Below are 49,270 nucleotides of genomic sequence, written 5' to 3'. Positions count from 1 at the left end.
AAGGTGTTATGACCTAGATAACGTTTACTCATGTTTTGAGTGGTTTGGTTCACATAAACTACAGATTACTCCGTTTATTTATGCTCTCATTTTCTGACGGTCAGGGGAGAGAATTTAGAAGTTTTTTTTAATTTTTAATTGTTAATTTTTAATTGTCTAAAACCATCCTTCTTGTTCGAGGGTTTCGATTAATTGTAAACCGCGAGGATCTCCTACGCCTAGAAGTGAGGCTTTGGTATCTGCTCTCACTCCTAAGTCTTTATCTTCGGCAAAAGCTTGGATTAATGCGTCTATAGCTGTGGCATAGACGACGTTAGATGGTAGTTCTTTACAAAGCTGGCCAATTGTCCAAGCGGAGTTACTTCGCACAGCGGCGATGGGGTCTGTAACTAAGGCTTCAATTAGGGCGGGAATTGCGCCGACGATGGCTTCATAACCTACTTCTGTCATCTGTGCTAGGGCGCTGGCTGCCCAGAGACGGACGGCGGGAATATCGGTTCTCAGGGCATTAGTGAGGGGTGCTAAGGAACGGCGATCGCGGCAATTACCCAAAGCCCAAACTACACCTTTACGAACATAACCATTAAAATCGCGGTTAAGTTGCATAATCAACGGTTCTACGGCTTCCTTGGCGGGGTTGCGACCAATACCGTAAGCTGCACTGACTCGCACTAGGGGACAATTATCTGTTAAAAGATGGATGAGATAAGGTGTTGCCCGTTCATCTTGAATATCACAAAAAGCACGCGCTGCTAACATCCGTTGTTGAGGCTGGGGATTTTCTAAAAGTACCAGCATTAATTCGGGATCAGGTTTTTCCACTTCTGATTCATCAGCAAGTGGTTCTATTTTATCTAACGGGCTTCCTAGCTCCGCTTCGGTATCGAGTAGGCTGAGTTCGTATTCGTCGTACATAATTATTTCACTGTAACCCTATTCCCCGTTCCCTGTTCCCTGTTAAGAGTTCCCTAACTCAAGTGATTTTACCATCCAGAGGGATTGTTCTTGATAACCAAGTTGATGATAAAGATTTAATGCGGGTGTATTTGATTGAAATACTTGTAGTCCGATTTGGCGATCACCTTTTTGTGTAGCCCAATCTTCTATATAAGCCATCAATCCTTTACCAATGCCTCTGTGTCTATATTCTGGGATGACGTAGAGAAGAAAGATATGCGGATGGCGATCGCCACTAACCTGATCTATCGCATTCCCCACCCATAAACAAGCTACGGGTGATTGGTAATTGGTAATTGGTAATTGGTGAAGAATTTCCTCCCCTACCTCTCCTACCTCCCCTACCGCCCCCACCTCCCCTACCTCCCCTACCTCCCCCACCTCTTCATAAACCCACCATACAGGGGTATCACGACAGAAGTATTGCTCAACTGTATGTGCCAAGTGGGAAAAATCTTGATCAGGGAATTGTTCTTGGTAACTCCTTTGCATAAACTTAACCAAGAGGGCTTTATCGAGAGTAGAACCTTGGCGAAAAGAATAGCCTGGAAGTAAATTCACAATAGACCTATTCCCCAATTACTTAATTATCATCCCAATGGGGGCAGGGGCTGCCATATCGGAGGGTAAAAAGATGCGGGCGCTGACTGCTACTAAGGCAAAGGTAAATATCAAGATTGCCAGGATTGGGGCGATGTATTGACGAAGAATAGCCATGTTGTTGATTGTAAATAAATAAATAGCAGAAGTTATTGAATTGATTCTAGCAATTATTTGGGTTTAGCAAAGCATGGCTATGATTGCTGATCCTGGTCTAATTCATTTAAGACTTTTTCACAGTACCAATTTTCGGGCATTCCCGGAACGTTTTGTTTGGCTTGTTCAATTAGTCTTTCGGCCGCCGCTACGTCCCCAGATAATCTAGCGATCAGGCGATTTTTGAGGTAGTTACCAGTAACTTCTTCATCTGGTTGGTTGGGGATGGTGGGACTGATGACTTGCAGCGGTTCACGGCGCAGTTGCCAAAATAATACGTAATAAAGTGTCCCAAAAATTAGAATCAAGCTAATAGTTCCCAAGAGTGTGAGGAAATTAAAAGCCAGATTTTGTAAAACTAATTGTGAGAGGACATAGCCCAGTAATAGACCTGTGACTATCAGAACGAATGTACCGACCAGAATAACTACTTGTGTTCCCATATATCTTCTTCTTCTAGTCCTGGTCTAGTTGCTGCCAATACTTTGGGATTCCAAGGGGCAACAATAGGTAATAGTAGCAAACCAGGTAGCGCCGCCACAAGAGAAAGTAAGAAAAATGTCGGCCAACCTGTGGCTTTTGCCCAACTTCCTGCGGGTGCGGAAAGTACGTCTCGACTAATGGCCATGAGGCTGGAGAATAACGCAAACTGGGTGGTTGTGAATCGGTGGTTACAGAGACGCATTAAAAAGGCGACTGTAGCGACTGTGACTAATCCAGCCGAGAAGTTTTCGATGTTTACGGCTATGACTAATAGAGAATAATCTTTTTTATCAGCGATCGCTAGGGCATAATAACCTAAGTTACTCAATAATTGCAGCCCCCCAAATACCCACAAACTGCGATTTAAGTTAATTTTGGTCATAATCACACCCCCAGCTAATACGCCGACGGTGGTGGCAAGAAATCCCATCCCAGCTTGAATTGCGCCGATTTCGGTTTTGGTAAAGTCTATTTCTCGTAAAAATAAGTTGGCTGTGATGCCGACGAGGGAATCACCTAGTTTATAAAGTAATATAAAACCTAGTGTTAAACTCGCTTGTTTGATACCAAAGCGGTGAAAAAATTCTTTGAAAGGTAGGAAAATAGCTGTTTGTAAGTTTTCAGGTGGACTATCTTCGCTAACTTCATTTAGGAGGGAGTTTGGTAATAATACGGATGTCGTTATCCAAGCCACTAATAATCCTGCTAATAACCAATAAAATACAGGTTGGGGAATGAAGCCGACAAAAACGCCAGCTATTAACCCTGCTACTAGTAACGTGATCATGACTATAAAAATCACGTCTTTGCCAGAAATGGGGGCTAGTTGTGTTTTATTTTGTAGTTTGTGTTCTGCGGGCGACCACAAAGTAGTAAATATACTTCCCGCCATAATTACTGCCATAAGCAAATATACTACATTCCAAGGTAGATAATCTGCTAACACTAAGGCGAGGGAACTGGTAATAAATAGGGCGATCCGGTAGCCTAATACCCACACAGATGCCCCTGGTTGCGCCTCTAGGGGGTTTAAAATGTCGGTACGGTAGGCATCACCAGCGATATCCTGGGTGGCGCTGAGGAAGGTAATAATCAGGCAGTTGATGGCGAGGATTTGTAATACTTGTTCGCTTTGGGCTGGTTGTTGAAGGGCAAGGGCAGCGATCGCTAATACTAACCCAATTTGGGTCATAATTAACCAACCTCTTCTGCCACCTAATAATGGTGGTGTAAATCTATCTAATAGCGGCGACCAGAGAAATTTTAAGGAATAAGGTAAACTTAATAAACCAAATAAGGTGATTTTGGCAATATCAACTTTGGCATCTTGCATCCATAGTTGTAGGGTTCTACTGGTCAGGAATAGTGGTAAACCTGATGCAAAACCTAGTAATAATAAAGCACCCATTTTCTGGCTTTGGAAGGCCTGTCTGAGTGCTTGAATTTCTTTCATAAGATTATCTTGCCATGCTGGCACAAGAAGTGCGAAATCAGGATTTTACTTTGTTTGTGGCCTGTTCAATTAAATCTTCAATTTTCTTAATATTCTGATCTCCGGCTAAGTAACCAATACCTCGATGTAAATGTAAGCGAAATTGCGTAATCAGGGTTTCTCTATCTGTATCTAAGCCGTCGTTGTAGCATCTTTGTTTTAGTGCTAAAAGTAAAATATCGGACATTTCTCCCCCAAAAACCCGCCATGTCATTTCGACGTTGCTATCTTGGGGGATAGGTACGGGGGAAGGTGCAGCGGTTTCTGCTAGGGAACGACAAAACGCCCACCGACATAATATGTTCCATTGTTCTATTTTGGTGCTGCGTTTGAGTTTGAGGAGTTGTTCTTTGGCTGTTTGGGAGAGTTTGATTCTTTCTATTGGTGATTCCATTTTGGTAAAAAATATGAATTGAGTTTCGCGCAAAGGCGCTAAGGAGCAAAGACGCAAAGGAAGAAATTAAGAGGAGTTGGAGTTTACCAAAAATAACCGGCTTTGATTGTGGTTTCTCTTTTGTTGGAGTTATATTGGAGTAGGTATTCGCGGGCTATGGCTTCGGTTTCTTGCAGGTTTTGATATTCTTTTTTGCCGATTTCGGTGTCGGTGGAAAGGAGGATTACTTGATGGCTGGCTGAGGGAAAGTATCTTTCTACTAGGTTGTTGCGGTGGGAGGAGTCTAGTCTTCCTAATGGGGTGTCTATGGCGATAGGTAAGCGTCTTCCTGATACTTTGGCTAATCCCCACAAAAATGCGATCGCTAATAGTTGTTTTTCACCGGCGGAAAGCCGATGTTTGGGGACTTGTTTTCCGTTTAAATCATATAATGATAAGCCGAAGGTTTTGCTGTCTATAGCTATGCGATGTACTAGGTCTGATTTATGTAATAAATATAGAAAACAGTTTTTTACTTCTTCTTCTAATTTATTCAATTTTCTCAAAGTCAATCTTTCTCGAAATACTTTTAATGTTTGTTGAACTTTTAATGCAGAATCAATAATATGTTCACTATTTTGATATTTGATATTTTGTACAGTATATTCATTTAGTTCTTGTCTCAATTTTTTGGTTTCTGTATCTAATTCTATCAGGTTTTGAGTCATTATGTCTGACTGAGATTTAATTTTATTAAATTCAGTTTGTGCTGCTTTTACTGCTTTTTGTAGTTTTGTATATTCTTCGGGTGCAGCCGCAGTTTGTACTTGTCTTTCTAAGGTGAGGATTTCTTCTTCATAATTAGTTAATTCATCTAATTGCCTTTGGGCTATATTTTGGGAAATTTGTAACCGATAAGTTATATTGTCAAGTAAACTTAAACTTTCTTCATCTCCATTTAACCAATTATTTTCTGTGGATAAGTTATTTGTATATAAGTTATTGATATCTTTAGCTAAAAAAGATTGAATATTAGTAACTTTATTAGTTTCTAAATTTAATTGTTGTAGCCAATTCAATAATCTTTCATCTCTAGCAATTAAGACATCTTTCGCTAATTGAATTTGTTGAGTTTTCAGTTCTTTTTCTCCCTGTCTTTGCACTTGAGATAATAAAGGACTAATTAAGGCTAAAGGTAAAACATCAGCAGCTAGTTCACGCAAAGATTCACGGACATTATTCGCAACTTTAATTTTCTCTTCCTTTTGTTGTTCCAACTGACTACGTTCAGCAGCAATTTTACCACCTTCATTCACAAATCTATCTAAAGCCTCTTCATGAACTTTTTCTAATTCTGTAACTTCAATATTTAGATTTGCGAGTTTTATCTGATTGTTTTCGTATTCTTGTTGTTTTTCCTGAAGTCGGGTTTCTATTTCTGCTAATTTTTCTAAATCTTTTGTATCTGCAAATTCTCGTTTTTTGCGGTTTACTAATATTTCTAAATCAATTGCTAATTTATCGGCTAATTCTAACCCTAAAAGTCCGTTAATAGCATCTACAACTATCGGAGGTGGGATTTCCTGTTCTGCAAGTTCTTTAACTTGTTCACCGTCAAACAGAAATAAATTAGAAATCCCTATAGGTAAAATATTTTCTATATATTCATCCCAAATATTTACTAATGAATCAATTGGCCATGTTTCATCATCTCCTAATATTCCTAAATGGTCTTTTCCGTCTTTAGGATTTTTTTCCCAAGTCCGCACAACGCGATATTTTATTGGTCTATCTTCTTCAATATGTTCAAAAACTAATTCAATTCTGGTTTTTTCTGTGGGGGTACTTTTACTATTCACGCATTGGGTTAAAAAATCACTATAACTCAGATTTCCTCTTGTTGAACATTGGGCGCGTTGTCCATATAATGCGAGGCGAATGGCATCCATTAGGGTGGTTTTTCCGCCGCCGTTCATTCCTCCTAACAGGATAATTGGACGGGTGTTGTCTTCGTCAATTTGGGGGTTGAGGTTGATGATTTGTTTTCCAGCATAAGGACCGAAGTTTTGCAGGACTAATTCGAGGAAGATCATGATACAATTTTGGATTTTAGATTGATGTTGTTTTCTATCAGATGATTAGAAGGAGGTCAAAAATTTACTTTCTTCCCAGCATAAGAATATGGATTAAATGAACCACGAAGGCGCGAAGAACACGAAGGAAGAAGGAAGAAGGAAGAAGATAATTAATCTTTTACTGGGAAGGGAGTATTCTATTCATCTGGGTTCTTTTGTGCATATTTGAAGTTAGCCCAAGTTTGTGGTTTACTCTCTTGTTTTTCGGCGGTATCTCCTAAACTCAATTGTTTGAATTTTTCCCGAATTGTCGCAACATCACCTTCTAATGCTGCTTGTCGTAAATCCCGTTTTAAATGGGCATTTGCGATCGCTTTTTCTGGTGAACGGGAACTTGTATCAAAGCATTTTTCTAGGCTTTCGTAGATACCCACACGGCGAGTTTTTTTCTTAAATTGTCTTTCTGTATCTAATAGTCTAGCCATTAATTCTAGGTGCATTCCGTCACCTTCACAAATTTCTTCTAATACTCCCCATTCATCACTACCAAGTATGCTTTGATCTGCACCAGGACGAGGATCTTTAAATACTTCTCCTGTGACTTCTTCGTATATGCGGGGGACACTATCATCAAATTCGTGTTTTTCTTCTAACCATATTCGGCGAATCTCACTCAATTCTGCTTGAGAAATAAGGGTAATATCGCGCATATTTTCGGGCGCATTTTCACGCATTTCTTTTTGCGCTGTTAAGAGTTTTCTTAACCAATATTCTCGCCAATATTTTGTATATGGACCGGGTATAGGTTCAACAGATGTTTCACCTTCTATATTACGTTCAAATAATTGAACTTCTCCCCGTAACCGACGAAAATCTCTTTTTTCTCGGTCATTGACAATATCTAATTCTCGACGAAAATCAACTATGGGTTGTAACCATTCTTTTTCGTCATTATTTTGAATCATTGCATTCAAAGATTTATCACGTTCAACAAGCGTGCAAACCCAGCAACCAAAACGAGAACTACCACAGCTAGGAGTAGAAGTATCAACAACCAAAGGACATTCATTATCTGCTGTTGATTCTCTATACATAGTAAATAAATCTTTATTGCTATGTCCCCAAGGGTTTTCCCATTGCATTAAATATACCCAAACTTCATCAGTTCGCCAATCTTCAATAGGACTATAAACAAGTGAATTAGGTAAACTTGCATTAGGACTAAGACGTTCGCGCACTCGTCTTTCTTCATATTTTTTCATTGTAGCAGCGCGACGAGGACTTTCTGCTTTGCGAATACCTAAGATTACAATAGCTTCACCGCTACTTCTAACAACATCACGAATGAAGCGATTAGATGGATTGATTTTCAACCGTCCAGTACACCAACGAAACTTTTGACGGGGTGCAGGATACCCTTTACCAATTAAACCTACCCAGTATGTATCCGCAATCTCTGGTTCTAATACATGGGGTTGCATTGGCATTTGCTGCTGTTTAGCCGCTAATTCTATATGCTTATGAGAACTACGTACCCAAGCAGAGACATAGGGATTTTCTACCCCTGTATCTGTTGTAATTACATGAATTGGCTTAGTTCTTTTTTCCGCTGGAAGTCCAGAAATTGCGCTCCAAATAAGCTGTAAAGTAGCAGTGCTGTCTTTTCCACCTGAATAGCCTACTACCCAAGGTATCTCATCTAAACAATACAATTCTTGAATTTCTGTCGTCAAAGCTTGGATATACTCCACTAACTCTGGTACAGTACGATTCGGCTGATTTTTATTTTCTGGCTGTTGTGTTGTAGTCATTTTCCCTTACCTGTGGATACATGAACATAGAATCAATACTTCCCTTTGGGGGAATGGAATCATCTAGTATATAAATAAATCTAAGCTATGCGTGCAGCATATTTTTAAAAATCTCATCCCTAGTATCCATTTTTTCGGACAATAAAGCAAGATTTAGTCACCAAGTTTTCAAAAATTAACATGAATGATAATACAGATACACTAAATAATCAACTCGCTAACGAGTATTTAGAACGGGAAAATCAGGATAAACAGGTATTAGCTTTACTGCTAGATAGGTTTTTAGAGAAGAAAGACCAAATTCTTGTCCAAAAGACAGAAATGGGTGGTACTGAGGCTTATGTAGGTTCTGTGACATTGGAATGGTTCGCGGGACGGGTACATTTTGCGTCTGGTTTACCCCTGCTGCAAAAAAAGTACAACCCAGAGACAGAGAATATTGAAATTGATGCTGATAGTATTGATGACATTCAACAACGTCCTGTTGACTGGTCGCGTCAAGCACCGTTAGTACAGTATTTAGCTGCGCGAAAAAACCATAAATTTCCGGCTGTGTTGGTAGTAATTAATCAACCTTGGGTAGATAACCCCAAAGCAGCGGAGTGGGATAGTCAAGGACGGGCTAAAAAAGCGACTACTGATTTTATACCTTTAGATAAAGATAGTAAAGTCGGTTTACTGAATATTTCTGAAGAGAATGTGACAATTTATGCTTTAGATGGTCAACATAGATTAATGGGTGTACAGGGTTTAATGGAATTAATTAAATCTGGTAAACTCCAACGTTATAAAAAGGATAAAACTGCTGATGAAAGTTTTATTACTTTATCTGATTTGATTGAGAAATATCAAGTAGAACCTGCTTATTTACAAAATTTATCTAAAGAAAAAATTGGCATTGAATTTATTTGTGCGGTGAATACTGGGGAAACTCATACAGAAGCAAAACGACGGGTAAGATCAATTTTTGTTCATGTAAATTTGATGGCTGCACCTTTAACTAAAGGTCAGTTAGCACAATTAAATGAAGATGATGGTTTTGCTATTGTAGCACGAAAAATTGCGGTTACACATCCACTTTTAGAACAAAAACCAAATCGCAATCCCCGTGTTAATTGGAATAGTGCCACAGTAGCCGCTAATTCTACAGTTTTAACCACTTTGCAAGCCTTACAAGATATGTCTGAAAGATATTTGGGGCAAAAGTTCCCCCATTGGAAACCTTTGGAAAAAGGGTTAATTCCCATGCGTCCAGAAAATGAAGAAATTCAGGAAGGAATTGCAGATTTTAGACTACTTTTTGATCATTTAGCTAATCTTCCCAGTTATAAAATATTGGAACACGAAGATACAACTGTTTTGCGGCGCTTCCATTTTGAAAAAGACGGAGGTGAGGGAAATATGTTATTTCGTCCAGTTTCTCAAGTTGCTTTAGCGCAAGCTTTGGGAACTTTGGTGTTTAAAAAAGATTTTGCTTTGACGGATATTTTTAAGAAGTTGGAGAAATTTGACCGTCAAGGGGGTTTTAGTAGTATGGAATATCCTCACTCTTTATGGTATGGGGTTTTATATGACCCCAATAAAAAGCGGGTACAGGTAGTAGGAAAAGATTTAGCTGTGAAGTTATTTATTTATATGTTGGGAGGAATGACTGAAAAAATGGAAGTTACTGCTTTACGTAAAGCTTTAGCTAATGCTAGGACAATGGAAGACCAAACTATAGGTTTTGATGGAAAGTTGGTAAAACCCCAGGATGTAGGACTTCCAGTTATACTGAGTTAGACAAGTTAGCGAGTAATATCACTCTGTGGTTTTTACGGATGTTCAAATATAGCTGTGTTGTTTATTATGTTCATTAACACAGCTAATTATACAGGGTTTATATGTCTCAAATAAATGAAGCTAACACAAATAGCAATCTATCTGATATCAGAGCTAATTTTATTACTGTGATTGCACCGCTTCTTTCGGAACATTATCTAGAGTCATGCTATCCAGGATTAATTTTCTATCAGGGAAAGCGGAAAATGTTACAAATAAATGTACGCGCTAAAGATTTGCCGACTCTTCTCCAAGCTAAACCTTCTACTAAAAATGATCCTGATTCGGGTAAAAATCGTCCAGAGGTCAAGGGTCATGCTAAAGAAATAAAGGACTATGTTCTGGAACGCGCTCAAGTTAACAAACCCTGGGTTTTAGGGACAATTACAGCCAATGTTGATGAGAATGATATAAAAATACATGAACTAGGTAATGGGTTTTGTATAGTTGTGATTCCTAATGGAATTAAATTAGATATTACTGATGGACAACATCGTAAAACTGCAATTCATGAATTAATTTTTAGTAGTGAAAGTCACTTAATTGAGAATAATCAGTTTGCAATTACTCTAATTTTAGAGGGAGAACAACGTCAATGTCAAATTGACTTCAAAGATATGGCTAAAACCAAACAATTAGATAATTCATTATTGTTATCATTTGGTGAATTTGAAGGTAGAGTTGGTATTACTAAAAACCTAATACAACAAGTTAGAATGTTTGATGAAAAAACAAATAAAATCGGAAAAAATGCCCCTACTAAGCAAAAGTTGATTTACACAACTAATTTTTTAGCCCGGTTTGTAAGTTGTATTTTTGTGGATAATCCAAATGATGAGCTTAAAGGTTGTAATGCTGATACATTATCTGAACCTTTAATTGATTGCTTGAATAAATTTTTCGCAGAATGTAAAGATACAAGAGAAATTTCTGAAACGCACATTGATAAGCTTACAGTTCATCAAGTAGGTGCATTTAAGGAGTCTTGTTTATTAGGGTTAAGTGTTGGTATCGAAGTATTGGGAAGATTGCTATACACCACTTATGATAAGAAGAATAATTGTTTTGATGAACAGAAAGTTTCTGAATTAGCACAGATTGACTGGTCACGGAGAAATACTCTTTGGGAAAATAACATAATTAGAAAAACGGGTAATTCTGATTATGAAATTGTAAATAGAGTAAACCCTGTATTAGATGCTGTTAAGGCAGTAAAAATTTCTCTGGGATGGACATAAATCACTATTTTTAAACATAAATTGACAATCAAGACAGGAATTTAGTTAGATTAAATTCCTCGTCTTCTTGTCCATTATTTGTTTTTTCATACTTCAAATATATAGCAATTCTATCTGTATAGTCAATTGAACCTCTAAGTTCAGATACCAAAAGTTCTAGACCACCATTAGCGTATTCTTCAAAAATTTCATGACGCTGTTTTTGATATTCTTCCTCATTAGGAGATAAAATTCCAATATCTTGAGTTTCTGTAAATCCCAACAATTTAATTAAATTATCATATCCCATCGTAGCAAAAACTTCTAACCTTATCGGTGCTGGTTCACGTTTAGAAATTTCCCCCAAAGGAACACGCTTTTTATACTTTACACCCAAAGCAGCAGCAAAAACAATCACATCAGCGAAAGTCTGAAAAGGACCAGTTCCCCCATCAGCAGAAGTTAAACTTTTCACCAACTCAGCTTTATCCTTAGCAACCCTAATTCTACCAGTTTCCGCCATAATTATAAAATATACACCCTTAACATCATAAACCAAACCTAACTTACTAATACCATACTCTCACACTCCTCTTTGCGCCTCTGCGCCTCTGCGTGAGAAAAAAATCAAAAAACATCCTCATAAACCAGAGAAAGAGGAAAAGTAAAATCAACACTAACTAAATGTACATTATCACCCTCAACAAAAGGATGTAACTCCCATAAACCCCTATCATTCAACCGAAAACAATCCAAACCGATTTTATCAGCACTAATTAAAACATATTCTTGCAAAGATTCAATCCGTCTATACTGCTGAAACTTTCCCCCCCTATCATAAGCTTCCGTACTTGGAGAAAGCACCTCAACAATTAAGCAAGGAAATTGAATAAACTTAATAGCTTGTTTATCCCGTTCATCACAACTTACCATGACATCAGGATAATGAAACGGACCATTTTCCGATATACCTACTTTAGCATCTGCCATAAAAGGACGACAATTACCACCCCGCAAATGATTTTTTAACCCAGAAGCTAAATTTAAAGCAATAGTAGTATGGGGAATAGTTCCCCCAGTCATAGCAAAAACTTCACCATTGATATATTCATATTTAATATCTTGCTGTTCCTCCCACTCCAAATACTCCAGAGGACTCATATAACTTTTCTCAAAATTAACAACCATTTCTTTCTTCCTTTGCGCCTTTGCGCCTTTGCGTGAGATATATTAATTTCGTTCAACCTCAACAATTTCAGTATATTCAAAACCATTCAAACTCTGACGAACCAAAGCATATCGTTCCCTCCCCAACTCAATAAAATCCTGTTCACAATTAGGCTTAGAAGAATAATAAACCAAAACATATTCCTTCCCAATCTTATCAGCAATTTCCTCCTCAACCTCAACCCGCCATTGAGTCTTAGTCACCAACACAACCAACTGATTTGCTAACTTAGGAATAGTTCGCGCAATGTGACGACGAGAATTAGCATCTAAACTCCCAAAAGGAGAATCCATAACAATAGGAAAAGTGCTACTATCAGGAACCATCATCATTTTCCGCTTCTCACTCCAGTCACGCACCTTATCAATAATACTAGCGATAAAAGATAAACTGAGGATTTGATTTTCTCCCGTAGAAGCTGCGACTGGTGCTTCAAATCCCGTCGTATTTTCCACCAAACTCAACTCATACTTTTCGCTAATTTTGGGAACATAAGGAGTAAAAGAAATATCTGAGAAAATTTCCTGTACCCGCTGTTCCAATTGGAGACGAAATTGATTTTCTTGACGGTTTTTAACTTCCGATAATCTGTCAATTGCATCTTGAGTAGCATTAATGCGACGCTGTGCTAAAGATTGTTTTTCCTCATTTTGTTTTTGCTTAGATATTTGTTTTATCAAAGCATCAATAGCTGTTTTTAGATGAGAAACTTCCTGTTGATTTGCACCTTGTTCTCGATTTAAGTCATCAATTTTAGCTTCAATTTCATCAAGACGTTTTTGTAAACTACTAATTTCCTCATTGGGATCTTTTCGGAGTTGTTCTTGAATAGTCGCTAATTCCAATTCAACTTGATTAAGATTTTCCCGTAACTGTTGAATTCGTACTTGTTCCCTGTCCGCTTCTTCCCAAAAAGCAACTGCTTGTTTATCAATTTCATCAACTTGCGCGCTCATTCTGATTGCGGTTTCTTCTACAGTCGAAGAACCAGATTTTCTCATTAAATTTTTGACATGAAAATGGGTGTGAGTTCCTTCCCTTAAATCTGCACCACAAATACAACGTCCAGTATTGAGTAAATCATTGACAAATTCCCGGGAAATTCCCGCAGTTAATTCACCCTTTTGTTTTAAATCTGTAAATATTTCCCGAAACTTAGCGGTAGTTTCCGATAACAGAACAGTATAACCCCGTGCAGAAATAACCTTTTTCAAATTCTCCCGTGTTTTTTTCAACTCTTCCCGCAAACTATCTTTTTGAGATTCTAAACTTTGCTTTCTTTCCTGTAATTCCTTAACAGCACTCAATTCTCGTAACTTGTTACTAACTTCCTTTTTCAAAATTTGCTGACATTCCAACTCTTGATTTATTTCCGTTTGACGTTTATTAATATTGTCAATTTCCAGTTCTTGCTTTTCTTGCTGATTCAACAACTGTTTAGTTTCCGCGTCACCAATATGTTTTAACTCAGTTTCCAAACTCTTCTTAGCATCTTTCAAGTGTTTAATCGAAAGTTCAATAACTTCCACACCCAAAAAAGTTCTAATGGCTTCAGAAATTTCCGCTTTATTATCAGAACGGACAATTTCTTCAATGCGTTCACCGTCAAAGAAAAAATATTGATGTAAACTTGCTGGTAAAATCTGAGTAATAATTTCCTCAGCTTGTTGAAGAGGAAAATACCATTTTCCATCATCTCCAGCAACTTGAATTTTCAACTGAGTTTTCCCAGCTTCAATCACATCACTTTCATTTTTGTAAACCCGACAACCACGAGTAGCGCGATAACGATTACCTTCATGTTCCCAACCAACTTCCACCCAACATTCCACAGGTTGACTAGGTTGAGATTCTGAAATTGCGCGTTTATTTACTAACTGTTCCGTTGACGCAAAAGCCGCACTAAATTTTTCATATAAAACCCAAGTAAACGCATTCAAAATACTAGTTTTACCTGCACCATTACTACCATAAATCATCGTAGTGTTGCGAACATCTCCACCAGCCAAAGTTATCTCTGGAGTTTTCCCATAAAAAGAACGAAAATTACATAATTTAATCGAAGTTAGCTTCATTGCACCGCTTCCTTCACAATAGTGAGAATATCATCATTAATATGACCCTTACTCTTTCTATCTAATCGGCTTTTCTCCAACCTCCATACCTTCTCAATAATTTGCTTCACTTCCGGTGGTGCGCTGGTAATTGGTTCTTGAACATCTTCAATATTTGCTTCTGGTATCATTTCAAAACAGCAATAGATTTATTTTCTATTTTAACCAGTTCTGATACTATAGATATAACCCACGCAAAAATTCTCTAAAACCTTTATTCCTTAGGGACAGAATAACAATCATCCATATTTATCTGTGTTTATCTGCGTTTATCTGCGTTCAATTATTCCAAAAATCTTAATTTGCTATCATTTCTATGTAATTACAAGTATAAATTGATATTTAAGTAAGAAAATTTTCTTTTTTTAAAGTTTTGGGGGTTGACTTGCCGCGCTAGGGGTGATATTATGATAATGGAAATGCGTGCCTAAATAAAAATTTTATCACCACTCCATTATATTAATATAGCACATCGCGGGCGATGTTGCAAGCCAAACCCCGAAAAAAAAATTTCGCGCCAAACGTAAAACTGAGAAATTGTGTAGAATTGCTAGGTGTAACGTTCAAGCTAGATAATGGATTTTAATCTCCAAGCGCCTTTTGTCCCCACCGGTGATCAACCACAAGCGATCGCACAACTTTCTGCTAGTATTCAAACAGGAAATCATTATCAAACATTACTGGGTGCGACAGGAACCGGTAAAACATTTTCCATAGCCGCAGTCATTGAAAAAGTCGGTAGACCTACCCTAGTATTAGCCCATAATAAGACATTAGCCGCCCAGTTGTGTAACGAACTGCGGGAGTTTTTTCCTCATAATGCAGTTGAGTATTTTGTCAGTTATTACGATTACTATCAACCCGAAGCATATCTACCTGTTACTGATACTTATATAGAAAAAACATCAGCGATTAATGAAGAAATAGATATGTTACGACATTCCGCCACCCGTTCCTTATTTGAACGCAAAGATGTGATTGTTGTGGCTTCAATTAGTTGTATTTACGGTTTAGGAATGCCGGCGGAATACCTGAAAGCCGCAATTCGATTACAATTGGGAATGGAAATTGATCCCCGTCAAGTTTTACGGGATTTAACAGCAGTTCAATATACTCGCAATGACATAGAAATGGGGAGAGGAAAATTCCGAGTTCGGGGTGATGTTTTAGAAATTTCTCCTGCTTATGAAGATAGAATTATTAGAGTGGAATTCTTTGGGGATGAAATTGATGCAATTAGATATGTAGATCCTGTTAGTGGGGAAATTCTCCACAGTTTAGAAGCAGTAAATATCTACCCAGCGCGTCACTTTGTTACTCCTAAAGAAAGAGTAGAAATAGCTTGTGAAGATATAGCCACCGAATTAAAACAGCAACAATTAACATTAGAATCAATGGGTAAATTAGTTGAAGCCCAACGCATTGATCAACGCACCCGTTATGATTTGGAAATGTTAAGAGAAGTGGGATATTGTAACGGTGTAGAAAATTATTCTCGCCATTTAGCCGGAAGACAAGCGGGAGAACCACCAGAATGTTTAATTGATTATTTTCCCAAAGATTGGTTATTAGTGATAGATGAATCTCATGTTACTGTTCCCCAAATTCGCGGAATGTATAATGGAGATCAAGCGAGGAAAAAAGTATTAATAGATCATGGTTTCCGGCTTCCCAGTGCGGCGGATAATCGTCCTTTACAAGCGGAAGAATTTTGGCAAAAAGTCAATCAATGTATTTTCGTTTCTGCAACTCCAGGAAATTGGGAATTGGAAATTTCGGAAGAGAATATTATTGAACAAGTAATTAGACCGACGGGAGTAATTGACCCAGAAATATTTGTGCGTCCCACGGAAGGACAAATTGATGATTTATTAGGAGAAATAAAAGATCGAGTTGACCGTCAAGAAAGAACGTTAATTACTACATTAACTAAACGCATGGCGGAAGATTTGACGGAATATTTAGCAGAGAGGGGAATTAAAATCAGATATTTACATTCAGAAATTAATTCTATTCAACGGATTGAAATTTTACAGGATTTGCGAAATGGTGTTTTTGATGTGTTAGTCGGTGTAAATTTATTGCGGGAAGGTTTAGATTTACCAGAAGTTTCGTTAGTTGCAATTATGGACGCAGATAAGGAAGGATTTTTGCGGACTGAACGTTCTCTAATTCAAACTATCGGCCGCGCAGCCCGTCACATTAGAGGAAAAGCAATTTTATATGCTGATAAATTAACAGGTAGTATGATTAAAGCCATTGATGAAACTGATAGAAGAAGGGGAATTCAAACGGCTTATAATAAACTACATGGAATTACACCGCAACCGATTATTAAAAAACAAACTAATTCAATTTTATCATTTTTAGATGCTTCTCGGCGATTAAATGCCACTGATTTAAAAATGGTTGATGAACATCTAGATGAATTATCCTTGGAAGATATTCCAGAGTTAATTACGTTGTTGGAAAAACAGATGAAGGAAGCAGCGAAGAAGATGGAATTTGAAGAAGCTGGAAAATTGCGCGATCGCATTAAGCATCTTCGAGATAAAATGTTGGGACGTTAATATATAGCATTTATGTACAAGATTTTTTTTAACGAACCACAGAGGCACAGAGAACACAGAGAAAGAGAGAAAGGAGATGTTTGTATTTTATTAGGATTGCTATATATTATCATCACAGTAATAGCATCGTGATTATTCTGTAATTTTTCCTCTAGTCAACTTAATTTGTCCGCGCTTATTTTTACTATCAAGACGTTTTCTTTGAGAATTGCGACTTGGTTTAGTTCGTTTGCGTTTTCGCGGTAAAACAGACACACTTTTAATCAGTTCCTGAAGTCGTCTGAAAGCTTCCTCCTTATTCTGTTCTTGACTGCGGTATTCCTGCGCTTTAATCACCACAACTCCCTCAAAAGTAATGCGGTTATCCTTCAGCTTCAAAAGTCGTTCCTTATAGATTTCTGGTAAGGAGGAAGCACCAATATCAAAGCGCAAATGAATAGCAGTAGCAACCTTATTAACATTTTGACCACCTGCACCCTGAGAACGAATTGCACTAATTTCAATATCGCTATCAGGAATAATTACTGTCTGGGAAATTTCTATCATTGCTTATAATGCAGTAACTCATATCCATAATACTACATCCAATACTGTTCGGTTAATGCCAAACTTAAATCCCCAACTTCTCCAAAAAGTTAGGGATTTGATTATTCAAATACTCAAACTACTAAATAGTAATTACTTCTGCCAATATCAAGAGCAAAAAGCTTATTATCACGGAAACCAAATGGATCTTCATAATTTGCTTGAAGACTATTTATTCCATCATAAATGGTTGAGAATATAACATCAGAAACAGGTCCATTTAAGAAAGGCAAAGGTATTATACCAGTACCTGATATTTTCTGTATTTCCTCTGAATTTAACTCATACAAGAATGGTTTTTCCTGTAAGTCGGAAATTATGATTGTAGCCATGATCTTATTTCCTCGTTCAACAGTAAACAGCTTTACTTAGTGTGACAAAATAGCTTTTGATTTTGCTGAAATAATTAACATTTTAATACCAAACTTAAATCCCCAACTTTTCTAAAAAGTTAGGGACGTATTTATTCAAATACTCAGATTATGAAATAGTAATTACTTCTTGCAAAATCAAGAGTAAAAAATTTATTATCATATAAACCAAATGGACCACGATATGATGTTTGACGGGCATTTATACCATCATAAACTGTTGATAGTTGAACAACATCGGGACCACCATTCCAGAAAGGAATAATACCAGTACCTAAAATTTGCTGTATTTGCTCTGAATTTAAGTCATGCAAAAATGTCTTTTCTTCAATGGGTTGCAAATTAGAAATTATGATTGTAGCCATGAGATTATTTCCTAATTAAGAGTGAATAATTCTGCAATTGTGACAAAATTTCCTTTAAACTTGCTGAAATAATTAACGATTTACCCAAGCATTAACTGTCCGACCATAATCTATAGTATTGAATTTATTATCATGAAAGCTACCGGCTCCTTCATAAGTTGTTGATATGGTATTTATACCATCGTAAACGGTAGTTATAAAAACATTAGGAGTTAGCCCAAAACTGGGATAACCTCCCCAAAATCCTCCTCCTAATAAAATGCCTAGCTCTCGGTTTTTTAAATCATTCATAAAAGTTACTAAATCAGTAGGATACAAGTCATTAATTACTATTCCCTTCATGATCTAATCCTCTGAACTTTCAGTTAATTTGACTCTTATATTTTTGCATTATTCCCTAAAAAATGACCTAAAAGTTGCATATCAATGTCTTGTTTTTTAGACATAATTCAATACCAAAATCAAATCCCTGATTTATCCAATAAATCAGGGATTTGATTATTTAAGTAGTTATATCGTAGGTTGGTTTAACGCAAGGAAACCCAACAAAATTATTGATAATGTCGGGTTTTATATTTGTGAAATTGGCACAGGACTTGAATAATTAACGAGATACCCAAGCATTAACTGTTCGACCATAATCTGTTGTATTAAATTTATTATCATGAAAATTACCTGCTCCTTCGTAGGTTTTTGACATACTATTGATACCGTCGTAAGTTGTCATAATAGAAACACCAGGATTCAACCCTGAATAGGGATAACTGCCCCACATCCCTCCTGATACAATGTCTATTTCTATTACATCTAAATCATCAATAAAGGGTTTTAATTCAGTAGTGTATAAGCTATTAATTACTATTTTTTTCATCATCCTATCCTCCAAATTGTTAGTTGGGTTAACCCCTTATATTTTTGCATTATTTTCTCAAAAATGATATGAAATTTGGATATTAATGCCTTTTTTTTGGACGTAATTTAATGAATTTTGTCTGCAATGCTAATTTTATTTAAAGCTCTAAACCATTTTTCTGTAACTTCTTAAATGGGTCTAAAATAAAGTCAATAACTCGACGTTGACGAATGATTACTTCGGCACTTGCTGTTTGTCCAGGGGTGAGAGGAATCTGTTTGCTACCAACTTGAATATAAGGATTTTCTAAAGCGATATCTAATTCATAAGTTTCTATTCGGTTAGAACTATTTTCTTGAATTTTAGAGTTAGGTGAAATCCAACTAATCCGTCCTGATACAATTCCATATTCCTGGAAAGGATAAGCATCAAATTTAATTTTTACTGGCATTCCTACCTTGACAAAACCACTATGTTGACTGGGCATACGGGCTTTCAAAATCAAAGCGGTATTTTCGGGAGCAATTTGAGCAATCATTTGTCCTAATTGTACCACAGAACCAGGTTTTTTAATAGGTAATTCAAAAATTATTCCATCAATAGGAGAGCGGACAATTCGCTGTTTTAGTTGTAAATTTAAGGATGCAAGCTGTCCTTTTGTTTGCATCATTTCTGATTGAAGAGAAATTATTTGATTTTGGATATCTTTAAACTGTTCCTGACTTTTTAATAAAACTAATTCTCCTCCTTGCATAGAACTTTTATAACTATTTTCTTCTTCTTGTAAACGTAGTTTTGCCTGTTCAATATCTGAGCGAACTTGATTCATTAGTGACTGATAACGGCTGACTTCTTCTTTTAGCCGTAACTGTGCTGTTTGCAGATTAAATTTTGCTTCTTCTTGTGAACGTTGACTTTCTTCGGCAATTTTTTCCAATTCTACTACTTTAGTTTGAGAAATTATTCCTTGCTTTAACAATAGCCGATAACGTTCAACTTCAGAAACATCTCGACGTAACCGACTTGTAGCTAATCTATAGTTAGTTTGAGTAGATCGTATATTCTGTTTTACCTGATCAATTTGGGCTAATTTCTCCAAATCCTGGAAATTATAGGCACTTTTTTTAGTCTCAAATGTTTGTTGGGCTTGATTAAGTTGAGCAAGTTTTTCTAATGATTGAGATTGATTTTGCTGACGTTGAATATTAATTGCCATGAAGACTTGATTCTTCAGTATTTCCAGTTGAGATTGTCGATTTTTTAACCCATCTAACTTATCTTTTATTTGCTGTATTTCTGTTTTTAAAACATCAGATTGCATTTCTACTAATACCTGTCCAGCTTTAACGATTGCACCTTCTTTAACATTAACAGCAACTACACTACCAGTTACGGCACTATCTAATTTTTGTGTTGCCCCTTTGGGTTCTATTCTGCCACTAGCACTTCCTGTTTCATCAACTTTAGTTAACATTGCCCAAGGTAAAATAATTGCGGCAAAACTGACTAATAAATACAACATGGAACGAGTCCATACTTTTGGTAAAGCATCTAATAATTCTTCTGTACCATAAAACCAATCTTGGGCTTTATTTAATGTCTGAGTCTGAGGTTTATTTTGGATAAAAGCAGTAGATTCAGTTTGATTCTGCGGCTTTATGGTAGTTGTTGGTTGTGTGTAAACTGACTGTGGCATAAATAATTTTAGAATTCTGGTTATAGATCCCCAACTTCTTCAATAAGTCGGGGATCTGGTTATTAAACAATTAATTTGTTTGTGCTAATTGTTGTTGATTGAGATAGAAATAATGTCCTTTTTTGGTAATTAATTCTTCATGTGTACCGCTTTCTACTAAAACACCACGATCTAAAACTAAAATTAGATCAGCATGACGAACTGTAGAAAGACGGTGAGCAATAATTACACTTGTACGTCCTTGCAGAATTTTTTTGAGGTTGTTCTGAATAATCCGTTCAGATTCAGCATCAAGGTGACTTGTAGCTTCATCTAATATTAAAAGTCGCGGATTTCCCAGTAAAGCCCGGGCAATTGCTAACCGTTGACGTTGACCTCCAGATAACATTCCGCCTCCTTCACCAATTTGGGTTTCATAACCCATTGGCATCCTTTTGATAAACTCATCTGCACCTGCAAGTTGGGCAGCTTCCACAATCTCTTCTAAAGAGGCTTCTGGATGGGCAATTGTGATATTTTCCCGAATTGTTCCGCCAAATAAAAATGTATCTTGATCAACAACTCCTATTTGCGATCGCAAAGAATGTAAGGAAATACTAGTAACATCTTGATTGTCAATTAAAACTCTTCCATCTGTCGCTAGATATAAACCCAAAATTAACTTAGAAAGTGTTGTTTTGCCAGAACCACTGCGCCCAACAACTGCTACAGTTTGCTCAGGTAAAATTTCAAAACTGAGATTTTCTAAAATATTAATCTCACTTTCGGGATGATAGCGAAAGGTAACATTATGAAAACGGATTCTCCCGATTAATCTCGGTAAAAATTGTCGAGGGTTATGTTCTAAATCTTCCTCTAGTTGTGCTTCCAATACATCATTAATTCGTTCTGTAGCGACAATTACCTCTTGTAACTGATTCCACAAAATAATTAATCGTTGGAAAGGCTGAATAATATTACCCAGTAACATATTAAAAGCAACTAACTGACCAATAGTAAGTTGATTCTGAATGACTAACCAAGCGCCAAACCAGAGCAACCCTGTACTTGCTAAAGATTGAATAGTAGAGCTAATTAATTGCAGTTGATTACTAATTACTTGACCACTAAAGTTCTTTTTGATTAAATTGTTTAGCAACTCTTCCCAATGCCAACGAACTGTTTGTTCAATAGCCATTGAGCGAATCGAAGAAATTCCCGTCAAGCTTTGAATCAAATAACTATTTTCCAAAGTTCCTGCTGTGAATACCTCTCGACTAATCCGCCGCAAAAATGGTGTGGCAAAGAATGTTAATAACACAAAAGGTGGCACAATTGCCAATGTCATTAATGCCATTGGTGGACTGTACCAAAACATTAATCCCACATAAACAAAAACTGTTAATAAATCCAAGCCAATAGATAGAGCTTCACCCGTCAGAAACCGTTGAATTTTTTGATTTTCCTGAACACGAGAGACAATATCTCCCACATAACGAGACTCAAAAAATGACAGAGGTAAGCCAAATGTATGCTTAATAAATCCCACCATTAAAGCCACACTAATGCGATTAGCGGTGTGATCTAGTAAATATTGTCTTAACCCATTAATAGCAACCCGAAACAACCCAAAAATTAACAATCCAAACCCGACAGTATTTAAAGTTAAGATGCTACCTTGAACAATGACTCTATCTAATAAAAGTTGAGTAAATAAAGGTGTGATTAATCCAAATACCTGAATTAATACCGAAGCAATAAATACTTCTAAGAGAACCTGAAAATGCGGTTTAACTAAATCAAATAACTGCCAAAATGGCGTGTTAGCTTCTTGCGTTTTTTTAAGTGAAGTTGTAGGCTGTAATAGTAAAGCGTAACCAGTCCAACCTGCAAGAAATTCCTTAATAGTAAGCTGACGTTGGCCAATAGCGGGATCAGCAACAATTACCTGTTTTTTGGTAATTTCATAGACAACAATGTAATGTCTACCTTGCCAATGAGCGATCGCTGGTAAAGATTGTTGGGCAAATTTATCCAAACTGGCTTTCACCGGACGGGTAGCAAAACCAAGGCTTTCTGCTGCTGCACTCAAACTTCGCATGGATGCACCACTCCGGCTAACATTAGCCAGATCCCGCAGCCGATTGATACTCAGGTTTTTTCCCCAATAACGGCCAACCATAACTAAGCAAGCAGCACCACAATCAGCAGCACTTTGTTGTTCAAAAAATGGATAGCGTTTAGTAAATTTACGCCACCAATTACCAACAACTACAGTAGGAATAGGAAAGTATTGAGGGCGTTTTTTTACTTGTGTTGGTGCGGGAATTATTGGTTGAGGTAAATTGGCACTATTTACAGTTCTTGGGGCTTCAATCAGCGGAATTTCTGAAGAATTCGCAGTGTTAATTAGCTCTGCCTTATTCAACAAAAGATGATAAACACTAGGAAACTCTCCCATTACCTTAGTTAATATTGCTTGGGGAAGATAGGCAACCTTTAAATTTATAGAAGCTCTAGCCACATAACTGCTAAAATCTTGTTCTGGAAATAAAGTTAACTCCCCAAATGATGACCCTGAAGTGAGAGTATTAATTAAATTGTTCGAGCTATCAAGTAATCTCACCTTACCAGTCAGCACAACATAAATTCCCGGCTTTGCTGTTGTCGCTTGCCAAAATTGCTTTGCTACTGGTGGTTCAATAATTTCTAAAGCCTTGGTACAATCTATAACTGCTTGATCTGATAAGCCATCACCCAAGACTTGCCTAATCTGTGTAACTAACTGTTCCTGAGAAAACGCTGATAGCATTTCCTAACCTCCAAAACACTATTATTTATTGGTCTGCATGAGATTCAATGACCAATGAAAACTAGGTTCAGGCGGAGAATGCAAATCACTAATTTTAATTGCTAAATCCTGATTTTCAGTAGTTATCAATGGGGAACTTTTATGTTTAGTAGAAAGTCCCATTTGTTTAAGGAGGCGATTAATGTGGCGATCGCTAATTTGAATTCCCAACTCTTTCGCTAAATGTTTACTCAACCATTGCGCCGTCCAATCACCAAAAGCATAGCCATATTCACGGGGACTAGAATTGACTAATTCCTTCAATCTTTCAATATATTGATGATTAACAATCTTTGGTCTACCCAATGGGCGCTGATTCCATTTGTGAGCCATCCCCGCCTCAGCAGTACCTATCCAATACCTAGCCATCTCCTGAGAACAACCAATCATGTCACAAATATGAGTTTGCGATTTGCCCATATCTGCTAACAACATAATCTCAATTCGTCGCCGATATTCTGGTTGTGAATTGCTTTGTAAATTTTTTAGCAATGTCTTTCGCTGAAAAGGCGTTAAAAACTTACTTTCATAACCATCGTAAATATCAATAACCCGATTTTGATGAGAATAAGATGACATAATTCTTACCAGTTGCCTTCTACTTTCAAATTTGGGCAAATTTATCTGTTACATCTATTGCTCAAAGACAGATGCAAGAAATTTCACAGATATTCAGTATTTAATTTGGAGGATGTTTCATGAGTATTTATGTGATTCTCAATATCTATGCAGCAGGCATAGCTGTTATGTCCCTCAATAAACAGCACTGTCTGGTAAAACACCTATAAATAAAGTCCAAAAAATTCGCTTTCTCATGCCAAATTTATCTGCATTAGTTAATCATTCTCAAAATTTACCTAGCGCATGATACTATCTCTAATTTAGATTTCCAGATATTTGTAAACACTGGTATTGAAGTTAATCAATCCTCAAATATTTAAGTTCATGCAGTTCTAATTACCCAATAATTATGGAACAATTGTGCTAAAAATTGCAGCCCCAAAATAGATAAGCTCAGAAGGATGTAATCTATCTCTTACACTAGTACATCACGGCGTAAATAAAGCAACCATATTCAATCGCCAAAAAGCCTACTGTATATTAGTTTTGACTTTTGACTTTTGACTTTTGACTTCCGCCCTGCGGTACTAGCCTAAAATGAGAAAACTCTCATCAGCAGACGTTCTTAAATATGAAATCGTCTACTCGATAGCTAAGACTGAGCCATTCAGTTTAGATAAAAAAGTGATGAAGCTTTGATTGTTATCTTTAAATTCTGCTATATCTTCTTCTAAAATTTATATAAAAAATAAAATCTTCATCTAAACTTCATCATCTCTTCATATAAAATTTATATCAACTTAAAGCTGATAAGTAGGTTAGCGTTGAAAATTGTCGTCATAGCACTAGGCAAGAGGCAAGAGGCAAGAGGCAAGAGTAAAGAAGTTTTCAGCGATTTTACATTTCTTTACACAGTTTGATTTTATTGTGTTCACCTACTTATAAATATGGTTAGTAATTTCTAGTAAATCCTATTGTAGAATTTTATATCCATGAAAAAGAAGCTGTAAAATTATTACAACTTCTAATTGCAGTTATATCAATTGCCAGTTGACATAACAGTAAAAATTTGCAAATAAGAGCATGATTTCACCATGACCTTCCGTTTCCTCATCTACCTTGATTACCAAAGTTAGCCAAACCTTAGTCACAGGAAATTTGCTAGAAAAAGTTATCTAGCCATCTCAATTTAATTAGGGCAACCCACCACCCTAATTGAAAACTGCTCAAGCTTCTGAGGAAAAATAACCACCTTTAGTCATGGTTCATCAGTCTTGATGGAGAATTTAATTAATGAAAAACTGAATGCAAAAGCAATCAGCCTATATGTTTCATGTACAGACACAAACAGTTTTTTGGGAAAAATGCAATTTGTCTGCCATGAACCTTTATTTAGGTTGCTATTTCTAATTTATAAGATGTTACCAGTGTATATTTGCCATTGTGGCAGAACTTTACAAAGGATTCAGTAATTGCAGTTACTCACATTGACCATCATACTGAGTAACAAGCAATTACGATATAATCAGCAACTATGCCGACTTTTTTTCCCGATTATTGGCGCGTGCTTCAGCATGATGCTTGCCGCAAACTTCCATATAAGCTAAATCCTTAATCTTGCTTAAACAGTTAGATGCCAGATTACCTTCGGATCTTTTCTCTGTGGGTGGTTTAGCAATTTTGAGAGTTTCATTATTTTGTGTATTCAAGCGACTCATGCGAGCGTTTTCTTTCAATATGCGGTTATAAGTGCGATAAGGAATATAGTGCATGGGATTATAGCCCACAAACCGCAACATTAAAACACAAGCCCAAGAATACTTCCCTGCCAAAATCGCTTCGACTACTTGGTCTAACTGTTCAGGATGGATTTTTGCTTCTAAGTTGTTACCACTGCCAGCAATATCTTGATTCATAATCTTAGTTATCTTTGAATTGAGTAAATTAGTCCAGTTGGGAGCAAATGCGATGGTCTTCAGCCAAATTGCTGTTGCGGGAACAACCGGAACCTATAGGTAATCAATTGGTGGCAGATGTTGAGAAAAGTAACAACTTTCCATAAAAGTCCGGTACTTGCGAATATTGATACCTGACGGGAATGGGAATCAGAAAACTGGATCTCTACGATTACCCATTTAACTAAGCTAAAACGCGCATTTGACCTGATGATTTTTTCCATAACGTGACCTGTGATTGAAAACCTGACTATTTTTAATCAAGTCTGTGTACTGCTGTGCCTTGCCGTGTATACCCTGATTTTCTGGGCAGTCTTACAGTTTTCATTTAGTAATATCTATAGATAACAGAAATAATATGTATTAATTGTGTCTGGGCTGTAGATTTATACTTACCAATGAATCAAAGGTAAAAATTTACCTTTTCTGTGGTTTCTACCTGGAGGAATTGAGTTTGGCGTAGCTTTTCGTAGATGCAATTATGTCCTCTTGAAATTTCCAAGTGGAAATTTTCTGCTTCTCCCTAGCTACTGCTGTATAACTTCTTACCATTAATTTTGGTGCTTTTGCTGTAAAAGCGCACAATTACTGAATGGAATCAGGAAAACCATTGATTTCTCAATTTCAAAAGCCACATTTTTATTTATACTATTTTTTGTCGCTAATGTCATCTGCCAAGGGGGCAAGATTTAAATTAAATTTACTGAACTTATCTAGATATTTACTTATGTCTTGTGCAAGTTTGATTTTTGTCCCCAGTTGGCAAAAAATGAGGGGTGTTACCCCCCACTTTAATCTCAAGGGCAGATGTTATCATCGTTATACAAAGCAAAAAAACTACGAATCACCTTTGTCTATGCTCCGTAGCATATAGATATTCGTCGCAACTATAGCTCAAAAACAAATGAACTTTAATTACCACAAATTTAATTTTTATATAGTAATTGTTTCAATGAGAATCATTGCTTTGCAAGGACTTCAAAGCTTTAATTCCTAAAATTTTGACGACAATAAAAATAAATGTCAATTACAAAATAATTCCATAATTAACAGTATTATTTATTGTTAATACTCTGGGTTTCGATATTAATCTAAATTACCAATATGTTTGTTTTTATATAAAAAAATACCTGTAGCTATATCTGTACAGCAAAAACTGGATCACCATGAACCTTTCACTATTATCTTATTTGTTTAGTAAAAGCTATTTGTTTATTAGGGAAAATTAGCATTTAATTAAATAACTAGGTTGGTAATTATATGTATGCAATTTATTAATATAAGTAAGATTACAGTAATATTCATTAAACTGATTCGGTAGGAATCACCATCATTATTTATGGTCAATTGCCGCAGATTATTCTTGTCAAAGCCGATACTTAGGTAGAAAATAAAGATCAAGTCCGTATGGCTAAGTAATTCTTAACAAATCAAATTTGCTCAAATTTCCGGGTCTCAAGCGCTACTATTCAGCTTTCAGAGCGAATTATTAACTGAGATTTTCTCAATAACTTTCCCAGAAATTTATCCGGTAGTTGCTTGACAGATCAGAATGAGGAGGTTATAGTGTAACTCCCAAGCTGTTTAAGTTTTTAAACAAGTTGGGCAATTTTCACAAGCAGTTCGCTAGATCGAAATTTTGACTCTATTACAACTAGCTGGGAACTTATCAGCTAAATTAGGAGTCGTAAACACTAAGTGCATTTGAACCTGACTAACCTGACATCATAGATTGATAAAGCTCCTGCTGTCCTTGCTTTATTCAACTAGCCTGCAACTACTGATATCATTACATAATTAAGGTCTACTGAAAAACTCTCATCTTTTCCCAACTAGATTCGAGGATTTTTTGGGTGATTAATCGCAATCTTTTTATGTCCCATAACCCTAAATGAAGTGGGGGAATTGGTAGTTATTTTGTTGTAACTTAGCTAAAAAAGTTACTTTTGCCGATCACCGTTTAAAAGTGTTGTTGTATAACAAGCCTCTGCAAAATCTAATTACTGATGATTGATAGAGGTATCTTTGAAAGCATTGGTTTTCAGATTTAAATTCCTCAACTCTTAACCATTACTGATTTTTTCGCCCAATTCCGGAAATAACCGGAAAATAAAGATCCCCGACTTCTCAAAGAAGTCGGGGATGTGAAAAGTATTAAATTTAACGAACTAGCAAATAGATTCCCCAAATAGCCATAGCGCGGAGATAGGTACTAGCGCGGAAAGTGCCATTAGCGGTGATTGCTTCCGGTGTGCGAAATTGCAAACCATTGTCGTAAATTTGCCTTACTACAGCCTCAGTTAACTGCATTGCCTCATTTTTCCTATCCATTTGCACCAGGAAGGCTGCTAGACCAAAATTGATGCCTGTCCAAACTTCCAAAGGGTGTGTAGAATTAGGATTTTCTGGTAAACCATTAGGAAGAACACCGTTAGCAGCACCAAATTTACCATTTTGGAACTTCAGAAAACAGGAATCATATACTTTTGTTAAGGCAGACAAAGCGCGATCGCTCGGCACAATATCTGGTAAACTCAATAGACGAGCGTAAAATTGCCCACACAATTGATCAGCCATCACCACATCAGAACCACTTTCACTATCCAAACGGTAATATTCACCATTCCAAAGTTTTTCCTGATAAATTGGTTTTGATTGATTTAACCAACCTTGATAAATAGACCCTTGCACCTCCACCTCCGTGTCCTCTGTGCCTCTGTGGTTCGTTAAAATCTTAGAGATAGCAATAGCAGACTCCAAAGCAGCTAACCACAAACCACCGCAATAGGCGCTGACACCTTGTAAACGCCAATCATCGAAAGTTTGGTCAGGAGCGCCAGAATTTTCTGGTATACTGTCACCATCGAGATCAAATGTCTTCACATAATCGAGAGTTTGGACAATAGCATCCCAACAATCTGCTAAAAACTGAAGATCATTTGCACCAGTAAACAGAAAATCTCGATATACCTGCAAAACGAAATCACAACCTAAATCTTTCCACAGGTTGCAATCTTGATAACTAGTATAATTGGTTTTTTCCCAAACGTGTTCATTGGGTGCGCCTAAATCGTGGGGTGTCGCACCGGCAATTTTCCGAACTGCGTTGGGACTTTCAGATTTGATAGTTAAATAATAACCGATTATTCTAGTTCTATCATCACTTTGGGGAATTGCCCTAGCAAAAGCCCGAATTACCGATTTTTCCAATTCAGGGAATAACATCAATAACCCAAAAGAACCGTATAACCGCACATCTAAACTTTCATACCAACGGTAATCTAAACATTCTAACACGGCAAATTGACCAACGGGATCAATTTCTGAGGCCGCACTCCAGAGAGTTCCTCCGCTGGTTAAATCGTAGAGTTCGTTAAATAAAGCCATTTTGAACCAGTCAGGTAAATCTGATTTTGCTAAAATGGGATTTTGCCAATCTTGAATGAGCGATCGCCAATTCTGATATTCTTTAAGAGCAGTAGTAGCAATCTGCCAAGCATTCTCACCATTACAACCAAAAAAGTCTGTATATCTGCGGTAATAGTTCACTCCCGCGGCAAATTCTGTAACGGGAAAATCCCAACTTAGCACCAAGGGAACTTCTAAATTTTCCCCAGGTTGCAAAGTGAAACGCACCGCAATTGCTGCACCTAATCTGGTATTTTCATCTGCGGGAGTTTCATCTATATAATTAGGTAAAGAACCATTTGCAGAGAAACTTTGCCAAACATCTTCACCATTACCCACAGGATTAAATCGGGAATGATAGAATATTTCCACTTGGGGATTTTTGGCAGTTGCAATACACCAAGTTCCGTCTCCTTCTTGGACAGTTTGACTATGAGAAACTTGACCTAAAACACAACCAAAATATTGATGATCTTCTGCTAAACAGTTATAATTTCCTTGACTTTCTCCCCAGCGTGGTAGATATTCATAAACTGGACTTCCATCATCTCTAACTCGTACTTGAGGAGATTTCAAAGTATTAGTAAACCAACCTGCCATATTTTCCCAAGTTAGCATAATGCTAATGGTAATTGGTGCATTTGTGGGGTTGTGCGCTTTCCACAAAAAAACTGCGACAGGATAACTGGCTTCTTGATAATTATCTGCCCAAATTGGGGAAAATTGCTCACAGGTTAATTGAGTTTTTAAGACATTTTCATAAACAAACCAGCTACGAGGATAAAGTGCGTGATATGTACCTGAATTCTGTTCCTGAGACTGTGGATACCATTGCCAAGATTGCAGTGTATGATCTTCTGGAGGTTGGGTAGATAATGCGTAAGCAAGTCCTGATTCAAAAATACTAAATTGACAAGCGGGAACGGTTTTAAAAGTATGTTCTCCCCCGTCAATGTGCCACAGATTAAAGTCTCCCCGTGAAGAACGTCCTATACACCCTGCACCAAAGCCACCAAGGGGCATTCCGTGCCAGGGACCATCATCTATATTATCAGGATAACGGACGGTGTAGGGTTGATCCCAGCCTAAGCCAATGGGACGTTTCCAGGTACAGGGGGGAATTTGTGGGTGGTTTGTCATGGTTTGAGTTTCACGGTTGACGCTAATGAAGACTAGCGCGATGTGTGATTTTTCTCAAGTCATGGGTGAGGACTATATTTTCCAGGACTTACGTAACTGGCACATTGGTAGGGTGCGGCAGACTGCATAAATCCTGCAAATAAACAGATTGTTGATATCTGACACACCCTACAACAGATTTTTAGTGTGACACTTGCGTAAGTCCTATTTTCATTGCTGGAATTTTAGACAATTTTAATAGTAACTTTGACTACTTTTAGTATTTTTTCAAGCGTTCCAAATAGACGGCAAAATATATTATAATATTGTTACATATTTGTTAAGAAAGGTTACATGACTCTTAACAAAAGGAAATATTGTTTATGGTTGTTCCCCGTGAGAAGAATGCACCACATGAAGTTGTTATCGTTGGTGGTGGCTTTGGTGGATTGTATGCAGCAAAGGCTCTTGCTAAGGCAAAAGTAAATGTTACTCTCATTGATAAACGGAATTTTCATTTATTTCAGCCGCTTTTATATCAAGTTGCCACAGGTACACTATCACCTTCTGATATTTCCGCACCATTGCGATCTGTATTCAGCAAAAGCAAAAATACAAAAGTGTTGTTGGGAGAAGTAAGTGATATTAATCCCAAAGCGCAACAAGTTATTTTGGGTGATGAAATAGTCCCTTATGATACATTAATTCTGGCCACCGGTGCAAACCATTCCTATTTTGGTAAGGATAATTGGAAAGAATTTGCTCCTGGTTTGAAAACTGTGGAAGATGCCATAGAAATGCGTCGGCGGATATTTTCAGCATTTGAAGCCGCAGAAAAAGAAAGTGATCCGGTAAAACGTCGGGCTTTGTTAACTTTTGTGATTGTGGGCGGTGGTCCAACTGGTGTAGAATTGTCCGGTGCGATCGCTGAATTAGCATACCAAACCCTCAAAGAAGATTTCCGCAACATTGACACTTCAGAAACGAAAATTTTACTATTGCAAGGGGGCGATCGCATTCTCCCACACATTGCCCCAGAATTATCAAAAGTAGCAATAGAATCTTTACAAAAGTTGGGTGTGGTTATTCACACTCAAACCAGAGTCACAAATATTGAAAATGACATTGTTACTTTCAAGCAAAACGGTGAATTGACAGAAATTCCCTCAAGAACTATCTTGTGGGCAGCCGGTGTGCAAGGTTCAGCTTTGGGGAAAATTCTCGCAGAACGGACAGATGTAGAATGCGATTTCTCTGCCAGAGTAATTGTCGAACCTGATTTGACTATCAAGGATTATAAAAACATTTTCGTAATTGGAGACTTAGCTAATTTCTCCCATCAAAATGGTAAACCCTTACCCGGTGTTGCCCCGGTAGCCAAGCAAGAAGGAGAGTATGTAGGTAAACTCATTAAACGCCGGCTTCAAGGTCATACTTTGCCAGAATTCAAATACAATGATGTGGGTAGTTTGGCAATGATTGGGCAAAATTTAGCCGTTGTAGATTTAGGTTTCATTAAACTCACAGGTTTCATTGCTTGGATATTTTGGCTAGTAATTCATATCTACTTCTTAATTGAGTTTGACACTAAATTAGTGATAGTAATTCAATGGGCTTGGAATTATATTACTCGCAATCGTCGCTCTCGATTAATTACAGGGAAAGAGGCTTTTTTGGCAACAGAAACTGTTAATAATAGTAGTCATTCCCAGACTACAGAAAAGAAGCAGCCAGTCAATCTCTAGAATTTGTGGTTTGTAGTACCACGGCATCAAATTCCATCTGCAAATCCGCCATTCCTTCAACACTGAATTCAATTAGTGTGAGGTGGCGGTTTTAATTGTGAAAATTGCTATATTTGTGATATAATAAATCTAGTTTTATCAATTTACCAAAACTTTTAATAATGACACAAATTACCTATAAAGTTGAAGCTTTTTGGGATGCAGAAGCAGAAGTTTGGGTAGCAACTAGCGAAGATATCCCAGGTTTGGTAACAGAAACTTCTACAATTGATATTTTAACAGAAAAGCTCCGAGTAATGATTCCAGAATTGTTAGTCTTGAATCAAATTGTCCCTCATAATTATGCGGGGACAATTAATTTTGAGTTAATTAGTCATCGTCAAGAATTGATTCAGGTAGCGTAATAGATGAGTACATCATTTACACCTGAATTGAAAAAGCTGCTTTCAGAAGCAAATTGCTATTTTGAAAGGCAAGGAAAAGGAGATCATGAAATTTGGTATAGTCCAATCACACAACGTCGGTTTGTAGTAGATAGCTGTATCAAGTCCCGTCATACTGCTAATATAGTTTTGAAACAAACTGAATTACCTAAATATTTTTAACTTAGATAAATCAACTTTTTTGTAGGTTGGGTAGAACGAAGTGAAACCCAACACCACCCACCAGGATATGATAATTAATAATGTTGGGTTGCGCTTTGCTTTAGAAAGACCTTGTTGTTGTGCTTGCTGTGTTAAATACTGTTCTAATTCTGGTGGTAAATTGAGGGTTAATGTCATAAATCTATTGTGAGTAACTCTATCTATTTTTAGCTTGGTAAAAATAAACTAACTCGTAAGTTTCAAAGCAGCAGCTAAAATATCATCATCAGATTCCATCTCATCTAAATTATCCACCTTCATCTTTTCCATAATTTGACGATGAGTGATTTCATATTGAGCATTTACTAAAGTACGTGCTATTTGATAGGTAATTTTTTGCCAATCTTCAGGTGAAGCTATTACCTCTATATGTTGCAATGCTGCATAAGCCTCTGCTGGTAGCTTTGGTAAAAATTTCAAAGCTAAATTAATATTTTGTACTTGTGTTTGTTCGGCTATTTTAGACAAATCTATCATCACCCCATCGGTATAAGTCAATCTAGTTTCTTCAGACATATAAATTCCTTCAAAAACTAATGGGTGCTTTTATCTCAAAATGTAACACCATTATTTGCTGTGGAAGCAACCCAACAGATTCATAAGTTTGTCCATTGCGTGAAGCGAAGCTATCCCGAAGGGAATCGCTAAATTCTACTTCAAACGCAGCACCATCAGCTAATAATTCAACTATTGTACCAACTTGACCACGCAATAAATTATATTCAGGTAAATCAATTGTGAGTGCTACTACGTCTAGTAAATTGGGTGTATTTTTAGTCATTTAATATTCAAAACAATAGCTAAAGCATTACTAATTTCCTGCATAATTTCTTCCGCAACTATTCCCACTTTTTTAATTAGTCGTTGTTGAGAAACTGAACGAATTTGAAAAGTATCTGCTGTGGATAATTTGCTTAAATTATTCTCTGCTGTTGTTTCAATACGTATCATCCAAGGTACTTGTGCAAAAACTTCGTTCCATCCGGTAATAGGTACAATAACCTTTAAGCGTAAAGTACCTATATCATCATTATTAACAATGATACAAGGTCGGGTTTTGCTAATTTCATCCCCTACTGTGGGATCAGCATTATACAGCCAGATTTCACCTCTACGCATAATCTTGGTACTCATAAAAATCTTCATTACAAGTATCAACAAATTCTGTTAAACTGCTTTCTGTTTCATAATAAGAACGCATCATTTCCGCAGCAGCAGTTAAGCTCAGTTTTTGAGGATTTTGCATTTCTTCACGCATGAGTTTTAAGGCAAATTCTATTATCTCTAGTCTTTCAACATTAGGCATTTGTTTAATAGCTTCTAAAATTTGGGGGTTGATCATAATTTGTGGCAATTGTAAGTAGTTTCTATTTTAAAGTAAGATATACTGACTCTGCAACCTTCGTAGGTTGGGTTGAGGAAAGAAACCCAACACCATCCACCAGGATATGATAATTAATGTTGGGTTTCCTTGCGTCAACCCAACCTACGGGGTAAAATCAAGATTATAAAAACTTTAATCACAGGATATTTATAGTATGGAATATCGCCGCGCCAAAGTGGCAGGAGGAACATACTTTTTTACAGTGGTGACAGAGAAAAGACAAAAAATATTATGTTTACCAAAAAATGTTTCTTTATTAAGAGAAGCTTTTGGTTATGTAATGCAGAAACATCCATTTATTATAGATGCTGTTGTTATTTTACCTGATCATCTCCACTGTATTTGGACATTACCAGAAAATGATCATGATTTTTCTACCCGTTGGCGGTTAATTAAAAGTTATTTTAGTCGTAAATGTGAAACTATTTCACCAGAAAATATATCTATATCTAGAAAAAAGAAAAAACAACGGGCTATATGGCAATATCGGTTTTAGGAACATTTAATTAGAGATGAAATAGATTTTCAATATCATGTTGAATATATTCATTATAATCCCGTAAAACATGGTTTGGTAACAGCACCAAAGGATTGGGAATATTCCAGTTTTCATCGCGCTGTGCGTCAAGGTATGTATGACATGATGTGGGGTGCGGGTGAGGAAATTATTTTTGATGATGATATTGGCAACGAGTAGGTTGGGTTGAATGAAATGAAACCCAACATTAATTGTAAGATGCCAATAAGTGGTGTTGGGTTTCGTGCCTCAACCCAACCTACATTTGCCATTTGCGGACGCTTAGTAGTATAATTTGACCATGGGTTTTAATCCATAACTATATCTCTTTTGCAAAAATCACTTCGATTTCAGTATGAAAGTAGTATCTATTATTAACTATAAGGGTGGCGTTGGTAAAACCACTATCACCGCTAATCTGGGAACGGAATTAGCGTGTAGAGGGTATAGAGTGTTATTAATTGATGCTGATCCTCAGTGCAGTTTAACATTTTCCTTTTTTAATTTCGATAAATGGGATTGGTTTGAAGAAAAGGAACTGACGTTAAAGACATTTTTTACTTCATTAATAAAGCCTATTGCTAATTCTAAATCATTTAGTGATGTGAGGGTTAATCCAAGTAAAATTAATAAAAAAATACAAGAACAGGGTGGAAAAGGTTCATTACATTTAATTGCTTCTCACTTAGAATTAATTAACATTGATATGAGACTTGCTGGTATTTTGGCTGGAGGAATTGACAGACATGAACAAGCATCAAGATACTTCAATTGTTTTAGTTCAATTTCTCAAGGATTAGAAAAATTAAAATCACAGTATGACTTTGTTTTAATTGACTGCCCTCCCAATTTCAATATTGTCACTAAAACATCTATAGCAGCTAGTAATTACATCTTAATACCATCAAGACCAGACCATTTATCAACATTAGGAATATCCTATTTAAAGAAAAGTGTTATGGAATTTGTCGAAGAGTATAATTACTATACAAAACAAGCTAACATTTCAGTGATTGATCCTAAAATTATTGGAGTAGTATTTACAATGGTAAAAGTTCATACTGGACAACCAATTAATGCCCATCAAAGATACATGGATAATGTTGTAAAAGAACAAAAATTAAAGATTTTTGATGCTTTTATTAGAGAACATCAAACTATATTTTCAACTGCTTCAGAAAATGCAATTCCTGTTGTTTTAAGTTCGTCTTCACCATCACATATTGTTCAAGAACTTAAAGAACTGGTAGATGAATTTGAATATTTGATTAATTAGATTGATAGAAAATACTATGGATAATTATCAAGTTAACAACGAACATCACAATGATATTCCAAAGGAAGTAATTGAATTATTCAGAAAACAATGGATAAAATTTAATGATGAGCAAAAAAATGATATTTTGCAAGGTAACGCTCAACTTAGGGTAAATTGTTTTTATCCAAAAGCTGTTAAAAAGAAAGATATTTCACCTCGCAAACCTATTGATAAAACTCATCAACATAAAGATTTAGACTATACTCAACTTTCACAAAGATTAGATGAGTTAAGTTCAAGAGAAGAGGGACTAGACTTTTTAAACTCGTCTTTCTCTACAAAAAAATCTCTAGAGTCTTTTGCAAAATTTTTGAAAATCTCGACACAAAAACAAAATCAACAAGAACTGAGAGAAAGTATTGTTTCTGCAACAATAGGTTATCGGTTAACAATACAGTTTATTGAAAAAAGAAGAAGACCAAAACTAGAGGATGAATTTTTAGATGAAAATGAAAAATTTACTCAAGTAGTTAAATTTTGTATTTTTATTGATCTCGAATGGTATTTTCTTCTTCATATTGAGCTATTGCTTGTTCAATTATTTCATTACTCACATCTGTCAGATCAGATTTAGAATAAATTGTAGTGAGTATAATTCCTTGAGCATTTTTTAGATAATAAATCACCCTATATCCTCCACTTTTTCCTTTTTGAATGTTACTATTTTTAATACGAACTTGGCTCTACCGCTCCCTTTATGATATTTTCGGTAAAATATCCCTGAAACGATCGCTTATTAATTTAGATTAAACCCATGTACACCAATGGTTTTGGATATATTAAAAGGATGTTTGATCATAAGGGGAACGGTAGAACCCGAACTTTGAAAACTTGATATTTAATTCCTGCGATTCTATCTCCAGGAATTTCACCTGCTTGTAGTTGATCAATTAAAGGTTGAATATCACTACGAATAGAACGATAGCGTTTAGCTAGTTCTCGCAAATCTCTTTGAAAACGAGGAGTAAGAGCAATTTCAATTGGTAGTGGTTCATTATTATTCTGCATCTATTCCTTCCCACATTTGTGAAAGGGGTATAGTGTGTCCACTTAATGCTTCTTTTATTCCCTGATGAATACCTTCAATTACAATTTCTGTGGGTGTTTCTTCAAGAGATGAATTTTTCTCTAATGGGAAAATAGATTTTTGAATAAGTTGCAGTGCATAAGTTTCCACAGAAAGTCCTTGCTGTTGTGCTTCCTGTATTAAATACTGTTCTAATTCTGGTGGTAAGCTGAGGGTTAGTGTCATAAGTCTATTGTGGGTGACTTTATATATTGTAAACCTGCAAAAACAAAAAATTAACTCCAAAATACCAATAAGCGTTGTTGGGTTTCGTTCCTCAACCCAACCTACGATTTATAATTGATCGGATAACCTGCACACCTACATTTAGGCATGAACCTGTGACCGAAACTGGAAAATACAAAGATACCGTCAACTTACCCAAGACTAACTTCGATATGCGGGCAAACGCAATCAAGCGCGAACCCGAAATCCAAAAATTCTGGGAAGAAAACAACATTTATTCTCAACTGGCTGAAAACAACCCCGGCGAATTATTTATACTGCACGATGGTCCTCCCTATGCTAACGGCCAGTTGCATATTGGTCATGCTTTAAATAAGATTCTCAAAGATATTATTAACCGCTACCAATTGCTAAAAGGTCGTAAGATTCGCTACGTTCCAGGATGGGATTGTCACGGATTGCCCATTGAATTGAAAGTTCTGCAAAATATGAAACAGGCAGAACGGCAAAATCTCACACCTTTGCAATTGCGTCAAAAAGCGAAACAGTTCGCACTGAAGACCGTAGACGAACAACGGGAAAGCTTTAAACGCTATGGGATTTGGGGTGATTGGGAAAATCCTTATTTAACCTTAAAACCAGAATACGAAGCCGCGCAAATTGGCGTTTTTGGGGAAATGTTCCTCAAAGGTTATATTTATCGCGGTTTAAAGCCTGTGCATTGGAGTCCTAGTTCTAAAACCGCTTTAGCAGAAGCTGAGTTAGAATATCCTGAAGGTCACGTTTCTCGCAGTATTTACGCCGCTTTCCCGGTAGTGAAGGTTGCCGAAGGGCTAAAAGCTAGTTTGGATGGCTTCTTGCCTGATTTGGGTGTGGCTGTGTGGACTACTACTCCTTGGACTATTCCCGGTAATTTGGCTGTGGCTGTGAATGGTGCGTTGGAGTATGGGGTTGTGGAGGTTTCGCGCAAAGACGCACAAGGAGCAAAGGCGCAAAGGGAATGCAGATATCTAATTGTTGCGGCTGAGTTGGTGGAACGGTTGGGAGAGGTTTTGGATTGTGAGTTAACGGTGAAAGCCAAGTTCGCGGGGAAGGATTTGGAAGGTACTACTTATCGTCATCCGCTTTTTGACCGTGAAAGTCCGGTGGTTGTTGGTGGTGATTATATCACTACTGAGTCGGGGACTGGGTTGGTCCATACTGCTCCTGGTCATGGTCAAGAGGATTACATTGTTGGTCAGCGTTACGGTTTGCCGATTCTTGCCCCTGTTGATGATAGTGGTAATTTTACGTATGAGGCTGGTAAGTTTTCTGGCTTGAATGTTTTGGGCGATGGTAATCAAGCGATTATTGACGCTTTGCATGAAGCTGGTTCTCTGTTGAAGGAGGAAGCTTATCCTCACAAGTATCCTTATGATTGGAGAACGAAAAAGCCGACGATTTTCCGCGCTACTGAACAATGGTTTGCTTCTGTGGCTGGTTTTCGGGAGGAGGCTTTAAAGGCTATTTCATCTGTGCGTTGGATTCCCGCACAAGGTGAGAATAGAATTACACCGATGATAGCAGAAAGATCCGATTGGTGTATTTCTCGTCAGCGTTCTTGGGGTGTGCCGATTCCGGTATTTTATGATGAAGCGACTGGGGAAGTTTTGCTAAATGCGGACACGATTAACCACGTTCAAGCTATTATTGCCGAAAAGGGTTCTGATGCTTGGTGGGAGTTGTCGGTAGAGGAGTTGTTACCGGAAGCATACCGCAATAATGGCAAGACTTACCGCCGGGGTACAGATACAATGGATGTCTGGTTTGATTCTGGTTCTTCTTGGGCGGCTGTGGCGAAGCAAAGACCGGAGTTATGCTATCCTGCTGATATGTATTTGGAAGGTTCTGACCAACATCGCGGTTGGTTTCAATCTTCTTTGTTAACTAGTGTCGCGGTTAATGGCATTGCACCTTATAAAACTGTGTTAACTCATGGTTTCGTCTTGGATGAAAATGGCCGGAAAATGAGCAAATCGGTGGGAAATGTGGTAGACCCTCAATTGATGATTCAAGGTGGGACTAACCAAAAACAACAACCTGCTTATGGTGCGGATGTTTTGCGGTTGTGGGTTTCTTCCGTTGATTATTCTGGTGATGTGCGGTTGGGTGGTAACATCATCAAGCAATTAGCGGATGTCAGAAATAAGATTCGCAACACAGCCCGGTTTTTATTGGGGAGTTTGCATGATTTTGATCCTCTCAAAGATGCTGTAGCTTTTGATGATTTGCCAGATTTGGATAAGTATATGTTACACCGCATTCGTGAGGTGTTTAATGAGGTGACGGACGCTTTTGATAGTTTCCAGTTTTTCCGCTTTTTCCAAACTGTGCAGAATTTCTGCGTTGTGGATTTGTCGAATTTCTATTTAGACGTAGCCAAAGATAGATTATATATCAGTTCGGCTGATGCTTTCCGTCGTCGAAGTTGTCAAACGGTTTTGCAAATTGCTTTGGAGAATTTAGCGATCGCCATTGCTCCTGTTCTATGTCATACTGCGGAAGATATCTGGCAATTTATCCCCTACGAAACACAATATAAATCAGTGTTTCAAGCTGGTTGGGTGCAGGTTGATGATAAATGGGAAAATACAGAACTAGCAGAATTTTGGAAAACACTGCGACGGATTCGTGGTGATGTAAATAAGGTTTTAGAACAAGCGCGGACAGAAAAGTTAATTGGTTCTTCTTTAGAAGCTATTGCATTGATTTATCTGAGTGATGAAAAATTACGCGCTGCGATTGAACCTTTGAATGTTAGCGGGAATGGAATTGATGAATTGCGGTATTTGTTCCTCACTTCTGAAGTGCAATTATTAGATTCTCCTGACGCATTAAAAGGATTAAAAACCCTTCGTGTTCAAGGTGAAGATAATTGGGATATTGGCGTAGTTAATGCCGCAGATTACGAACATGATGGAAAATCATATCAGAAATGCGATCGCTGTTGGAACTATTCCACCCATGTGGGTGAATCAGCAGAACATCCTTTACTGTGTGAACGTTGTATTCCGGCTTTAGCTGGAGAGTTCTAGAACAATAAGATCCCCGACTTCTGCCATCAATTTATAATTTGTTTATAATAGAAAAAAGAAGTCGGGGATCTGGATTAGAGTTTTTGGATTTTTGATTCACATTGTTGGAAAATATAATTTACCGCAGCAAATAATTTATCTAAATCTTGAATCATATACAGATTTTTATTCCGAGTAAACACATCACCAACCAACTTTCCAAATTGCCATATTTTCCCGTTAGAAACAATTCCAAAAACATCACTAACAAAATCATCATTAATCCTCTGAACTGCAATCATTTCTGCTAAACATTGACTCCAACCTTCTTCAAATTTGTCTTGTTTAGCTTCAACCATCAAAAAATAAGGTTTATCAAAAACAATTGTACTTAAAGAGTTTCGCTGTGTCACAGTATAATCAGGAATACCTGATAAATCCTCATCATAAGTTAATGCTTCATGACTCCAAAGAGTTAATTTACTTCGGTAAGGTTTCCATACTTCTTTCAATACTGGATAAATGAGATTTTCACAAATAGCATCTTCGGAATTATCAATAACTCCATCTGTAAATAGCAAATCTAATTCCTCCTTAAAAGATTCCTTAGCCGGAAATTCTACTTCCAACATAAAATTAGATTGCACATATTTGATTTGAAACTTTTTAATGACTGAACTAATACTTTTATAATTGCTAAATGCCATAAAATCCTGTCAATCCTAATTCAGAAAATATTGCGTTTCGTTCCATTGCTTCGCGTTCACGTTTTACAGCCTAGCGTTCGCGTAGCGTGGCGAAGGCATAACATAATTCATACCACATTTGCAAGAAATTTGTGAATACAATCATAGACGGAGCTTTCAAAGCTTTTGAACTATTAACCAGTGCCAATAGTGACGTTTTCCAGGTGATGACAATGACATTGTTTATCTCTGGAATAGCTACAGCCATTAGCGTTTTACTGAGACTACCATTAGGAATGTGGCGTTTCAAAAAGCGGTAGCAGATTTACAGCCATTCGCAATCAACCGTGCTACAGATGGAACCACTCAAAACGAGTGCTAGAATTCCTTCTGCGACTTATTTTTATGGTGGGTTTAATTCCTAGTTCGCGTTTCTTTTGGAGACGCACTCGCGTTCGCTATCTAAAACTGCTGTAACACGTATCTGGAAAGGCAAAAGCATCTAAATAATAAAATTAAATTATGTATATTCCCTGATTTTAACTCTCAAGCAGGGGGGAATTATGAGGATACTTACAGGAACAATATATTACGTAATATTTCGCTATATTAGCTATACATTTATTTATACTCTAAACTAGAGTAATCTTAAATGGAGGATGCCATTTAGACATCTGGTAGTCAATCCCGTTCCCTGCTATATATCCTCGCAACATCCTCAAACTCTCCGTGCATAAACAGAATGGGTTCTGAATTAAATAACAGTAGCTATTTAAGGAATCTCAGAATATGTTGGAAATTAAACGCAATCAAGACAATAGCCAAATTCATCAAGAAGCTTTAGTATTACCCTTTAATGCTGTGGGAATTGCAGATATTCCCCTAGTAGGTGGTAAAAACGCTTCCTTAGGGGAAATGATTCAACAACTGAGTTCCCAAGGTGTGAAAGTTCCCACGGGATTTGCGACTACGGCTTATGCTTATAGATACTTTATTACTGGGGCTGGTTTAGAAGTAAAACTGAGAAAGATTTTTGCAGATTTAGATGTGGAGGATATGGCTAATTTGCAAGAATGTGGCAAACAAGCCAGATCATTAATGTTAGAAACCCCATTTCCGCTAGAATTGCAAGAAGCGATCGCTAGATCCTATCAAAGTTTATGTCAAGAATATAGTATAGATACTGATGTGGCTGTTCGTTCTAGTGCCACAGCCGAAGACTTACCAGATGCTAGTTTTGCGGGACAACAGGAAACTTACCTGAATGTTCATGGCATCAAAGGTGTATTAGAATCTTGCCATAAATGCTTTGCTTCTATCTTCACAGACAGGGCAATTTCCTACCGACAAATGAGAGGTTTTGATCATTTTGAAGTAGCGCTATCAGTCGGTATCCAAAAAATGGTACGTTCAGATTTAGCATCTTCTGGGGTGATGTTTTCCATAGACACCGAAACAGGTTTTCAAAATGCTGCTTTAATTACTGCTGCTTATGGTTTGGGTGAAAACATCGTTCAAGGTGCAGTTAACCCCGATGAATATTTGGTATTTAAACCAACTTTAAAACAAGGATATAAACCCATTCTCCAAAAACGGTTGGGAACAAAAGAAATTAAAATGGTTTATGATCTAGGTGGGTCAAAATTAACTAAAAATATTTCTGTTCCTCAACTTGAACGTCATCAATTTGCCCTCAATGATCAAGAAATCCTCCAACTAGCAGAATGGACTTGTATCATTGAAGATCATTATTCCCAAGTTCGGGGAATAGCCACACCAATGGATATTGAATGGGCAAAAGATGGGATAACTGGAGAATTATTCATTGTCCAAGCTAGACCAGAAACCGTTCAATCTCAAAAATCAAAAACCGTTCTCAGGACTTATCAACTCCAAGAAAAAAGTCAAGTTTTATTAACTGGTCGTAGCGTAGGCGAAATGATAGGTCTTGGTAAAGCTAGAGTAATTTTAGATGTCCCAGAAATTAATCTTTTTCAAGCCGGAGAAGTGTTAGTTACTAACCGCACAGACCCGGACTGGGAACCGATTATGAAAAAAGCCAGTGCGATTGTCACTAACTCTGGGGGACGGACTTGTTTTGATGGAGAGACAAAAATTCTCACCAATCAAGGTTTTATGACCATTCAGCAGATTTATGAACAAGGATATCAAGGATTATCAACTTTAGCCCTGAACACTAAAACCCATCAAATGGAATGGAAACCAATTACAGATGCCATGAAACGGACATCTCAAACAATTGGTGTGAGTGTATCTCAAACTAGGAAAGTTACAGATAATATCTTACGATTAACTCCTGATCATAAAATGGTCAACCTTCGGAATGGTGAATATACCAAAACTGAGATTCAAGAAATGTTAGATACTCAGGAAATGGTGCTTGTCTCTCAGAATATTCCCACATTAGGAGACAACAAAAATCAAAAAGCTGATTTAGCTTATCTGATTGGGGGAATCATCACAGACGGTTCAATTTACACTAGTCGAACTCATGGGGAAGTTCAGTTTATTCAAAAATGTTTACCAGAAAAACAAGCATTCATAGCTACTATGAATGACAAAATGAATGCTATTTATGGTAAATCTTTTACTCCTTGTGAAAAAGCAGTATCATCAGGTTATATCCGGGGAAAACAGGTAAAAGGACAAGCTACAGCCTATCGTGTTTATTCTAAAGTCATAGCTTACGACTTAAAAGAAAAAGAACAACAGATTACTCAAATTCTCCTGGAAAATACTTCAGAAGTTTCCTATCACTTTTTGGGGGGTGTAATTGATGGTGATGGTTGCTATGCTAAGAACCGGATTAACATCTATATCTCTGAAGAGAACTTATTACAAGCTGTGATTATTGCTTGTTTGAAAATCAATACAGTTCCTCAAGTTACTAGAAATCGTCATATCTACAATGTTCAAATTGTAGAAAAATTAGAGCAAATTTTACAATATACTCAACGAGTTAAGGGAGAAGTTACTTCAAGAACTATTCAAACTCGATTTTTCGCTGCTAATCAACTATTTGGTGACAATGTAATCGGTCAAATTAAACTTAGAAAAGATAAAAACTTACTTATTTCCGATAAACAACTGCGGGAAACAGATCAATTTGAGGAACTTCTAAAAGGTGATCTTCGGATGCAACGAGTTTTTAAAGTTGCAGATGCAGTAGAATCTGAAGTTTATAACATTACTGTTGCAGATCATCATAATTATCTAGTGTTTACGAGTAAATATACTCCTGTAGTTGTTTGTAACTGTCATGCAGCAATTATTGCCAGAGAAATGGGAATTCCGGCTATTGTGGGTTGTGGAAATGCGACTACAGTTTTAGAAACTGGACAAGAGATTACTGTGAGTTGTGCGGAAGGGGAAACAGGTCAAGTTTATGCAGGTTTATTAAACTTTGAAATTCAAGAATTACCATTAGATAACTTACCTCGAACCCGCACTAAAATTATGATGAATGTGGGTAATCCAGAAGAAGCTTTAGGTTTGACAGCAATTCCTAATGACGGTGTTGGTTTAGCGAGAATGGAATTTATCATTGCTAATCATATTAAAGCCCATCCTTTAGCATTATTACATTTTGACGAATTAGAAGACGAACTTGCCAAATATAAAATTAGCGAATTAACGGCACAATATGAAGATAAAGCCGAATTCTTTATTGCCAAATTAGCGCAAGGTATAGGCACAATTGCCGCCGCATTTTATCCCAAACCTGTAATTGTCCGTTTATCTGACTTCAAAAGTAATGAATATGCCAACCTTTTAGGAGGTAGACAATTTGAACCCAAAGAAGAAAATCCCATGATTGGTTGGCGTGGTGCTTCTCGTTATTATGATCCTCGTTATCGTGAAGGTTTTGCATTAGAATGTCAAGCTATGAAACGGGTACGAGAAGAAATGGGTTTAACCAATATGATTCTCATGGTTCCCTTTTGTCGCACTCCCGAAGAAGGAAAACGAGTATTAGCAGAAATGGCAAAAAATGGCTTAGTTAAAGGCGAAAATGGCTTAGAAGTTTACGTCATGTGCGAGTTACCCAGTAACGTTTTATTAGCTGATGAATTTAGTCAGGTTTTTGATGGTTTCTCCATTGGTTCTAATGATTTAACCCAATTAACATTAGGATTAGATCGAGATTCTGAATTAGTGGCACATTTATTTGATGAACGCAATGAAGCTGTTAAAAGAATAATAGCAAAAGCCATAACTACTGTTAAACAAAATAATCGCAAAATTGGTATTTGTGGACAAGCGCCCAGTGATTATCCAGAATTTGCTCGTTTTTTAGTTGAACAAGGTATAGATTCTATTAGTCTCAACCCTGATTCTGTGATTAAGACAATGTTAGAAATTGCGAAAGCAGAAACAGGGGAATAGGGGAATAGGGGAATAGGTAATTGGTAATTGGTAATTGGTAATTGGTAATTGACGGGCGAAGCATTTGGAGAACTATTTTTGGCAATGACCGATAATTTATCTTCCAAATGCTTCGCCCCTACTAACAACTAACAACTAACAACTGACCAATATGCAAACAAAAAATGTAGAGTTGGATCTCTCAGATCCTTGTTTTTTACTTACCACATTACAAGAACTTCGTCAATCTGTTGATCAGGAAGGCAGGGAAATATTTGAACGCTGGAAAAAGCAAATTCACCGACAATCTTTTATTAATAGTAGTCTCAATCTTGCCTATTATCTGGCACTGAGAAGACACGATTTACGAGAACTGCAAGCGGCTTTAATGCCTTGGGGTTTGTCCTCATTGGGGAGGATAGAAGCTAAGGTTTTACCAACTTTAGATGCGGTGATTGCCACCTTACAGGCAGTTTGTCGCACAGATAATGATTCTATCATTATACATCCACCTTTGGACGCATTTTTTGAGGGCGATCGCCTTCTCCAACAAAATACCGAAGATTTATTTGGTAACACCCTCGATAACCGTCGAGTTAGAATCATGGTAACGTTGCCAAATGAAGCCGCTACCAATTACGAATTTCTGCGGGATATCATTCGGCAAGGGACCAATTGTGTGAGAATTAATTGCGCCCATGATACTCCCGGTGAATGGTTAGCCATGATTAACAATGTCAAACAAGCAGAATTAGAATTAGAATCTTCTTGTAAAATTCTTATGGATTTGAGTGGTCCTAAAACCAGAATTAAATTTGTTCTTACCCCCAGTCCCAAACAACGAATATTTCAAGGTGAATCTCTCCTCCTTACCCATGAGTTACCCACTACTATTGATTCTGAATTTTTTCAAGCCAGTTGCACAATTCCAGAAGTATTAAAACAACTGAAAATTGGTACAATAGTCTGGATTGATGATGGCCGGATTGGTGCTTGTGTTGAGTCAATTACATCTGAGGGAGTATGGTTAAAAATTACCCATGCCCGTCTCAAAGGTGAAAAACTATTACCAGAAAAAGGCATTAATTTTCCTGACACTGAATTACATTTGAGTTCTTTAACAGAAAAAGATCAACAAGATTTAGATTTTATTACCACTCATGCTAATCAAGTTAATATTATCGGTTATTCCTATGTGCAAACACCCGCAGATATTCAGCTTTTACAACAGGAATTAGCGGTAAGATTACCAGAAAATTCTCCCAGACCTGCCATAGTGGCGAAAATCGAAACACCCTTAGCCGTTAGCAATTTGCCAGAATTAATTATTCAAGCCGCCGGCAAACAACCTTTTGGAATTATGATTGCCAGAGGAGATTTGGCGCTGGAAATCGGTTATCAACGACTGGCGGAAATTCAAGAAGAAATACTATGGTTATGTGAGGCTGCCCATATCCCCGTAATTTGGGCAACTCAAGTCTTAGAAAATCTCGTCAAACACGGAATGCCGTCACGGGCAGAAATCACTGATGCGGCCATGTCAGAACGGGCAGAGTGTGTCATGCTCAATAAGGGTGATTATATTATTGAAGCTGTGGCTATTTTAGATGATGTTCTCACGAGAATGCAAGCCCACCAAGTTAAAAAAACACCCCAACTACGGGCTTTACATTCTTGGTAATTGGTAATAGAAAATAGACATCTGGTGAAAATTAAATATGCGTGACTTACAACCCTTGTAGAGAGGTTCCATGGAACGTCTCTACATTCTTTTCTAGAGATGTCTAATATATCCAAAGTTCTCTCCTGCCAATGTGGTTACAAAACTATATATTTTTAATTGTGAATACTCACAATTTGAAATGTTTACAAAATTAAAGTTTCATATATAGAATATTAAGGGTACAATCTAATTAATTGCTCAAAAATCAATTAAATGATTTGGTTAAATTGTACGTAATTTTTTGAAATACATTTTCTCACTCCAAACCCTTGCTATCCATATCTATCAAATTTATTAACTAATGATCTGTAGATTTTAATCGGTATGACATTAGTTACAGTATCATCTACTAATCAGATTAACCAATGGACGCATTCACTAACAGATTTAACCGAAAATTGATTAATTTACCTAATTTACATCAAATTATTCATTATTCTCCCTTAACTATTAGTCCTGATAGTTGTGTGATGGATGCTATTAACTTGATGAATCAACAACAAGATCATAAAGTTACAGTTAATAACCTGATTCATCAAGTAACCGACTATGTGTTAGTAGTAGAGGGAAAGCAATTACAAGGAATATTTACTATTAAAGATGTATTGAGAGTAATTACCTTAAATACCGACCTATCAGCGGTAAAAATGGCGGACGTGATGACTCAGCCGCTAATTACTCTCAAATATTCAGCATCTGAGCATATTTTGACAGTGTTTGCACTTTTACAGCAGCATTCTATTCACTATTTACCAATAGTAGATGATAAAGACAACTTAATCGGTATTGTCACCGAGGCAAACTTGCTGCAAGCCTTAAATATAGAAAAAATGATTGGTGTGGTTGAGGCATTGCAGGAAAATTTGCTAGATTTGAAGACAGAACACATACCAATTAATGAACAACTGGAAGTAATCCGTAAGCAAACTCATAATCATTTACAAGAATGGGCAAAAAAACAAGTTGACGAGAATTTACAAATTAATCGAGAACTGCAAGAAACTTTAGAAGAACTGCAAATTGCCGAAGAAGAACTACGTCAACAAAATGAACAACTAATCTATTCTCGGCAAATTACTGAAGCAGAACGACTGCGTTATCAAAATTTATTTGAATTTGCACCTAATGGTTATTTAGTAACTGATGCTTTAGGGATAATTCAGCAAGCTAATCATGGGGCAGCATCCTTACTATCTGTCCGTCAAGATCATCTTGTTGGCAAACCATTAGTAGTTTTTATTGCTGAAGAAGATAGTTCTCAATTTTTATCTCGGTTAAAAAAATTGCATGAATTCCAGGAATGGGAAATGAATTTCCGGTCCCGTAAAGGTTTACTCTTTTCTGCTAGTGTGAGAGTAAATTCTATGGTTGATAATGAGGGTAAACGGACTGGTTGTTTATGGTCAATATCTGATATTAGCGACAGGAGAAAATTAGAAGCAGCACTCCGTCAAGATAGCGATGTCTTGGAAGTTCGGGTAAAAGAACGCACGGCAGAATTAGTGATTGCCAATAAGCGATTGCAAGAAGAAATCATTGAACGGAAACATATTCAAGCGTCCTTACAAGAAAGTGAAGCCCGACTCACCTTAGCACTAGAAGCAGGTAATATTGGGATCTGGGATTGGCATATCCAAACCAATGAAACTCTCTGGTCTCCTACCATGGGTTTAATGTATGGTTTACCTCTCAATAGTTCCTGTCCTAGTATTGAAGACTCTCTCAATTTAATCTATCCTGAAGACCGTCAGCATTTTCAAAACTGTGTCAGTCATTCCCTGGAGAAAAAAGTTGATTTTGTCTGTGAACATCGGATAGTGGATTGTGATGGTAAGTAGGTCGGCGGAAAAGTTTCTAACTATGTAACGAAAAGTTAAGAATGGTTATTTTTGTTAAAATGAATACGTTCTGTACTGTATTGT

At 37.0% G+C, this 49,270-nt stretch carries 45 protein-coding genes; 15 read left to right on the top strand and 30 right to left on the bottom strand.

All coding sequences use genetic code 11. From position 1 onward, the window contains the following. Positions 1-156 precede the first annotated feature (156 nt). The 8 genes from AN490_RS12170 to dndC all read right to left on the bottom strand — a co-directional run bounded on the left by AN490_RS12170 (position 157) and on the right by dndC (position 7,947). Positions 157-915 (bottom strand): HEAT repeat domain-containing protein, encoded by a 759-nt coding sequence (locus tag AN490_RS12170; RefSeq protein ID WP_015079904.1) that lies wholly within the window; start codon positions 913-915, stop codon positions 157-159. Positions 916-957: 42 nt separating this feature from the next. Further along, a complete protein-coding gene (locus AN490_RS12165) occupies positions 958-1,518 on the bottom strand; it encodes an N-acetyltransferase (protein ID WP_300003512.1) in 561 nt (186 codons plus the stop codon). 18 nt (positions 1,519-1,536) lie between these two features. Then, complete coding sequence (locus AN490_RS12160) at positions 1,537-1,674, bottom strand: hypothetical protein (protein ID WP_213712749.1); 138 nt, start codon at positions 1,672-1,674, stop codon at positions 1,537-1,539. A gap of 77 nt (positions 1,675-1,751) precedes the next feature. Continuing rightward, positions 1,752-2,156 (bottom strand): hypothetical protein, encoded by a 405-nt coding sequence (locus AN490_RS12155; protein ID WP_015079901.1) that lies wholly within the window; start codon positions 2,154-2,156, stop codon positions 1,752-1,754. Continuing rightward, the gene (locus tag AN490_RS12150; RefSeq protein WP_213712743.1) at positions 2,141-3,649 is read right to left on the bottom strand and encodes an AmpG family muropeptide MFS transporter; all 1,509 of its coding nucleotides are present in this window, start codon (positions 3,647-3,649) and stop codon (positions 2,141-2,143) included. The genes AN490_RS12155 and AN490_RS12150 overlap by 16 nt, the downstream gene beginning before the upstream one ends. A 37-nt stretch (positions 3,650-3,686) precedes the next feature. Then, entirely contained in the window at positions 3,687-4,082 is a 396-nt protein-coding gene (dndE, locus tag AN490_RS12145) for a DNA sulfur modification protein DndE (protein WP_213719189.1), read from the bottom strand. An 83-nt stretch (positions 4,083-4,165) separates the two neighbouring features. Beyond that, positions 4,166-6,154, bottom strand: coding sequence for a DNA sulfur modification protein DndD (gene dndD, locus AN490_RS12140; RefSeq protein ID WP_300003509.1), 1,989 nt, complete (start codon positions 6,152-6,154; stop codon positions 4,166-4,168). Positions 6,155-6,333: 179 nt separating this feature from the next. Further along, positions 6,334-7,947 (bottom strand): DNA phosphorothioation system sulfurtransferase DndC, encoded by a 1,614-nt coding sequence (dndC, locus tag AN490_RS12135; RefSeq protein ID WP_213800737.1) that lies wholly within the window; start codon positions 7,945-7,947, stop codon positions 6,334-6,336. Between the two features lie 180 nt (positions 7,948-8,127). On the opposite strand from dndC, the gene AN490_RS12130 reads away from it, so the two are divergent. Both AN490_RS12130 and AN490_RS12125 read left to right on the top strand, forming a co-directional pair. Next, complete coding sequence (locus AN490_RS12130; RefSeq protein ID WP_300003506.1) at positions 8,128-9,729, top strand: DGQHR domain-containing protein; 1,602 nt, start codon at positions 8,128-8,130, stop codon at positions 9,727-9,729. Positions 9,730-9,830: 101 nt separating this feature from the next. Next, positions 9,831-11,006 carry a DNA sulfur modification protein DndB gene (locus AN490_RS12125; protein WP_213800739.1) on the top strand — a complete coding sequence of 392 codons (1,176 nt, stop codon included), beginning with the start codon at positions 9,831-9,833 and terminating at the stop codon, positions 11,004-11,006. Positions 11,007-11,034: 28 nt separating this feature from the next. Here the strand turns inward: AN490_RS12125 and AN490_RS12120 are convergent, their stop codons facing one another. The 4 genes from AN490_RS12120 to AN490_RS12105 all read right to left on the bottom strand — a co-directional run bounded on the left by AN490_RS12120 (position 11,035) and on the right by AN490_RS12105 (position 14,458). Next, positions 11,035-11,508 (bottom strand): DNA phosphorothioation-associated protein 4, encoded by a 474-nt coding sequence (locus AN490_RS12120; RefSeq protein ID WP_213712734.1) that lies wholly within the window; start codon positions 11,506-11,508, stop codon positions 11,035-11,037. Between the two features lie 104 nt (positions 11,509-11,612). Then, entirely contained in the window at positions 11,613-12,173 is a 561-nt protein-coding gene (locus tag AN490_RS12115; RefSeq protein WP_290599411.1) for a Uma2 family endonuclease, read from the bottom strand. Positions 12,174-12,215: 42 nt separating this feature from the next. Continuing rightward, a complete protein-coding gene (locus tag AN490_RS12110; RefSeq protein WP_300003501.1) occupies positions 12,216-14,288 on the bottom strand; it encodes an AAA family ATPase in 2,073 nt (690 codons plus the stop codon). Further along, positions 14,285-14,458 carry a hypothetical protein gene (locus AN490_RS12105; protein ID WP_015079891.1) on the bottom strand — a complete coding sequence of 58 codons (174 nt, stop codon included), beginning with the start codon at positions 14,456-14,458 and terminating at the stop codon, positions 14,285-14,287. Before AN490_RS12105 ends, AN490_RS12110 begins: the two co-directional genes overlap by 4 nt. Positions 14,459-14,899: 441 nt before the next feature. On the opposite strand from AN490_RS12105, the gene uvrB reads away from it, so the two are divergent. Further along, on the top strand, positions 14,900-16,897 hold the full coding sequence (uvrB, locus tag AN490_RS12100) for an excinuclease ABC subunit UvrB (RefSeq protein WP_300003515.1): 1,998 nt from the start codon (positions 14,900-14,902) through the stop codon (positions 16,895-16,897). Between the two features lie 132 nt (positions 16,898-17,029). On the opposite strand, the gene arfB is transcribed toward uvrB, so the two are convergent. The 10 genes from arfB to AN490_RS12050 form a co-directional block, all read right to left on the bottom strand. Then, the gene (gene arfB / locus AN490_RS12095) at positions 17,030-17,443 is read right to left on the bottom strand and encodes an alternative ribosome rescue aminoacyl-tRNA hydrolase ArfB (RefSeq protein WP_300003497.1); all 414 of its coding nucleotides are present in this window, start codon (positions 17,441-17,443) and stop codon (positions 17,030-17,032) included. A 113-nt stretch (positions 17,444-17,556) separates the two neighbouring features. Then, entirely contained in the window at positions 17,557-17,814 is a 258-nt protein-coding gene (locus AN490_RS12090) for a hypothetical protein (RefSeq protein ID WP_300003495.1), read from the bottom strand. Positions 17,815-17,957: 143 nt separating this feature from the next. After that, positions 17,958-18,218 carry a hypothetical protein gene (locus AN490_RS12085; protein ID WP_300003493.1) on the bottom strand — a complete coding sequence of 87 codons (261 nt, stop codon included), beginning with the start codon at positions 18,216-18,218 and terminating at the stop codon, positions 17,958-17,960. A 72-nt stretch (positions 18,219-18,290) separates the two neighbouring features. Beyond that, positions 18,291-18,560, bottom strand: coding sequence for a hypothetical protein (locus tag AN490_RS12080; protein ID WP_300003491.1), 270 nt, complete (start codon positions 18,558-18,560; stop codon positions 18,291-18,293). A 262-nt stretch (positions 18,561-18,822) separates the two neighbouring features. After that, positions 18,823-19,092, bottom strand: a complete 270-nt coding sequence (locus AN490_RS12075; RefSeq protein ID WP_300003489.1) for a hypothetical protein — start codon at positions 19,090-19,092, stop codon at positions 18,823-18,825. A 136-nt stretch (positions 19,093-19,228) separates the two neighbouring features. Next, positions 19,229-20,767, bottom strand: a complete 1,539-nt coding sequence (locus tag AN490_RS12070) for an HlyD family efflux transporter periplasmic adaptor subunit (RefSeq protein WP_300003487.1) — start codon at positions 20,765-20,767, stop codon at positions 19,229-19,231. A 70-nt stretch (positions 20,768-20,837) separates the two neighbouring features. Continuing rightward, complete coding sequence (locus AN490_RS12065) at positions 20,838-23,558, bottom strand: peptidase domain-containing ABC transporter (RefSeq protein WP_300003485.1); 2,721 nt, start codon at positions 23,556-23,558, stop codon at positions 20,838-20,840. A gap of 21 nt (positions 23,559-23,579) precedes the next feature. After that, positions 23,580-24,176: a helix-turn-helix domain-containing protein gene (locus AN490_RS12060; protein ID WP_148760480.1), complete on the bottom strand. Its 597-nt coding sequence runs from the start codon at positions 24,174-24,176 to the stop codon at positions 23,580-23,582. A 1,514-nt stretch (positions 24,177-25,690) separates the two neighbouring features. Next, a complete protein-coding gene (locus AN490_RS12055; RefSeq protein WP_300003482.1) occupies positions 25,691-26,074 on the bottom strand; it encodes a HetP family heterocyst commitment protein in 384 nt (127 codons plus the stop codon). 2,199 nt (positions 26,075-28,273) lie between these two features. After that, the gene (locus AN490_RS12050; RefSeq protein ID WP_300003480.1) at positions 28,274-30,661 is read right to left on the bottom strand and encodes a GH116 family glycosyl hydrolase; all 2,388 of its coding nucleotides are present in this window, start codon (positions 30,659-30,661) and stop codon (positions 28,274-28,276) included. 362 nt (positions 30,662-31,023) lie between these two features. Here AN490_RS12050 and AN490_RS12045 point away from each other — a divergent pair, with 362 nt between their 5' ends. The 3 genes from AN490_RS12045 to AN490_RS12035 all read left to right on the top strand — a co-directional run bounded on the left by AN490_RS12045 (position 31,024) and on the right by AN490_RS12035 (position 32,990). Further along, positions 31,024-32,385, top strand: a complete 1,362-nt coding sequence (locus AN490_RS12045; RefSeq protein ID WP_300003478.1) for an NAD(P)/FAD-dependent oxidoreductase — start codon at positions 31,024-31,026, stop codon at positions 32,383-32,385. Between the two features lie 161 nt (positions 32,386-32,546). Next, the gene (locus AN490_RS12040) at positions 32,547-32,789 is read left to right on the top strand and encodes a DUF1902 domain-containing protein (protein WP_213712711.1); all 243 of its coding nucleotides are present in this window, start codon (positions 32,547-32,549) and stop codon (positions 32,787-32,789) included. A gap of 3 nt (positions 32,790-32,792) precedes the next feature. After that, positions 32,793-32,990, top strand: a complete 198-nt coding sequence (locus tag AN490_RS12035) for a type II toxin-antitoxin system HicA family toxin (protein WP_300003475.1) — start codon at positions 32,793-32,795, stop codon at positions 32,988-32,990. Here AN490_RS12035 and AN490_RS12030 read toward each other — a convergent pair. Genes AN490_RS12030 through AN490_RS12010 form a run of 5 tightly spaced genes read right to left on the bottom strand, consistent with a single transcriptional unit; the run spans position 32,973 to position 34,371 of the window. Then, entirely contained in the window at positions 32,973-33,167 is a 195-nt protein-coding gene (locus AN490_RS12030) for a hypothetical protein (RefSeq protein ID WP_300003473.1), read from the bottom strand. The genes AN490_RS12035 and AN490_RS12030 overlap by 18 nt on opposite strands. Before the next feature lie 48 nt (positions 33,168-33,215). Then, positions 33,216-33,545 carry a hypothetical protein gene (locus tag AN490_RS12025; protein ID WP_213712707.1) on the bottom strand — a complete coding sequence of 110 codons (330 nt, stop codon included), beginning with the start codon at positions 33,543-33,545 and terminating at the stop codon, positions 33,216-33,218. A 10-nt stretch (positions 33,546-33,555) separates the two neighbouring features. Further along, positions 33,556-33,810: a DUF4926 domain-containing protein gene (locus tag AN490_RS12020; RefSeq protein WP_300003470.1), complete on the bottom strand. Its 255-nt coding sequence runs from the start codon at positions 33,808-33,810 to the stop codon at positions 33,556-33,558. Then, positions 33,807-34,148, bottom strand: coding sequence for a type II toxin-antitoxin system PemK/MazF family toxin (locus AN490_RS12015; protein ID WP_053539969.1), 342 nt, complete (start codon positions 34,146-34,148; stop codon positions 33,807-33,809). The genes AN490_RS12020 and AN490_RS12015 overlap by 4 nt, the downstream gene beginning before the upstream one ends. Continuing rightward, positions 34,141-34,371, bottom strand: a complete 231-nt coding sequence (locus AN490_RS12010; RefSeq protein ID WP_015079878.1) for a hypothetical protein — start codon at positions 34,369-34,371, stop codon at positions 34,141-34,143. The genes AN490_RS12015 and AN490_RS12010 overlap by 8 nt, the downstream gene beginning before the upstream one ends. Positions 34,372-34,567: 196 nt before the next feature. Here AN490_RS12010 and AN490_RS22935 point away from each other — a divergent pair, with 196 nt between their 5' ends. From AN490_RS22935 to AN490_RS11995, 4 genes are all read left to right on the top strand, one after another. Beyond that, positions 34,568-34,909, top strand: coding sequence for a transposase (locus AN490_RS22935; protein WP_366925037.1), 342 nt, complete (start codon positions 34,568-34,570; stop codon positions 34,907-34,909). 75 nt (positions 34,910-34,984) lie between these two features. Continuing rightward, positions 34,985-35,110, top strand: a complete 126-nt coding sequence (locus AN490_RS22930; protein ID WP_366925036.1) for a hypothetical protein — start codon at positions 34,985-34,987, stop codon at positions 35,108-35,110. A 175-nt stretch (positions 35,111-35,285) separates the two neighbouring features. Beyond that, positions 35,286-36,206 (top strand): AAA family ATPase, encoded by a 921-nt coding sequence (locus AN490_RS12000; protein WP_300003466.1) that lies wholly within the window; start codon positions 35,286-35,288, stop codon positions 36,204-36,206. A 16-nt stretch (positions 36,207-36,222) separates the two neighbouring features. Continuing rightward, positions 36,223-36,822, top strand: coding sequence for a hypothetical protein (locus tag AN490_RS11995; protein ID WP_300003464.1), 600 nt, complete (start codon positions 36,223-36,225; stop codon positions 36,820-36,822). A 221-nt stretch (positions 36,823-37,043) separates the two neighbouring features. Here the strand turns inward: AN490_RS11995 and AN490_RS11990 are convergent, their stop codons facing one another. Both AN490_RS11990 and AN490_RS11985 read right to left on the bottom strand, forming a co-directional pair. Continuing rightward, on the bottom strand, positions 37,044-37,256 hold the full coding sequence (locus AN490_RS11990) for a hypothetical protein (protein ID WP_300003462.1): 213 nt from the start codon (positions 37,254-37,256) through the stop codon (positions 37,044-37,046). Then, complete coding sequence (locus AN490_RS11985; RefSeq protein WP_300003460.1) at positions 37,246-37,500, bottom strand: hypothetical protein; 255 nt, start codon at positions 37,498-37,500, stop codon at positions 37,246-37,248. The genes AN490_RS11990 and AN490_RS11985 overlap by 11 nt, the downstream gene beginning before the upstream one ends. A gap of 155 nt (positions 37,501-37,655) precedes the next feature. Here AN490_RS11985 and ileS point away from each other — a divergent pair, with 155 nt between their 5' ends. After that, positions 37,656-40,574, top strand: coding sequence for an isoleucine--tRNA ligase (ileS, locus tag AN490_RS11980; protein ID WP_300003458.1), 2,919 nt, complete (start codon positions 37,656-37,658; stop codon positions 40,572-40,574). Between the two features lie 74 nt (positions 40,575-40,648). Here the strand turns inward: ileS and AN490_RS11975 are convergent, their stop codons facing one another. Beyond that, positions 40,649-41,260 (bottom strand): hypothetical protein, encoded by a 612-nt coding sequence (locus tag AN490_RS11975; protein WP_168696078.1) that lies wholly within the window; start codon positions 41,258-41,260, stop codon positions 40,649-40,651. 131 nt (positions 41,261-41,391) lie between these two features. Here AN490_RS11975 and AN490_RS11970 point away from each other — a divergent pair, with 131 nt between their 5' ends. The 4 genes from AN490_RS11970 to AN490_RS11955 all read left to right on the top strand — a co-directional run bounded on the left by AN490_RS11970 (position 41,392) and on the right by AN490_RS11955 (position 49,186). Beyond that, complete coding sequence (locus tag AN490_RS11970) at positions 41,392-41,559, top strand: hypothetical protein (RefSeq protein ID WP_300003455.1); 168 nt, start codon at positions 41,392-41,394, stop codon at positions 41,557-41,559. Positions 41,560-42,028: 469 nt separating this feature from the next. Beyond that, entirely contained in the window at positions 42,029-45,646 is a 3,618-nt protein-coding gene (gene ppsA, locus AN490_RS11965; protein WP_300003453.1) for a phosphoenolpyruvate synthase, read from the top strand. Between the two features lie 151 nt (positions 45,647-45,797). After that, entirely contained in the window at positions 45,798-47,306 is a 1,509-nt protein-coding gene (locus AN490_RS11960) for a pyruvate kinase (RefSeq protein WP_300003451.1), read from the top strand. A 440-nt stretch (positions 47,307-47,746) separates the two neighbouring features. After that, positions 47,747-49,186, top strand: coding sequence for a CBS domain-containing protein (locus AN490_RS11955; protein WP_300003449.1), 1,440 nt, complete (start codon positions 47,747-47,749; stop codon positions 49,184-49,186). The last annotated feature ends 84 nt before the right edge of the window (positions 49,187-49,270 follow it).

The organism is Anabaena sp. AL09 (assembly GCF_001672255.1).
Taxonomy (GTDB): Bacteria; Cyanobacteriota; Cyanobacteriia; order Cyanobacteriales; family Nostocaceae; genus Dolichospermum; species Dolichospermum lemmermannii.
The sequence above is the reverse complement of the archived record's forward strand: the minus strand, read 5'-3'. Positions and strand labels throughout refer to the sequence as shown.

Bases quoted from the DNA above. Each gene is read 5' to 3' on its own strand.
- AN490_RS12155 (WP_015079901.1), bottom strand. From the start codon at position 2,156: ATGGGAACACAAGTAGTTATTCTGGTCGGTACATTCGTTCTGATAGTC.
- ppsA (WP_300003453.1), top strand. From the start codon at position 42,029: ATGTTGGAAATTAAACGCAATCAAGACAATAGCCAAATTCATCAAGAA.
- AN490_RS12070 (WP_300003487.1), bottom strand. From the start codon at position 20,767: ATGCCACAGTCAGTTTACACACAACCAACAACTACCATAAAGCCGCAG.
- AN490_RS12150 (WP_213712743.1), bottom strand. From the start codon at position 3,649: ATGAAAGAAATTCAAGCACTCAGACAGGCCTTCCAAAGCCAGAAAATG.
- AN490_RS12090 (WP_300003495.1), bottom strand. From the start codon at position 17,814: ATGGCTACAATCATAATTTCCGACTTACAGGAAAAACCATTCTTGTAT.
- AN490_RS11985 (WP_300003460.1), bottom strand. From the start codon at position 37,500: ATGACACTAACCCTCAGCTTACCACCAGAATTAGAACAGTATTTAATA.
- AN490_RS12160 (WP_213712749.1), bottom strand. From the start codon at position 1,674: ATGGCTATTCTTCGTCAATACATCGCCCCAATCCTGGCAATCTTGATA.
- AN490_RS11995 (WP_300003464.1), top strand. From the start codon at position 36,223: ATGGATAATTATCAAGTTAACAACGAACATCACAATGATATTCCAAAG.
- AN490_RS12075 (WP_300003489.1), bottom strand. From the start codon at position 19,092: ATGATGAAAAAAATAGTAATTAATAGCTTATACACTACTGAATTAAAA.
- AN490_RS12010 (WP_015079878.1), bottom strand. From the start codon at position 34,371: ATGATCAACCCCCAAATTTTAGAAGCTATTAAACAAATGCCTAATGTT.
- AN490_RS12125 (WP_213800739.1), top strand. From the start codon at position 9,831: ATGTCTCAAATAAATGAAGCTAACACAAATAGCAATCTATCTGATATC.
- AN490_RS12085 (WP_300003493.1), bottom strand. From the start codon at position 18,218: ATGGCTACAATCATAATTTCTAATTTGCAACCCATTGAAGAAAAGACA.
- dndE (WP_213719189.1), bottom strand. From the start codon at position 4,082: ATGGAATCACCAATAGAAAGAATCAAACTCTCCCAAACAGCCAAAGAA.
- AN490_RS12030 (WP_300003473.1), bottom strand. From the start codon at position 33,167: ATGACATTAACCCTCAATTTACCACCAGAATTAGAACAGTATTTAACA.
- AN490_RS22935 (WP_366925037.1), top strand. From the start codon at position 34,568: ATGGAATATCGCCGCGCCAAAGTGGCAGGAGGAACATACTTTTTTACA.
- AN490_RS12130 (WP_300003506.1), top strand. From the start codon at position 8,128: ATGAATGATAATACAGATACACTAAATAATCAACTCGCTAACGAGTAT.
- AN490_RS12025 (WP_213712707.1), bottom strand. From the start codon at position 33,545: ATGTCTGAAGAAACTAGATTGACTTATACCGATGGGGTGATGATAGAT.
- AN490_RS12170 (WP_015079904.1), bottom strand. From the start codon at position 915: ATGTACGACGAATACGAACTCAGCCTACTCGATACCGAAGCGGAGCTA.
- AN490_RS12065 (WP_300003485.1), bottom strand. From the start codon at position 23,558: ATGCTATCAGCGTTTTCTCAGGAACAGTTAGTTACACAGATTAGGCAA.
- AN490_RS12080 (WP_300003491.1), bottom strand. From the start codon at position 18,560: ATGAAGGGAATAGTAATTAATGACTTGTATCCTACTGATTTAGTAACT.
- AN490_RS11960 (WP_300003451.1), top strand. From the start codon at position 45,798: ATGCAAACAAAAAATGTAGAGTTGGATCTCTCAGATCCTTGTTTTTTA.
- AN490_RS11990 (WP_300003462.1), bottom strand. From the start codon at position 37,256: ATGCAGAATAATAATGAACCACTACCAATTGAAATTGCTCTTACTCCT.
- AN490_RS12035 (WP_300003475.1), top strand. From the start codon at position 32,793: ATGAGTACATCATTTACACCTGAATTGAAAAAGCTGCTTTCAGAAGCA.
- AN490_RS11975 (WP_168696078.1), bottom strand. From the start codon at position 41,260: ATGGCATTTAGCAATTATAAAAGTATTAGTTCAGTCATTAAAAAGTTT.
- AN490_RS12060 (WP_148760480.1), bottom strand. From the start codon at position 24,176: ATGTCATCTTATTCTCATCAAAATCGGGTTATTGATATTTACGATGGT.
- AN490_RS12020 (WP_300003470.1), bottom strand. From the start codon at position 33,810: ATGACTAAAAATACACCCAATTTACTAGACGTAGTAGCACTCACAATT.
- AN490_RS12000 (WP_300003466.1), top strand. From the start codon at position 35,286: ATGAAAGTAGTATCTATTATTAACTATAAGGGTGGCGTTGGTAAAACC.
- AN490_RS12055 (WP_300003482.1), bottom strand. From the start codon at position 26,074: ATGAATCAAGATATTGCTGGCAGTGGTAACAACTTAGAAGCAAAAATC.
- arfB (WP_300003497.1), bottom strand. From the start codon at position 17,443: ATGATAGAAATTTCCCAGACAGTAATTATTCCTGATAGCGATATTGAA.
- AN490_RS12120 (WP_213712734.1), bottom strand. From the start codon at position 11,508: ATGGCGGAAACTGGTAGAATTAGGGTTGCTAAGGATAAAGCTGAGTTG.
- dndD (WP_300003509.1), bottom strand. From the start codon at position 6,154: ATGATCTTCCTCGAATTAGTCCTGCAAAACTTCGGTCCTTATGCTGGA.
- AN490_RS12015 (WP_053539969.1), bottom strand. From the start codon at position 34,148: ATGCGTAGAGGTGAAATCTGGCTGTATAATGCTGATCCCACAGTAGGG.
- AN490_RS12105 (WP_015079891.1), bottom strand. From the start codon at position 14,458: ATGATACCAGAAGCAAATATTGAAGATGTTCAAGAACCAATTACCAGC.
- AN490_RS12040 (WP_213712711.1), top strand. From the start codon at position 32,547: ATGACACAAATTACCTATAAAGTTGAAGCTTTTTGGGATGCAGAAGCA.
- AN490_RS12115 (WP_290599411.1), bottom strand. From the start codon at position 12,173: ATGGTTGTTAATTTTGAGAAAAGTTATATGAGTCCTCTGGAGTATTTG.
- dndC (WP_213800737.1), bottom strand. From the start codon at position 7,947: ATGACTACAACACAACAGCCAGAAAATAAAAATCAGCCGAATCGTACT.
- AN490_RS12050 (WP_300003480.1), bottom strand. From the start codon at position 30,661: ATGACAAACCACCCACAAATTCCCCCCTGTACCTGGAAACGTCCCATT.
- AN490_RS12045 (WP_300003478.1), top strand. From the start codon at position 31,024: ATGGTTGTTCCCCGTGAGAAGAATGCACCACATGAAGTTGTTATCGTT.
- AN490_RS12110 (WP_300003501.1), bottom strand. From the start codon at position 14,288: ATGAAGCTAACTTCGATTAAATTATGTAATTTTCGTTCTTTTTATGGG.